Genomic DNA, 54,818 nt, shown 5'->3' with positions numbered 1-54,818 from the left:
GAGCGCAGGACGGCCGGCCGGGGTGCGAACGGGATCAGGCCTGCTGGACGTTGTCCCTGGCCTCGACGGTCCGGTCCTTGACGTCCGACACTGCGCCCTGGCCCTCGGCCTTGACGTGCCCGGTGGCGTCTGCGGCCGTGGCCTTGACGTTGTCCATGGCGGTTTGGGCGGGTTCCTTGAGCCCTTCCGCTACGTGTTTGGCGGCGTCGGCGAGTTCCGTCGCGAGCGGTTCCGCCGCGGTCTTCAGCGCATCCGCGGCCTCGCGCTCCTTCTGGCTGGCCGGGATCAGGGAGGAGACCAACAGGCCCGCCCCGAAGGCAATCAGACCGGCCGCCAGGGGATTGCCCTGGGTCTTGGTCCTGACCTGGGTGGGGGCATCCCCGATCGCGGAGCCGGCGTCACTCAGGTGCGCCCCGGCGCTGCCCGTGGCCGAGTGGACATTATCTGCAGTGTGGTCTGCGGCTCCCATGACCTTCTCCTTCACGCCGAAGACGGCGTCCTTGACGTTCTCTTTGACTCGGTCAGTCTGCCGCTGAACGATGTGCGAGGGCGTGACCTTGTCCGCCACGGCATCGACGTTGGTGCCGAGGCGCGCGCGGGTGGCTTCAATATCTGCTCGGATGACATCCGGGTTTTCACTCATCGTGTTTCCTCGCTGGATTTTAGGTGTTGGGTTTGAGCGTGGGCGGGATTTCCTGCAGGGTCGCCGTGGTCTGCGGCATGCCCTTGATCGCCTTGAGTTCCTTGCGGCCTGCCGAGGCCAGGGCGGCGGCAACGATTGCCCAGATGAGGGCGATGACAACGCCGGACCAGCCCAGGCCTATCAGGGTCCCGAGGGCCCACCAGAGCGCCAGGGACAGGAACAGGAGCACGAAGTGGCCCGCGACGCCGGCGCCGGCCAGCATGCCGGCGCCCTTGCCTGCCCGGGTCGCCGACTGCCTGAGTTCGACCTTCGCCAGTTCGACTTCCTGCCGCATCAGGGTGGACATATCCCGGGTGACTTCGCCCAGGAGATCGCCCAGCGAATTGGACTCGGCCTTCGCCTGGGCGGCGGTTGGTGGCATCTCGCTCATCGACGGCCACCATCGAACGGATCATCGCTGCCCAGGTCATCGCGGTCGGCGGCTGCGCGGTAGGGATGCGCCTGGGCCGGGGCGGCCGGCCACGGGTCACTTTCCCTGCCCTCGTCGGCCAGCGGGTTGGGCTGGTAGGTCTCGGCGAGTCCCGCCGTCGTCATTTCCGGCTCCGGCAACTGTACCGGCGGCGGCGGAACCGCCATCCCGGTGTCGGGGACCCGGGCGATCGGCGCCGCCGTGCCGGCGGTCGACGGCCTGCCGGCGGTTGACGGAATGCCGGCCGCAGTGGAGTCTGGTGCTCCGGCGCTCAGGCTGCGGCTGAGGCGTCCGGCCAGGACGCCGGCCCCGGCCGCGAGCAGCAGGAACGTTCCGGGGCGCTGCCGCGCGAAAGTCTTCACTTCGGTGAGCAGCGAGCCGGGGTCGCGCGCATCGAGCCAGTTGGCGACGGCGGAGGACCGCTCCGCTGCCTGGCGCACGAGGTCCGTGGCGACGCCGGGCTGACCCGACGCGGACGCCATCGTGTGGAGTTCGGTCGAAACGGACCGCAGGCCCTCGGCGACCTTTACCTGCTGGGCGCCGGCCTGGTCCGTGAGATCCGCTTTCGCCTGGTGCAGGAGATCGCGGGCGTTGGTCTTGACCTCGGCGGCAACATTGGCGGCCTCGGACTTGGCAGTTTCCGCCACATTCCGGGCCGAATCCGCGGCCTGGCGGGAGACCTCCGCAGCTTCATGCTTGGTGGCGTCGGTAGTGGAGGCTCCGGTGGCCGGTTGCGGGGCAGCCGGCGGGGCTGCCGGGGCACCGGCCGGCGTCGCGCCGTAGATTTCGCCGTCTGCGACGCGCGGGAACGTTGATGGCTGCCGGAGCGTAGTCTCCTGGGTAGCCGTCGGGGTGTCGATGCTGCCGTCATGGGGCCATGGGTTCTGTGTCATCTTCGCTCACTTTCGAAAAGATCGGCTGCTGATCAGAAGCCGGCGATGCGGGACTTAAATAGTAAGCAGGATTACTAATAAATAGTAAGTACCCTTCCTTATTGACTTTGAAGCGGCTCCGGCGTAGCTGACCGGGCGGGCACATCGGACGCGCCTGACCCGCCGGCCGGGCCGGCCCACCCGACCGCAGCCCCGCCGGCCGGGCCGGGCGGCAGTGCCGGTGAACTAGGGTTGAAACATGGACAAAGCGGCGGGTATCTGATGGCCAAGCGGGGCAGGGGCCGGGGCGCCGGGACTGCGGGGCCGGGAGTGGTGGAGGTTCCGAAAGGTTCCCGCCCGGCCGGTCCTGTGGCCGGGGTGTACTACATCGACACCGGGGACTGTGAGCTGATCCCGGACCAGGACAACTCCACCGGCTGGCTCCTGCGCATCAACGGCGTCATGAGCTCGCACATTGACCTCGCGGATCCGTTGTTCCTGGAATTCGAGTACATGCGCTGGATCGCGGCCCTGGTCGAGTCGCGCTGGCCCCGCGACGCGCGGCCGAAGCTGCGCGCCCTGCATCTCGGCGGCGGGGCCTGTTCACTGGCGCGATATTTCCACGCGGCGTACCCCGACGCCCGCCAGGTGGTGGTGGAACTGGACGGCAAGCTGGCGGACTACGTCCGGGGCTGGTTTGACCTGCCCAAGGCGCCGCTGCTGCGCCTGCGCGTGGGCGAGGCCCGGGAGGTCACCGAGACCCTGACCCCGCAGACCCGGGACCTGATCATCCGCGACGTCTTCGCCGGGTCGCTGACTCCGCGGCCGCTTACCACCCGGGAATTCACCGAGCACGCCAAGCGTGTGCTGGCGCCGGGCGGGGTGTACGTGGTGAACTCCGGCGACGCCCCGGACCTGAAGAATGCCCGCGAGGACGCCGCCACCATCGCGGACGCCTTCGCCCACACGGTTCTCATCGCCGACCCCGCCATGCTCAAGGGCCGGCGGTACGGCAACATGATCATCGCCGGCAGCGACCTCCCGTTCGACGACGATCCCGGCCTCGCGCGGCGCCTGCTCGGCGGCGCGGTGCCGGCGCACATCTGGAATGACGAGAAGGTGCGGGCATTCGCGGCTGGCGCCGCCGTCCGACACGACCCGGCCGGGTCCAGCCCGGCCGCGCCGCCGTCGTCGGTTGCTCCGTAACGGCCCCTTTTGACGCTCCCAAACGGCGCTTACGGAGCAGTCGCTGCGTTCCCGCCCCGGCCCAGCAGGGCTTCGCGGTGCGCGGCGGTCTGCTCCCGCAGCGCCTGGACCACGGCCGCGACGGCCGGTCGGCGCATCGAGTCCGGCCGCAGCACCATCCAGTAGGGGAGCATCTCCGCGAACTCGTCCGGCAGCAGCCTGACCAGGTCCGGGTGCAAGTCCGCCGCGAAACAGGGCAGGAAGCCGATCCCGGCCCCGGCACGCGTGGCCTCCACGTGGACGAAGACGTTGGTGGAGCTCAGGCCGTCGCGCATGGCCGGTACCAGCCTCCGCGGGGCATCCAGGTCATCCACCTGCAGCATGGAATCGACAAAGTACACCAGGGCATGGGCTGTCAGCTCCTCCGCCGTGGCAGGGGTCCCATACTCGGCCAGGTAACTGCGGGAGGCATACATGCCCAGCATGTACTCGCCCAGCCGGGCGGCCTCGGCCCGGTGCACCTGGGGCTCACCGACCACCACCTCGATGTCCAGTCCGGAACGCTGCTGGAGGGCCCGCCGGGTCACGGTGACGATCTCCACGCTGAGCCCGGGATGGTCACGGCGCAGCCGGGCCACAGCGGGGGCGGCGATGTAGGCGCTGAAGCCGTCGGTCGCTGTCATCCGGACGACGCCGGTGACGGGATCGGGGGCGCGGCCGGGCTGCTCGAGCGCGCGGACGGCGCTTTCCACCTGTTCTGCCACCCGCACGGCCTCGGCGCCCAAGTCCGTGAGCTCCCAGCCGCCCGCGGCCCGGGACAGCACCCTGCCGCCGAGGGCCTTCTCCAGCGCCGCTATCCGCCGGGACACCGTGGTGTGGTTCAGGCCCAAGGCCGCGGCCGCGGTGGTGAACTTCGCCGAACGGGACACGGCCAACAGGACCAGCAGGTCATCTGGGTTCGCGTTCATATCTGCAATTCTGCACATACTTCGTGCCGGTTTGGCCATTGAACCGCCGACTTTGTGCAGCAATACTCAATGGAGCCATTTCAGTGCTGTGCGTCACAGCGCGTGTCACCGTGGACACTAAGGAGAAACCAGATGAGCGTAAACGAACGCTCTGCAACAACGCCCGCCGCACCCGCATCCAAGGGTTCCGGGCTCAAAAGAATCGTCGCAGCATCGATGGTGGGAACCGTCGTCGAGTGGTACGAATTCTTCCTCTATGCCACCGCCGCCACCTTGGTGTTCGGCAAGTACTTCTTCCCCGCCACCGGCAACGACCTGGACGGCATCATCCAGGCGTTCCTGACCTACGCCGTCGGCTTCGTGGCCCGCCCGCTGGGCGGCATCGTCTTCGGCCAGATCGGCGACAAGCTGGGCCGCAAGCCCACCCTGCAGCTGACCATCATCATCATCGGTGTGTCGACGTTCCTGATGGGCTGCCTCCCCGGCTTCGCCACCCTCGGCTACCTCGCCCCGGCCCTCCTGGTCCTCCTCCGCTTCATCCAGGGCTTCGCCCTGGGCGGCGAATGGGGCGGCGCCGTGCTGCTCGTGGCCGAGCAGAGCCCCAACGAGTCCCGCGGCTTCTGGTCCAGCTGGCCCCAGGCCGCAGTGCCGGTGGGCAACCTGCTGGCCACCCTGGTCCTCTACATCATGTCCAACGTGCTGAGCAGTGCCGAGTTCCTGAGCTGGGGCTGGCGCGTGGCCTTCTGGCTCTCGGCCGTGATCGTATTCGTCGGCTACTACATCCGCACCAACGTCTCCGAATCGCCGATCTTCCTCGAAGCCAAGGCGCAGATGGAGAAGGAGCAGGCCGTCAGCTACGGCGTCCGCGAGGTCATCCGCAAGTACCCGAAGGGCATCCTGCAGTCCATGGGCCTCCGGTTCGCGGAAAACATCATGTACTACCTTGTAGTCAGCTTCTCGATTGTCTACCTCAAGACCGTGGACAAGTACGACACGTCCTCGCTGTTGCTCGCCCTGCTGATCGCGCACCTCGTGCACTTCCTGATCATCCCGCAGATCGGCCGCCTGGTGGACAGCTGGGGCCGCAAGCCGGTGTATCTCGTCGGTGCCATCAGCGGCGCCACCTGGCCGTTCTTCGCCTTCCCGATGTTCGACACCCGTAACGCGGTGGTCATCGTGCTGGCCGTGACCATCGGCCTGTGCCTGCACGGCTTCATGTACGCCGGCCAGCCGGCGCTCATGTCCGAGCTCTTCCCGACCCGGATGCGTTACGCCGGCGTCTCCCTGGGCTCCCAGGTCACCTCGATCTTCGCCGGTTCGCTGGCGCCGCTCCTGGCGACGCAGTGGCTGAAGGACACCGGCTCCTGGGTGCCTACCGCGATTTACCTTCTCGTCGCTTGCGCCATCACCACCGCTGTGGTGCTGACCCTGAAGGAAACCAAGGGCATCGCCCTTGAGGACGTAGACAGGGCCGACGCCGAGCGTGAAGGCCTCGTCGTAGCAGCTGCACGCTGAGCTGCCTAGGTAAGCGGGCTGCCCGAGTTGCCGGGCTGCCCGGGTAACCGGACTGCTTGAGTTTGGGCCGGCTCCAGCCACGCTGGAGCCGGCCGCCTCATTGAATTTTTGATACGGAAGGCTGAGTTATGGAAAGCACCCTGAACGGACGCAAGGCACTGGTCACCGGCGGGGCTGGCGGGATCGGCGCAGCCAGCGTCCGCGCCCTGGCCGCACGCGGAGCCAAGGTGGTCATCGCGGATGTGGACGAGTCCGCCGCCGCAGCCCTCGCCGACGAGGTCGGCGGCACGTCGTGGGCCGTCAACCTGCTCGATGTCGAATCCCTCCAGACACTCAGCCTGGACTGCGACATCCTGGTCAACAACGCCGGAATCCAGCGCATCAGCCCCATCGAGGAGTTTGACCCGGCCGACTTCCGCCGCATCATTACCCTCATGCTCGAGGCGCCGTTTCTGCTGATCCGGGCCGCGCTGCCGCACATGTACGCCAACAACTTCGGCCGCATCATCAACCTGTCCTCCGTCCACGGCCTCCGCGCATCGCCGTTCAAGAGCGCCTATGTCTCGGCCAAGCACGGACTCGAGGGGCTGAGCAAGGTAACGGCCCTGGAGGGCGGCGCACACGGCGTCACCTCCAACTGCATCAATCCCGGATACGTCCGCACGCCGCTGGTCGAGTCGCAGATCGCCGATCAGGCCAAGGTGCACGGCATCCCGGAATCAGAAGTCCTCGCCAAGATCATGCTGACCGAATCAGCGATCAAACGCCTCGTGGAGCCCGAGGAAGTCGCGTCCCTCGTGGCGTGGCTGGCTTCCGACGACGCCGGCATGGTCACCGGCGCCAGCCACACAATGGACGGCGGCTGGTCCGCGCGGTAATCCACCGCCGCTCAACCCCAACGCGGGGTCACTTCGCGCCCATGTCGGAGGGAATTATGGGCGCGAAGTGACCCCGCGTTGGTGTTGGCGGGCTGCGCTAATTCCGGGTGCCCGTCAGGGCCAGGGTGCCGCCCAGCCCGATCATCATGACTCCGCCGGTGGTGCTGAGCGCGGCGATCCGCCGGGGCGAGCGGGCAAACCAGTGCCGTGCCGTGCCCGCCGCGAGGGCCCACGTACTGTCCGAGGCCAGGGCGATCATCAGGAAGGCCGCGCCCAAGGTGCCGAGCTGCACCGGAATCGCGCCGGCGGAATAGTCCACGAACTGCGGGAGCACGGCCACGAAGAAGACGATCGATTTCGGGTTGGTCGCGCCCACGATGAATCCCTCCCGGAGCACCCGGGCGGTGGACGTCGGCCTGGCCGGGTCCGCCGCCGTCGGGCTACTGCCGCGGTGCCGGATCGCCTGGATCCCGAGATACACCAGGTAGGCGGCGCCGGCGAACTTCACCACGCTGAATAGCAGGAGGGACTGGGCCAGCACCACCCCCACGCCCAGGGCCACCGCGGCGATCTGCACCACCTCGCCGGCCGCGTTTCCCAGGACGCTCAACAGGCCGCCTTTGCGTCCCAAGGCCAGGGCACGCCCAATCACGAACAACACGCTGGGCCCGGGGACGGCGATGAGCACCAGGGCGGCCAAGGCAAAGGCCAGAAGGTTGTCGGCAGGAACCATAACTGATCTTAACCCCGCCCACTTGACCCCGTCCGGGCGCGCCCGCCCGGACCCGCTCCGCAGCCGCACCCCGGGGGCCGCGGGACGGCGCCTTACTGCCCGGAACGTGCGCCAACGCGCTCAACGTTCCCCCCGGCGACGTCTTCCAGTACCCTGACTCCGAAGGAGACGCACCATGAAAGCGATCACTCAGGACACGTACGGTTCCGTTGACGTACTCGAGCTGCGCGACGTCGACGCTCCCGTGCCCGGCGACGATGATGTGCTGATCCGGGTCAAGGCAGCCGGCGTCGACCAGGGCGTCTGGCACCTCATGACGGGTCTGCCGTACCTGACCCGCGCGATCGGCTTCGGACTGACGAAACCCAAGACCCGCATCCGTGGCCGGGCCCTGGCGGGCCTGGTGGAAGCTGTCGGCCGGAACGTGGTCGGCTTTCGGCCGGGGGATGAGGTGTATGGCACCTGTGAGGGATCGTTCGCCGAATACGCGTGCGCAAAGGAAGGCAAGCTGGCGCTAAAGCCGAAGAACCTCAGCTTCGAGCAGGCCGCCGCCGTCCCCATCTCCGCGACGACGGCCCTTCAGGCGCTCCGGGACGTCGGCAGGGTCCAGGCCGGGCAGGAGGTCCTGGTCATCGGCGCGGGCGGCGGGGTCGGCACATACGCGGTACAGCTCGCCAAGGCGTTCGGGGCGCAGGTGACCGGGGTGTGCAGCACGGCGAAGACCGGCCTCGTCCGGTCGATCGGCGCGGACCATGTCATCGATTACACGCATGACGACTTCGCCGACGGGGCCGGGCAATACGACCTCATCGTCGACATCGCCGGCAACCGGCCGCTCTCGGTCCTCCGGCGGGCCCTCGGGCCGAAGGGAACGCTCGCCGTCGTCGGCGGTGAAGGCGGCGGACGGCTGACCGGCGGGTTTGAACGCTCCATCGGCGCCGGGCTGCTGTCCCTTTTCGTCGGCCAGCGGCTCAAGGGCGTCATGGCCGTGGAGCGTGCGGAAGACCTCCGGTTCCTGACCGGGCTCATCGAGGCGGGCGCGGTGTCGCCCGTCATCGGCAAGTGCTACCCCCTGGCCGATGCGCCCGCGGCGATCCAGGACCTGCGCGACGGCCATGTCCGCGGCAAGGCAGTCCTCACTGTTTGAGCGTAGTTACTGTTTGCGCGTAGTTACTGTTTGAGCGGCGCGACCGCTAAAGCATGCGCCCGGGGCGGCGCCTATGGCCCCTCCGCCCGGAAGCGGGCGACGAACCGCCGCTGCCACGGAGTTTCCACCGTCCACGGCCGGTACTGGCGGCGGACGTAGGACACCGCCTTGCCTGGCGGGACCCCGTCCAGGATGGCGATGCAGGCCAGGGCGGTGCCGGTCCTGCCGATGCCGCGCCAGCAGGCCACTTCAACCCGTTCGGACTCGGCCCGAAGCCAGGCCTCCCGGAACGCGTCGCGGGCGTCCTGCGGGTCGGCCGGCAGCCGCAAGTCGGGCCAGACGAGCCATCTGGATTCCCACTCCACCCGGGCCGGCCGTTTGCCCAGCAGATAGAGGCCGAACTCGGGAAGCGGGCCCGCCGGCAGCGGATAGTGCAGGCCGCGGCCGCGGATGCTCCGGCCGGACGGAAGAACCAGGACGCCGTCCTGGGATGGCTCCCACGTCTGCTTCATGCTCCAGATGTTAGTCCTTCCCCCGTGCCCCGGCGGGGACGGGCCGGTGGGAGGGAATGTTGTCCGGGATGCCAGACATTGCGTACCGTTCGCGGTCTGGCGGGCTGACCATGTTGGGCGCATGCTTAAGTACGGGATACCAGACGCCGCCCGATTTTCCGAAGAGGACCCATGCCAGCCACCAGCCCCACCTTGAGCCACCCGTCCGAGGCCGCCCAAAACGCCGCCCGCACAACGGCCGCCGCCATAAGCACCCCCGTCGCCGCACGCCCGGCTGCCGGCGCCAAGGTGGCGTCGAAGGTGCCGGCGGCAGAAAACACCCTTCGCATCCTCAAACTGTTGGCCTCCAAGCGCGGGCCGATGGCGGCGTCGAACATTGCCACCGCGCTGGGCCTGCCGCGCTCCAGCGTCTACCACCTGCTCGGGGTCATGGAGGCGAACGGGTTCGTACTGCACCTGCACGAGGAGCAGCGCTACGGCCTGGGCATCAGCGCCTTCGAGCTCAGTTCGGCCTATTCCCGCCAGGAGCCGCTGTCCCGGCTGGGCCGGCCCATGCTGGCCTCGCTCGTGGATGCGATCGGCGAAAGCGCGCACTTGGCAGTGCTGCACGGCCGCGACGTGCTCTACATCGTGGAGGAGCGGGCCAAGAACCGCCCGTCGCTCGTGACCGACGTCGGCGTCCGGCTACCCAGCCACCTCACGGCGAGCGGCCGCGCGATTCTCGCGGCGCTGCCGAAGTCCCAGGTGCGCGCGCTGTATCCGAACGCCGAAGCGTTCACGGCCCGTCACGAGACCGAGTCGCCCATCATGAAATACTCCGCGTTGTCCTCCCATCTGGACCAGGTCCGGCAGCGCGGCTACGCCACCGAACACGGCGAGGTGACCCCCGGTTTCGGCTCCATCGCGGCCGCCGTGACCGACCACGTCGGCTGGCCCACCGCCGCCGTCGCCGTGACGTTCCTCGAAGACAGGCTGCCCGCGGACCAGTGGCCTGCCCTGGCCGCCAAGGTGCAGAAGGTCGCCGACGAGCTCTCGGTCCGGATCCACGGCCGCCCCGCCTGACCCCCCTTCTGGCCCCCGCCCGCCAGCATCGCCCGCAGCTTGCGCTATCAGTTTTGGTCCCCATTCCCGCGTTTTGCCGACCAAAAGTGTTAGCGCAACGAGGGAGGAGCGGGGGAGGGTGGCGGCAGCGGTCGGTCCCGGCGGGTGCGTCTGGAATCCCGGACAGCACCCCGGCGAAGGGCCTGTTTCGGCAGCCGCAAAGGGGCTTTAGTTGATGTAGGCCCTCATTCCCTGATTCACCCCCATTCGTTGAGCGCAGGCACCAGCTGGCGCAGACACCATCAGCACAGACCATCCCGCAAGAAAAGGAGCCCCTCATGGCACCCGCCGATTTCACCACCGGTGCCCGCCCGGTTAAAGCAGCCCGCGGAACCGAGCTCACCGCCAAGAGCTGGCAGACGGAAGCCCCGCTGCGCATGCTCATGAACAACCTCGACCCCGAGGTTGCCGAGCGCCCCGATGACCTCGTGGTTTACGGCGGCACCGGCCGCGCCGTCCGGTCCTGGGCCGCGTTCGACGCCATCACCCGCACCCTGGAAACCATGGAGAAGGACGAGACCCTGCTGGTCCAGTCCGGCAAGCCGGTCGGCGTCTTCCGCACCAATGAGTGGGCCCCCCGTGTCCTGCTGGCCAATTCCAACCTCGTCGGCGACTGGGCGACCTGGCCCGAATTCCGCCGGCTCGAGGCCGAGGGCCTGATGATGTACGGCCAGATGACCGCCGGGTCCTGGATCTACATCGGCACCCAGGGCATCCTGCAGGGCACATTCGAGACGTTCGCCGCGATCGCCCGCAAGCTCACCGGGGACGAGAACGGCACGCTCGCCGGCACCCTGACCCTCACCGGCGGGTGCGGCGGCATGGGCGGCGCCCAGCCGCTCGCCGTCACCCTGAACGACGGCGCCTGCCTGATTGTCGACGTCGACGAAAGCCACCTGCGCCGCCGTCTCGGCAAGCGCTACCTCGACGAAGTGGAGACCGACCTCGACGCCGCCATCGCCAAGGTGCTCAAGGCCAAGGAGGAGCGCCGCGGCTGGTCCGTCGGCTACGTCGGCAACGCCGCCACCGTCTTCCCCGAGATCCTGCGCCGCCACAACGCCGGCGAGCTCACGGTCGACATCGTCACGGACCAGACCTCCGCGCATGATCCCCTGAGCTACCTGCCGGAGGGCATCACGGTCCAGGAGTGGCACCGCGAGGCCGCCGCCGATCCCGAAGGCTTCACCAAGAAGGCCCAGGCCTCGATGGCCAAGCACGTCCAGGCCATGGTCGAGTTCCAGGATGCCGGCGCCGAGGTCTTCGACTACGGCAACTCCATCCGTGACGAGGCCCGCAAGGGCGGCTACAACCGCGCGTTCGAGTTCCCCGGCTTTGTCCCCGCGTACATCCGGCCGCTCTTCTGCGAGGGCCTCGGCCCGTTCCGCTGGGTTGCGCTTTCCGGCGACCCCGAGGACATCGCAGTGACGGACGCGGCGATCAAGGAATTGTTCCCGGAGAACAAGCACCTGCACCGCTGGATCGACGCCGCACAGGACCGCGTCGAATTCGAAGGCCTGCCGGCCCGCATCTGCTGGCTGGGCTACGGCGACCGCGCCAAGGCCGGCCTGCTGTTCAACCAGCTTGTGAAGGACGGCAAGGTCAAGGCGCCCATCGTGATCGGCCGCGACCACCTCGACTCCGGGTCCGTCGCCTCCCCGTACCGCGAGACCGAGGCCATGGCCGATGGCTCGGACGCGATTGCCGACTGGCCGCTGCTCAACGCCCTGCTCAACACCGCCTCCGGCGCAACCTGGGTCTCCATCCACCACGGCGGCGGCGTCGGCATCGGCCGCTCGATCCACGCCGGCCAGGTTTCCGTCGCCGACGGCACCGATCTCGCCGCCCAGAAGCTCGAGCGCCTGCTCACCAACGACCCCGGCATGGGCGTCATCCGCCACGTCGACGCCGGCTACGACCGCGCCGTCGAGGTCGCCAAGGAACGCGGCGTCCGCATTCCCATGACCGAGTCCCGCTAACCCAGCCGCTAAACCCGTCGATTGCTCCGGAAATGCCGTTCTGAGCCTTGAAAAGGGCCATTACGGAGCAATCGATGGGGGAGCCTGGCTCAACCACCAGATTTAGGTAGATTTCAATGACTCTCACAACCCACTCACCGCTCACCGTCACCCTCGGCTCCAGCGGCGTCACCCCCGAGGACGTTGTCGCCGTCGCCCGCCACGACGCCCAGGTGACCATCGCCCAGGACGCCCTGGACGCCGTCGCCAAGGTCCGCGCCCACATCGACGACCTCGCCCACAGCGAGGTCCCCGCCTACGGCATCTCCACCGGCTTCGGCGCCCTGGCCAACCGGCACATCCCCAACGAGCTGCGCACCCAGCTGCAAAAATCCCTGATCCGCAGCCACGCCGCCGGCATGGGCCCCGCCGTGGAACGCGAAGTGGTCCGCGGCATCATGTTCCTGCGCGCCAAGACCCTCGCCTCCGGCCGGACAGGCGTCCGCCCCGTCGTGCTGCAGACCATGGTGGACGTCCTCAACGCCGGCATCACCCCCGTGGTCCGCGAATTCGGCTCGCTCGGCTGCTCCGGCGACCTCGCGCCGCTCTCGCACTGCGCCCTGGTCCTCATGGGCGAAGGCGAAGCAACCGGCCCCGACGGAGAGCTCTACGGCGGCAAGGACGGCCGACCCGTCGCGGAACTCCTCGCCGCCCACGGCATCGAACCCGTCACCCTGGCCGAAAAGGAGGGCCTGGCCCTCGTCAACGGCACCGAAGGCATGCTGGGCATGCTCCTGATGGCCATCGCGGACATCCGCCAGCTGCTCACGACGGCGGACATCACCGCCGCGCTCAGCGTCGAGGCGCTGCTCGGCACCGACCAGGTGTTCCTGCCCGAGCTGCACGCAGCGCTGCGCCCGCACCCGGGCCAGGCTGCCGCCGCGGACAACATGCTCCGGGTCCTGTCCAACTCCCCGATTGTGGCCTCGCACCGGATCAACGACACCAAGGTCCAGGACGCCTACTCGCTGCGTTGCGCACCCCAGGTGGCCGGCGCCGTCCGTGACACCGTGGACCACGCGGCCCTGGTCGCCTCCCGCGAACTGGCCGCGGCGATCGACAACCCGGTGGTCCTGCCCGACGGCCGCGTCAGCTCCAACGGCAACTTCCACGGCGCCCCGGTGGCCTACGTGCTGGACTTCCTGGCCATCGCCGTCGCGGACCTGAGCTCCATCGCGGAGCGCCGGACCGACCGGATGCTGGACCCGGCCCGCTCGCACGGGCTGCCCGCGTTCCTCGCCTCGGATCCCGGCGTCGACTCGGGCCTCATGATCGCCCAGTACACCCAGGCCGGGCTGGTCTCGGACAACAAGCGGCTGGCCGTCCCGGCGTCGGTGGACTCGATCCCGAGCTCGGCGATGCAGGAGGACCACGTCTCCATGGGCTGGCACGCGGCCCGCAAGGTCCGCCGCGCCGTGGAGAACCTGCGCCGCGTCCTGGCGATCGAACTGGTGACCTCGGCCCGGGCGCTGGATATCCGCACGCAGGTCTCTGGCGGCGAACTGACGCCGGGCCCCGCGGGCACGGCCGTGATCGCCGCGCTGCGCGAAGTTGTGGACGGCCCGGGCACCGACAGGTTCCTGTCGCCGGAACTCGAAGCCGCCGACGTCCTGGTGGCCTCCGGCGGGGTCCGGGCGGCGGCCGAATCCGCCGTCGGAAATCTCGCCTGAGAAGAAACAAAGTGCACTGCAGCTGAACAATTCCCGGCGCCCCCGAAATCTTTGGCGACACGGCCAGCGGGGGCCCGGGAACTGTAGTACAAATGAAAGTCCACACCAATGACGTTGTGGCAAAGAACACATACAAAGGGGTAAAAGTTCATGAAAGCACGCGGCACGGTTCTGTCCAGGCGCCTTGCATCCGCAGCCACGGTTTCCGACTGGAGCGGCCTCCGGGCCGGCGAACGGGTCGAAATCGTCCAACACGCACAGGTCATTGCGGCCGGTGAGGTCGAAGAAGTCTCACTGAGCGGAAATGTGCTCTGGCTGGTTCCCGCCGTTCCGTCCGAGACGCAGATTTTCCTGCAGTCCGACGGCGTGCAGGTTCGCCGCAGCTAGTCCCCAGACGAAGTCCCCGTCCTCCCCGGCCGGACCGCCTTGCGCGGTCCGGTAACGGAGGGCGGGGACTTTCTGCGTCCGGGGCGGGGGAGCGCGGGGGTGCCCCGCCGCGCGGACCGGACCCGCGGTCACGCGTCCGGCGCCCTTGACGTTGCCGCCGCGGCCTACCCCAGCAGCGTGTTGACCAGCCGGGCGGCCACTTTGGCGGTGCGGGCGTCGACGTCGAACTCCGGGTTCAGCTCCGCAATATCCAGGTGCAGGAGCTTCCCGCTCGCTGCCACCTGCCGGCACACGGCGCTGATGACCGGGAGCGGCACGCCGTACGCCGCCGGGGCGCTCACACCGGGGGCCACGGAAGCGGGCAAAACATCCAGGTCGATCGTCAGGTACAGGGCGTCCACTTGAGCCAGGAACGCCGCCACGAATACCTGTGCGGCCTCGGCCGTGCAGTCCTCGTCCAGCAGGTATTCCACGCCGAGTTCCTCCGCGGTCCGGAACAGCGCCCGGGTGTTGTTCGGCTCGGAAATCCCGACGACGGCGTAGCGAAGTGCGCGTCCGGCGGCGGCTTCGGCTCGGGCCATCTGCAGGAATGGCGTGCCCGAACTGGGCACGGGTTCGTCGCGGAGGTCGAAGTGCGCGTCGAGGTTCAGGACGCCGACCGTGAGGCCTTCGCGCACGGCCGCCGATCCGGCCACGCCGAGGTAGCTGGCGAACGCGGTCTCGTGCCCGCCGCCCAGCACCACGGGAAGCTGACCGGCGTCGATGAGCCGGGAGATGGCCGCCCCGGCGCGTGCCTGGCCGGATTCCAGGGACGCGTCGCGCACGGTGACGTCGCCGGCGTCGAGCACGTCCCGGTCAAGGTGGAAGGCGAGCGGGCCCAGGGCTGCCCTGATGGCTGCGGGGGCGGCCGCGGCGCCGGGGCGGCCCTTGTTGCGGCGTACGCCTTCATCGCTGCCAAAGCCGAGGATGACGGCGGGCCGCGCGCCGGCGGAGGGCGTGGCCGCACTGGCGGCCCCGGCGTACGGGGTCACCGCCTGCCACCAGCGGCGGTGCTCGGCGCCCTCGCCATCAAACCGGCCGGTCCAGGGCTGCGGCGGGACATCAACGGTGAGCGCAGGGGATTCCATGGTCCTAGCTCACCTCAGCCGGCACCGGAAAACCAGCCGCTCCGCCGTGGAAGCGTCCGGAATCCCGGAAACCTCCTTGGGGAGCACCTTAAACAGCGCCTTAAACAGCGCCGGGACGGCAGGTCGCGGCAACGCTCATTGAAGAACGGTGCCGCGACCTGCCGTCCCGGCGAGCGGGAAAGCGGGGAGGACCTAGTGGATGCCGAGTGCCGCTTCGATCGGGCCGATGGCGAAGAACAGGAGGAACGCCGCGGCCACAACCCACATGAGCGGGTGCACTTCGCGTGCGCGGCCCTGGACAGTGCGGATCAGGACGAAGGTAATGAAGCCCGCGCCCAGGCCGTTGGCGATCGAGTAGGTGAACGGCATGAGGGTGAAGGTCAGGAAGGCCGGGATCGCGATGCCCCAGTCCTGCCAGTCGATCTTGCCCACCTGGGAGACCATCATGAAGCCGACGATCACCAGGGCGGGGGCCACGGCCTCGAACGGCACGAGGTTGATCAGCGGGGTGAAGAACATGGCCACGAGGAACAACAGACCGGTGACGATCGACGCCAGGCCGGTCCGGGCGCCCTCGCCGATGCCGGCACCGGATTCGACGTAGATCTGGTTCGAGGAGACGGAGGCGCCGCCGCCGATGATCGCGCCGAGGGCGTCCACCTGCAGCACGCGGTCCACGTTGGGGATGTTGCCGTCCTTGTCGATGGTGCCGGCCTCGGTGGCCAGGCCCACCATGGTGCCCATGGCGTCGAAGAAGATGCTCAGCAGGATCACGAATGCCAGCAGGGTCGCCGCGACGAAGCCGAGGTGCTCAAAGGCGCCGAAGGGGTTGGCCTTGCCGATCAGCGACAGGTCCGGAGCCGCCCACCCGGTGAACTTGGGCGCCACGAGGGACCAGCCCTGCGGGTTGTGGGTCTTGCCGTCGAAGCTGGGGCCGATGTGCAGCGTCGCTTCCAGGATCACGGACAGGATGGTCGAGGCGACGATGCCGATCAGGATCGCGCCCTTGACCTTGCGGACCACCAGGGCGATGGTCAGGATCAGGCCGAAGACGAACACCAGGGTAGGCCAGCCCAGCAGTTTGCCGTCGAAGCCCAGGCCCACGGGCACGGTGGTGCCGGCGACGTCCGGGATACGGCGCACGAAGCCGGCGTTGACGAGACCGATAAGGGCGATAAAGAGGCCGATGCCGACCACGATCGCGGTTTTCAGCCCCTCCGGAACGGCCTTGAACACGGCCGTCCGGAAGCCGGTGAGCACGAGGATCAGCATGGTGACGCCCGAGAGCATCACCAGGCCCATCATGTCCGGCCAGGACAGGCCGGGGTTGGTGGCCACCGTGACGGCGACGAACGCGTTGACGCCCAGACCGGTCGCCAGGGCGAAGGGGTGCTTGGCCCACGCGCCCATGAGGATCGTCAGGATGCCGGCCACGAGGGCGGTGACGGCGGCGACCGCGGGGAAGCCGAGCGTCGCGCCGGTGGAATCCGGCCCGGAGAGGATCAGGGGGTTCAGCACCACGATGTAGCTCATGGCGAAGAACGTGGCGAAGCCTCCGCGGATTTCGCGCGAGACGTTCGACCCCCGCTCGGAAATCTTGAAATACCGATCGAGGGCAGAGCCCCGCTTGAGCATTAGTCCTTGCATTGGTCCTCCGGGAGTGATGGATGTTACCTAAGCCTATTGGGCGCCCGGGGGCCAACCCTGCGTTTTCACCTAGTCTGTAAGGAAGACAACACTAGGAGTAGCCTGCCCATGCGCCTTATCCGACAGCTTCGCAGCGCCCTGCTCGGCGTCGTCGTCCTCGTTGCCCTATTGCTGGGAACCGTGGGCCCGGCGTCGGCGCACGATACCGCGGAGTCCACGAGCCCGGCCGCCGGTGCAACCCTCCCGGCGCCCCCGGAGAAGGTCTCGGTCACGTTCGACCACAATCCGCTGGCCCTGGGATCGCAAATCCTGGTCAACGATGCCACCGGCGCCAACTGGGCGGACGGACCGGTGGAGATCGTGGACAACGTCGCCGCGCAGAAACTGAAATCGGGCGCCCCGGCGGGGCACTACACCGTGCGCTGGCGGGTGGCCAGCTCCGACGGCCACCCGATCGAGGGCAGCTTCACCTTCACCGCGACGGCTGCAGCAACCGGCACGACGGCGGCTGCCGCGGTCCCCACGATGGGCACCGCCCAGCCGGGCATCACGCCAGCCCCGGCCCCGGCGTCGTCGAACGTGTCACCCCCGTTTCCCTGGAGCGTCATGGGCTTCGTTGCCGTGGGCATCGGCATCCTGGTGGCCTTGGGCCTGATGGCCAAGCGCCGCCTCACCCCGGACACCGACACCGACGGCGGCACCGACAGCTGACTTAGGGGCAACGCGGGGTCACTTCGCGCCCATCCGGCGCCCCGCGATGGGCCGTATCTGACCCCGCGTTGCTGTGGCCCGCGGTGCTAGGCCGGAGCCGCCGTCAGGGCAAAGCCGCCGGGGAGCAGCGCGGGTACGCCATCCGGGTAGACCTTGGCGGAGATCGCCTGTCCCACCACCTTGGCCTGGCGCAGGACTTCCTTCGGCGTGGGGGTAATGAGCTCGCCCACCCCGACGAGGTACATCCCCAGGGCATGCATCGCCGTCATGAGGTTTTGCCCCGCGGCCATACCCAGCTGCGAGAGCATCCGCCGCAGTTGGCTGTGGGCGCAGCGCGTCAGGACCAGGTGATCGGCCAGGAGGACGCCGCCCGGGGTCTGGACGGCCCATTTCTCCGTGCGGTCCGCGTCCGTCCCGGCCTCAAGGTGGTCCAGCTGCAGGGCCCGGATGTTGTTCCGGACGTCGAGCTTGTGGCTTGCGGCGTAGTTACGCAGATGCCGCAGGATTTCGTTGCGCTCCTTCAAACTGGCGGCATCCGCCGCGTCGCAGCGCTGGAGCGAGGAAGTATTGGCCGGATTCCCGGCACCTAGAAGGTCGAGGCCGTCCACAATGATGGACGCGACACCGCGGCGTTGGAGCTCGCTGGCAACAGCCAGGCCAGAGAGCCCCGTACCGATGACTACGGCCGTGGTCCGCTCAATCCCGCCGTACAAAGGCATGCTCGACACTGCAGGGTACCTCCTCGAAATGTGCCAGTCGCGGGGTCAACCCCGGACGCTGATTTGAGACTGGTTCCGCAACCCCAGCGGCTGCGTTCTGAAATGCCAGTCTCGGTTCAGCAACGCCTCGAAGGATACCTAAGATTCCGGCCCATGGATAGAGGAGGTAGGACATTGGCCGAACCGCCGGATTTCCGTGGTTGCCGGGCCCGGCCTCCGCCGGGGACCCCGCGGAAAGCCCGGAAAACCCGGCCATCCAACGGCGTGTTAACTCTGCGTAAATCCTTGGATTCCGGACGGTCCGGGAACCCCCGGCAGCCACCTTGTGTGTTCGCAATTAACCGAGAATAGTGAGGAAAATCAGGGGTTCCTGCGCGCAGATTCCGGGTCGCCTCGCCGGTGCACGCCGGGTGCAGGTACGTCTGGCAGAATAGCCGCAACATCAGGCAAGAATCGCGAGGAGGCGGACCCCATGGGCCGTGAACAGGTGCATCCGGAGCCGGAATGGGAGACCGGCGGCCAACCGGCGCCTCCTCGGGGAATCGTGGTCGGCGTGGATGGTTCGGACCACAGCCACTGCGCCCTCGTCTGGGCAGCTCGGGAGGCGGAGCGCCGCGGCCGCCCGCTGCACATCGTGACCGCCTACTCGGTTCCGATCTTCGCCGCGTCCGGACTCGACGGTGGATACGCCACGGTGGACGACTCCGTCATCCGTGAAGGTGCCGAAGCCATTCTCAAGCACGCACTCGACAAGGTGGCCAGTTACAACATCGACGTCGACGGGTCCGTGGAAAACGGGGACGCGTCCGGCGTGCTGCTGGAACTCAGCGAAACCGCCGAGCTTCTGGTCTTCGGGTCCCGCGGCCGCGGCGGCTTCGTGGGCCGGCTCCTGGGCTCCGTCAGCAGCGCCCTGCCCGCCCACGCGAAATGCCCCACGGTCACCGTGCCGCTGATCTGCGCCGACCGCCTGGGTGAATCCACGAGCGACAAGCACGTCCTGGCCGAACGGGCCAAGTCCGGCTTCCAGCCGATCGAGAACGTCGTGGTGGCCGGCGTCGACGGGTCCGAGCAGGCCCGCGTCGCGGTCCTGGAAGCCGCCGCCCAGGCCCAGCGGCTTTCCGCCCGGCTGCGGCTGGTGTGCGCCGTGCCCCAGTACACCGGCTCGCTGGCATGGGTGCCCACGCCGATGGACCGCGATGCCCTCTTCGCCGACATCAAGGTCCAGCTCGACGCCGGCGTGGCCTGGCTGCGGAGCCATTTCCCCAATTTGCAGGTGGAGACGCAGCTCGTGGACGGCTCCCCGGTGGACATCCTGGTCGAGGCCAGCCGTCATGTGGAACTCCTGGTGGTCGGCACCCGCGGACGCGGCGGCTTCACCGGAATGCTGCTGGGCTCCACCTCCGACGGCGTCCTCCACCACGCCAAGGGGCCCGTCATGGTGGTGCCGGACCGCGACGACCCGCGGCTGGCGGACCGGGCCAGCTTCGGGCCCATGCTCGGCGACTCCTGACGTCCCGGCGCTACGGGCCCAACGACGGAAGGACTGTCCGCAGATGGAACATCCCGTGACGCCGGACCCGGCGCTGGAAACACAGGCCCTGGAAACTCGGGCCCCGGAAACGCAAATCCCGGGCGACCCGGTCCTGGCCCTGGAACGCCTCGGCCAGGACATGCTGGCCGAGGTCGGCGGCAAGGCGGCCAACCTCGGCGAGCTGACGCGCGCCGGCCTGCCCGTTCCCGACGGCTTCTGCCTGACCACCCGGGCCTACCTGGACGCCACGGCCTCCCCGGCGCTGGCGGACGTGCACACTGCGCTCGCCGCGACCGCCCCCGATGACCTGCCGGCGCTGGCTGCCCTCGCCGCGAAGGCCCGCGCGCTGGTGCTCGACGCCGACGTCCCGGCCGGCATCGACGCCGCGGTGCGGGCCGCGTACGCGGCGCTGGGCCCCGGCACTGCGGTCGCGGTGCGGTCTTCCGCGACCGCCGAGGACCTGCCGTTCGCCAGTTTCGCCGGGCAGCAGGACACATTCCTGAACGTGGTCGGCGCCGATGCCGTGCTGGCTGCCGTCCGCCGGTGCTGGGCCTCGCTCTGGACAGACCGAGCGGTGACGTACCGGGCCGTGCAGGGCATCGGCCCCTCCGCCGTGTCCCTCGCGGTGGTGGGCCAGCGCATGGTGGACGCGGCCGTGGCGGGGGTCCTGTTCACCGCCAACCCTGTGACCGGGCGACGGCACGAGGCCGTCATCGACGCCAGTCCGGGCTTGGGGGAGGCGGTGGTGTCCGGGGCCGTCAACCCGGATCACTTCGTGCTCGACGGCGGCACTGGACAGGTCCTGGAGCGCAGGATCGGGGACAAGGGCCTGCTGATCCGGGCCCTGCCCGGCGGCGGAACCGAACGGGTGGCGCAGCCCGGCGCCGGGTCCGCGCCAAGCCTGGACGACGCCCAACTGGCCGCGCTGGAACTTCTGGGCCGCCGCGCGGAGGTGCACTTCGGCTCGCCGCAGGACCTCGAATGGGCCATCGGCCAGGACGGCGCCGTGTGGCTGACACAATCCAGGCCCATCACCACGCTCTATCCAATGCCGGACAAGCCGACCTCCGGACCCGGGCCGCGCGTCTACCTGTGCTTCAGCCTCGCCCAGGGGCTGACCAGGCCCCTGACGCCGATGGGCCTCGCCGGGATCCGGCTGATCGCGTCCTCCGTGGCGCGGGCGGCGCAGTTCCCGGTGCCGGCACCCCGGGATGGTCCCTCGCCGTATGTGGAGGCCGGACAGCGCATTTTCTTCGATCTCACGGCCGTGGTCAGGAGCAAAACGGGGCGCGCGATCGTCCCCCGGGTGTTCGACATCATGGAGGCGCGCTCCGCCGTCGTGCTGCGCCAACTCTTCACCGATCCGAACTTCTCCATCGTCTCAACCTCGCCGTGGCGGCTCCTGCGCCACCTCGTCCCGGTGGCGGCGCGGGCAAGAGTCCCGGAGACGCTGATCCGCGCCCTGATCCGGCCCGAGGATGCGCTCCGACGGGCAGACCGGGTGGGCCAACAGCTCAGGACCTCGCTCACCGTGCCCTCCGACGCCACCGCCGCGCAGCGGCTGGACCACGTTGAGCGGATCCTGGGCCGGACCGTCTTTCCGGTGGTTCCGGCCCTCATGCCTTTGCCGGCGCTGGGATTCGCCCTGCTGGCCGTCGCCGGGAAACTCGGGGGGAGCCCGGGCAACGGGGCGCTGCAGGACGTCCTGCGGGGGCTGCCCAACAACGTGACCACCGAAATGGACCTGGACCTCTGGCAGGTGGCTGCCGCCATCCGGAACGACCCGGCGTCGGCGGCAGCGTTCAGCGGGGCCGCGCTGCCCGAGCTGGCCCGGCGGTACCGGACCGGGGAGCTTCCCCGCATCGCGCAGCACGGGCTCTCGGGCTTCCTGAGCCGGTACGGCCAGCGCGCGGTGGCGGAGATCGACCTCGGCATGCCCCGCTGGTCTGACGATCCCACCCACATCCTCGGGGTCCTCGCCAACTATCTGCGCGTGGAAGACCCCGCGCTCGCCCCGGACCGGCAGTTCGAGAAGGCGGCGCGGGAGGCGGACGCGCAGGTGGAGCGGCTCGTGGCCGCGGCCGCCCGGCGAAGCCGCCTGCATGGCGCGGCCGCGCGGGCGGCGCTGAGGCGGACCCGGATGTTCGCCGGGTTGCGCGAACTGCCCAAGTACCACCTCGTGGAGGCGCTCGGCGCCGTCCGGCAGCAGCTCGCCGCGGTGGGGGCCGAACTCGCCGCGGCCGGCGCCATCGACGCTGCAGACGACATCTTCTTCCTGGACCTGACCGAGGCGCACGTTGGTCTGCGCGGCGCCGCACTGCAGGGGATCGTGCAGCAGCGCCGGGAGGCGTACCAGGCTGAACTGGGCCGACGCCACATTCCCCGCGTCCTGCTCTCCGACGGGACTGAACCCGAAGCAGTGCAGCCCGACGCCGGGCAGACCGGCGCCGCCGGGACCCGCGCCGGGGTCCCGGCGGGGAGGCTTTCCGGGACGCCGGCGTCCGCCGGAACCGTCACCGCCAGGGCCCGTGTGATCCTGGATCCGCAAGGCGCGCGCCTGGAACCGGGCGAGATCCTCGTAGCGCCGTCCACGGATCCCGGCTGGACGCCGTTGTTCCTGACGGCCGGCGGGCTCGTGATGGAAATGGGCGGACCCAACTCCCACGGCGCCGTCGTCGCACGGGAATACGGCATCCCCGCGGTGGTGGGCGTCCCGGACGCGACGTCGCGGATTGCCACGGGCCAGAACGTCACGGTCGACGGCGCAGCCGGCACCGTGACGCCGGCCAGCTAGCGCCGGCCAGCTAACGCCGTACGTCCGGCGTCGACGGCGGCCCTCGGAAACCAAACGGGGCACCACAGGCGGGCATCAGGCCGGGCGCCGCGCGACCGGCCTGATCGCTACAGTGGGGCCATGAGCGAAGTGCGCGGTTCCGACGGCCCGCCGCCCGGGACGGCCGCAGTCCCTGCCGCGGGCACGCCGGACCGGGACGCGTGGCTGCCGGCGTGGGTAGTAGAGCATCCCCTGACGGCCGGATGGGCCTGGACCGGATTCTGGGCGGCGCTGATCGTGGCCGACGAATTCCTGGATCTGGCCGGGTGGTCCTGGTATGTGCTGGTGGGCATGGCCGCGCTGCCGACGCTGCTGGCCAGCATCGCCCTGCTGCACGCCACCCCGCGCCGGTACCTGAAGCCGCGCCGCGACTCGGTGCTGGGCCACTTCTTTGTCCGCTTCCTCGCCCTGATCGCAGCATTCCTCGTGTGGGGTGTGTCCGTGGTCATGAGCGCCTCGATCTCCACCACCGTGCAGTCACTTGTCGGCGCGTCGGAGCGCGAGGTCACCGCGGTGGGTTTCAACCTCCTGCTGGCCGCGATTCCGCTGGTGGTCTCCGTGCTGTGGCTGGCCTTCATCATTCGCTGCGCCTGGTTCCTGCGGCGGCTCCGGGGCTGGAAGCAGACTCCGGAACCCGGTGCCGTGCCCAAGAAGTTCCTGCGCGACAGGCCGCGGCTGAGGCGGGTGGTGTTGGGCCTGGCCCATCCCGGGCTCCTGCTCGTGGCGGGCCTGGGCACCTCCGTACTGGCTCTCCTGCTTGGCGCGGTGGAGCTGACGATCAACGTCCTGAAGTAGGGCCGCACTTCGCGGGTCCAGCACAAGCGTGCGGGCCCGCCCAGGCGTAATGTTGACGTATGAGCTGCACTGGAGCGCGCATTCCTCAGCCGCGGATAGGTGGACCGTCGAGTCCGGGTGCCTTCAATTTTGGGGCACGCAGTTTTGGAGCGCGGTCCCGATGACGCGCAAGTGGTTGCGCTGGCTGCCCGCCGCTGCTGTTCCTGCCGTCATCGCCGCGGGTGCCCTGACCGGATCCCTCCCCGCCAGCGCGGGGGATCCCCTGCCGCCCAAGACCCCGCAGCAAGTGCTGGAGCTGGTTGCCCGGCACGGAGAGCCCGCCCTCTCCGGGACCCTGGAACAATCCTCCAATCTCGGCCTTCCCGAGCTCCCCAAAACAGGAGCCGGCACTGACGCGTCAAGCGCCGCTTGGCTCGAACTCCTGACAGGTCCGCACACGGCGCGGGTCTATCGCGACGGGCCGGAGAACGCCCGCATCCAGGTGATGGACCGGCTGGCGGAACGGGATGCCACGCGCCACGGCAACGACGTCTGGCTCTACAACTCCAAGGACAACACCGCCGCCCACGCCCGGATCCCGGCTGACGGCGCCGGTCACCCCGGCGCCACGGACGCCACAGCCACTCCCGACCAGCTCGCAGCAGCACTCCTGGCCAAAATCGATTCCAGCACGGCCGTCACGGTGGGCACAGACGTCCGGGTTGCCGGCCGGGCCGCCTATAACCTCGTGCTCACTCCGAAGTCCGACGCGACCCTGGTCGCGTCCATCGCGGTCGCCGTGGACGGCCAGACCGGGCTCCCGCTGGGCGTCGAGGTCAAGGCGCGCGGACAGGCGGATCCGGCCTTCCGCGTCGCCTACACCAGCCTGACCCTCGGAGCCCCTGACGCATCCGTCTTTAATTTCAGCCCGCCGCCGGGCGCCACCGTGAAAGAGATGACGGTCCCGGCGCACAAGCAGGGACAAGACTCCCGGCACACTGCGCCCCAATCCAAGGGCAGCGCCCACAAACCGGCAGTCACCGGCACCGGCTGGGACTCAGTGATCGAGTTCCCCGCGGGAACGGCCGGCCCGGCGTCGAACGCCGCGGCACTGCTTCAGCAGGCCACTGTTCCGGTCCAAGGCGGCCGGCTCTTGTCCACGGCGCTGGTGAACGTGCTGGTGCTCGACGACGGGCGGGTCTTCGCCGGCTCCGTGCCGCCGGAGCGGCTCCAGACCGCTGCCGCGAAGAAGTGAGCGCGGGCACGGTATCCGGCGGCACCCCGGTGACGGCCGCGTGAGCGCCCCCGGGCCGGCGGCCGAGCTGAGCATCGAAACCAAGGGCCTGACCAAACGGTTCGGCCAGCAGCTGGCCGTCGACGACGTCGATCTGGCCGTGCCGAAAGGCGCGGTCTTCGGCTTCCTGGGCCCCAACGGCTCGGGGAAGACCACCACCATCAGGCTCCTGCTCGGCCTGGCCGCGGCCACCGGTGGCTCCATGCGCGTCCTGGGCGAGGAAATGCCCGGCAAACTCCATGACGTGCTGCCCCGGGTGGGGGCCCTGGTCGAGGGGCCGGCCTTTTACCCGTTCCTCTCCGGCGCCGCCAATCTGCGCCGCATGGACGCCGCGGACCCCTACGGCTCGGCCTCCACGCGGCACGCCCGGGTCCAGTCAGCCCTGGAGCGGGTCGGATTGACGCACGCCGCGGACAAGAAGGTCCGGGCCTATTCGCTGGGGATGAAACAGCGGCTGGGGATCGCCAACGCCTTGCTGGGTCCGCGCGAACTGCTGGTGCTCGATGAGCCCACCAACGGACTCGACCCCCAGGGCACCCGTGAGGTGCGGAGCCTGGTCCGGTCCCTCGCGGCCGACGGCGCCACGGTATTCGTCTCCAGCCACCTGCTCGCCGAAGTGGAGCAGATCTGCACGCATGCGGCCATCATGAGCGCGGGCCGGCTTGTGGCACAGGGAACCCTGGCGGAACTGCGCGGGGCAGGCCAGGCGTGGATCCGGGTGCTGACTCCGGACCCCGGCGCCGCGGCGCACGTGCTGACCGGCCTGGGCCTCGCCGTTATCTTGAGTCCCGACGGCGGCGCGCCCCCGGGCGGTGTCCGTCCCGGCACTCCCGCCGGGAGGGATGCGGTCCTCGTCGCAACGCGGCGGGCGGACCGGCAGACCGCCGCACCCGGGGAGTTCGCGGGGGCGGGAGAGCCCGTGGCGCCGGAAGCCATGGTGGCTGCGCTCGTCGCGGCGGGGGTCCGGGTCCGCGGCTTCGCGACCGAACAGGCCAGCCTCGAGGACCGATTCGTGGCGTTGACGGGAGAGGGGTTCGACGTTGTCCAGTGACCGTTCATCCGCGGGCGCCGCAGCTGCTGACGCCGCCGGTGCGGCCGGCGGCCCTGCCCGCGCCGCAACGGCAGCCGGCCCGCCGGTACGGCGCCGGTCCATGACGGGCGGGCTGCTGGCCTCCGAGCTCGGGCTGCTGTTCCGCCGCCGCCGGACGTGGGCCATGTTGTGCGCGCTGGCGGCCATCCCCATCCTGATCGCCGTGGCAGTGCGGGTCTCCTCCGCTGTTCCTGCGGGCCGGGGGCCGGCCTTTTTGGACCGGATCACCCAGAACGGCCTGTTCGTTGGCGTTACGGCCATGGTGGTCTCCGTTCCGCTGTTCCTGCCGCTGACCGTCGGCGTGGTGGCCGGAGACACGATTGCCGGCGAAGCCGGGCAGGGAACCCTCCGGTATCTGCTGGTCGCCCCGGCCGGGAGGATCCGCCTATTGCTCGTCAAGTACGGCGGCGCGGCGGTGTTCGTCGTTGTTGCCCCGCTCGTGGTGGCTCTGGCCGGGGCCGGAATCGGCGCGGCGCTCTTCCCGGTGGGACCGGTGACGTTGCTTTCCGGGGACAGGATCGGAACCGGCGAGGCATTGGCGCGGCTCCTGCTTATTGCCGCCTACCTTGCGCTTTCGCTGCTCGGGTTATCGGCGATCGGCCTGTTCATCTCCACCCTGACCGATGTTCCGGTGGGGGCCATGGCGGCCACCGTGGTGCTTTCCGTCGTTTCGCAGGTCCTGGACGCACTCCCGCAACTGGACTGGCTGCATCCTTGGCTGTTCAGCCACTATTGGCTGGACTTTGGTGATCTCCTCCGGCAGCCGGTGTCCTGGGAATCCTTCGCCGCGAACGCGGTCCTGCAGGGTGGCTACGTCGCCGTCTTCGGGGCGCTGGCCTACGGCAGGTTCATCACCAAGGACGTGCTGTCCTAGCCTCGGAACCGGCTGGGGGACCGGACCTCGGAACCGGGCACCCAAACCGCGGACCAACGACGGGAATCAGTAGCGCGCCACGTAGCCGTAGAGCTGCATCCCGGACATGGCGGCAACATCGGTCACCGTAATGCCGGCGTCGGGATTGAGAGCCTGGACCACACGGCCGCCGCCGAGGTAGATGGCCACGTGATAGAAACCCGGAGCCGAACCCCAAACCAGCAGGTCGCCCGGCTGCGCCTGGGAAAGCGGGACGTGGACGGGGGCTTGCGCGAACTGCTCGGAGGCCGTGCGGGGCAGATATTTGCCAGCTGCCGCAAACGCGTTCTGCACCAGCCCGGAGCAGTCAAAACCGTAGGCCCCGGTTCCGCCGTACTGGTAGAAGAACGGCGAGCCGGTCTTGCCGAGCGCAACGGAAATCGCGGTCTGGTTGGAGCCGCCGGAGATGGGCGCCGGAATGGGCGCCGGAACGGGAACGGGAACGGGAACCGGAGCAGGTGCAGGAACAGGAGCCGGAACGGGAGCCTGTACCGGAACAGGTGCGGGAACCGGGGCCGGTGCCGGTGCGGGTGCCGGTACGGGCGACGGTGCGTAGTCGGGCGCCGGTGCCTGCGCCGGAGCAGCCGGCTGCTGGGCGACCGGGCCGCCCCCTCCCGATGCTGCGGGGGCCTGCTGTGGTGCCGGTGCAGCCTGCGAGCCGGCGCCCGGCTGCGGCTCGGCGTTCGCGGCCGCAGTCAGTGCTGCCAGCTGCTGCTGCTGGCGCTGGCGGTCCAGGGCGTCCACCCGTGCCGATTCCAGCGCGGCCGTGGTGTGTTTGAGGCTTGCCAGCTGGGTTACGAGCGCGCCCCGCTGCACCTTGGCATCCGTCACGACTTGGCGCTGGGCGGCGGTGGCACGATCGGCGTCTGACTTGCGGGCTTCCGCCGTTGCTGCGGCCTCGTCGGCGGCACGCTTGGCGTCCGCTGCGGAGTCCGTCAGCGACTGTGCGGCGGCCGCCGCGGTTTCCGCGGACTGGAACGCCCGCGCGCGGCCGGCCGTCACGGCCTCCAGGGTTGCGGCGTCTTCGAGCGCCTGACCCGTGCCGCTGACGAAGCTGCTCAGGGCAGGATTCAGGCCGCCGTTGCGGTAGAGGTCGCCTGCCAGCTGGCCGAGCTGCTTGCGGGTTTTGGCCTGTTGTGCCTGGGCGGCGGCAGCCCGGGCGGCCGCGACGGACGCTGCCTCACGTCGCGTGGCCAGCTCGACGAGGGCCTCGCCGTACGCATTGTTGGCCTGCATGGAAGCGCCGAGGCTGGTTTCCTGGGCGGCCGAGGCAGTGGCCAGGAGCCCGTCGATCCGGGTGACCTCCGCCGCCGTCGCGCTCTCACTGGACTTGGCGGCGGCGATCTCGCCCGGCGAGGGGATCTCCGGCGACGCCGGAACCCGCACCGCGGCCGGGAGCGCCCCGTGCTCTGGCCCGGAAGACAGGGGCGCTGCCTGTGCCGGGAGCGCGAGCGTTCCAAGGAGGACGACGGCAGTGCAGAGCGAAGCGGTCTTGCGACCGGATCCGGTCCAGCTCATGGGCAAACCTCGCTGAAGTCTCAGGCTGGAATGAGCGAGGTTGGATTTGGCACGTAAAAAAGCCCCTCTGTGGATCACCCAGCAGGCATGAGGCTACGTGCCAATTGCCCCTTTGGCAACACGAGTCACACCAATAACATAAACAACAATGATGTCATTTGGTCTCTTTTGCGGAGGGTGTGTCCGGGCGGCGGGCTGAGCGGCAGCATGAGGGGCACTCCGCCGGGCAGCCGGAATCCGGGCGGCGACGCCGGCCTTGGCGCCGGTTCGGGCGGATCAGGCGTGCTGGTGGGCCTCGTGCTCCGAGTGTGTGGCGGGCTCGAGCTGGAAGGTGCAGTGCTCCGTGTCGAAGTGGGAGCCCAGGCAGGTGCTGAGCTTGTCCAGGACCCGGTCGGCGCCGCGGGCACTGAGCGCCGCGTCCTCCACCACCACATGGGCGGAGAAGACCGGGACTCCCGAGGTGATGGTCCAGATGTGGATGTCATGCACGGAGACCACTCCGTCCACCGCAAGGATGTGCTCGCGGATCATCTGGACGTCCACACCCTTGGGGGTGGCTTCGAGGAGCACGTCCACCACGTCCCGCAGCAGGTGCCAGGCCCGGGGCAGGATCATGAGGGCGATGAGGATGGATGCAATGGTGTCTGCCGTCCGGAACCCGGTGACCATGATGACCAGGGCGGCCGCGATGACGGCAAAGGACCCCAGCAGGTCGCCCAGGACTTCCAGGTAGGCGCCGCGGACATTGAGGCTTTCCTTTTGGGCCCCGCGCAGGATCAGCAGGGACGCCAGATTGGCGACGGCGCCGAGGACCGCCGCGGAGAGCATGATGCCGGTGTGGACTTCCGGGGCTGAGCTGAGACGGCGGATGGCCTCGGTGAAGATGACCACGGAGATGACGATCAGGACCAGGGCGTTTGCCAGCGCCGCGAGGACCTCGGCGCGCTGGTAACCGTAAGTGCGCAGGTCGCTGGCGGGCCGGGCTGCGATCCACGCGGCCAGCAGGGCGATGAAGACGCCGGCGGCGTCGGAGAGCATGTGCCCGGCGTCGGCAAGCAGCGCCAGGGAGCCGGAGATCACGGCGCCAACGGTCTGCACGAGCACCACGGCGAGCGTGATGGCCAACACGGCGACCAGGCGTTTGCGGTGCTTCGCAGTGCCGGTGGCGGTCATGCCGTGTGAGTGGCTGTGGTCGTGTCCCATGCCTATAAGGCTAGCCCCAGCCGAGTTCGTGCAGGCGCGTGTCGCTGATGCCGAAGTGGTGGGCGATCTCGTGCACGACCGTGACGGTGACTTCCTCGATCACGTCCTCCCTGGAGCCGCAGATATCCAGGATGGGCTGGCGGAAGATTGTGATCCGGTCCGGCAGGGAACCGGCGTCCCACCAGGAGTCCCGTTCGGTCAGCGGAACGCCCTCATACAGCCCCAGAAGCACGGTGTCCGGGTCCTCCCCGGCCTGCGGGGTGTAGTCGTCCTCGATGAAGATCGCGACATTGTTCATGGTGTTCGCCAGTTCCGGCGGGATCCGTGCCAGGGCGTCGCTGACGGCGGCCTCAAAATCCGCCTCCGACATCGGAAACGGTCCGTCGCAGGGGCCGTCACCGCCGTCCCCGCCGTCCCCGCCGTTCGGAACGATCGGCAGGCCGGGCGGGAGGGACGGAGGCATAGGGAAACTCTAGCGGGACCGGCGCCGGGTCAGTCCCACGCCCACAAGGCAGATCACGCCGCCCACCAGGCCCCAGACGGTGGGGATCTCGCCGAGGACCAGCCAGGAGATCAGGATGGTGGTGCCCGGCACCAGATAGGTGGTGGCGGCCAGGCGCCCCGCGTCAATCAGGGACAGGGCGTAGGCCCAGGTGGTGAACGCGATCGCAGTGGGGAAGATGCCCAGATAGACCAGGCCCAGGGTGGCCGGCAGGGGAGCGGCCTGCAGTTCGGTGATCAACTGGCCGCCGAAGGGGAGGCAGCAGACCGCGCCCACCATGATGCCGAACCACGTGGCCTGGGCGGCCGGGAACTTCCGCAGCACCGGCTTTTGGACGATCACGCTCACCGCCGCCAGTGCTGCGGCGAGCAGGCACAGCAGCACACCGGCCACGTCCGCCGTCGACCGCTGGCCTGAACCGAGGGCGATCACGGCCACGCCGCTGAACGCGATCAGGCTGCCGATGATGAGCCAGCGCGGGAACCCTTCCTTCAGGATCACGCCGGCCATGACGGCGACGAGGATGGGGTTGACGTTGATCAGCAGGGCCGCCGTGCCCGCGTCGAGCATGTGTTCGGCGGCGTTCAGCGCCAAGTTGTAGCCGCCGAACCACATGACGCCATAGCCCAGGATGGGCCACCATTCACGGCCCCGGGGCAGCCCCTTGAGTTTCGGCACCACCACCAGGCCCAGCACGACGGCGGCAACGGCCAGCCGGCCGAGCGTCAGGGGGCCGGGGGCGAAGCTGGGGCCCACTGCCCGGATGCCCACGAATGCGGAGGCCCAGAGGACCACGGTGACCACGACGGCGGCGATGCCGAGCCGGCTGATCGGGGCCGGCTGGCCGGGCGCTCCTGGGCGGGCCTGCCGGGGCGTGCGCGCTGGGCGGCTGGGACGGACGGGAACGGGGGCGGAAGCGGAAGCGGGGGTGGCCGCCCGGGAGGGCACTTCGTGGGTGCCGCCCGGCTGGGGGTGGTCCGGGTTGGATGAGTCTGTTGCGGTTGTTGCCATGCTGCCAATCTAGCCGTTCCCGCGCGGTCACTACTGGCGGAAATCGGCCACGTCTAAGCGGTTTACCGCCAAAGTTTCCGCCAAGCTTGCCGCCGGGCGTCAGCGGAGGACTGCCGCCGCTGTCTGGACGGCGCCCGCGACGCCGGCCAGCGCCGCCGAGCCGCGCCGCCACTGCTGCCAGTACAGGGTGACGTCCACCTGCGCGCGGGGGGACAGCGTCCGGAGCGTGCCCCTCGTGAGGTCCTCGCCGATCTCGATCTCGGGCATCATGCCCCAGCCCATGCCCAGCCGGATGGCTTCGCCGAACTCGTGGGCCGCGGGCACATAGTGCCGCGGCGGCTGCAGCGGTTTGCGGCTGAACCGCCGCAGGTAGCGGTCCTGCAGGTCGTCCTTGCGGTCGAAGACGATGACGGGGGCAGTGGCCAGCGCCTCGGCCGCTGCCCCGGCGCCGAACCAGGTGGCGGCGAAGGCCGGCGTGCAGACCGGCAGATAGCGCATGACTCCGAGCCGGCGGGAGATGCATCCGGCGGCCGGTTTGGCGGTAGCCGTGATGGCGGCCGCTGCCGCGCCGGAGCGCAGCAGCTCCAGCGAATGTTCCTGGTCTTCACGCAGAATCTCCAGCTGGACGGTGCCGCTGGCCGCCGCGAGACCGGCCAGCGCCCAGGTGTGCAGCGAATCGCTGTTAATGACCAGCGTCAGGCGCGTCCGGTCCGGGGGCTGGTCCGGCTGCAGTTCCTCCGCGAGGTCGGCCGAGAGCAGTTCCAGCTGCCGGGCGAACCGCACCACTGCCTGGCCGGACTCCGTGAGCCCGGCCGGCCGCGCCCGGGTCAGGACCGGCCGGCCGACGGCGGCCTCGAGGGCGCGGATCCGCTGGCTGATGGCCGAGGGCGTGACGGACAGGTGGGCCGCCGCCGCGTCGAAGCTTCCGTGCGCCATGATGGCGGCCAGGGTCCGGGCCTGCTCGGGTGAGATGTCGATCATTAGCTCATCTTATGTATCCCCACAAACTTTAACTGGTTTCATCTCAGGCCTGCCCCTACCGTGGAGTGGTGATGCTCCCCCTGTTCTCCGGGCTCTCAGCCGGACTGTCCCTCATTGTCGCCATAGGCGCGCAGAACGCGTTTGTTCTGCGCCAAGGCATCCAGCGTTCCCACGTCGCGCTGGTGGTGGCCGTCTGCGCAGTGTCGGACCTGGTGCTCATTGTGCTGGGTGTTGCGGGTATCGGCGTCCTCCTGGACCGGGCGCCGGCGGCCCTCGTGGTGATCCGCTGGGCCGGCGTCGCCTTCCTCTGCGCCTACGGGGCGCTCGCGGCCCGGCGCGCGGTCCGCGGGGAGCAAATGGAGAACCCCGGTGCCAAGCCGGTTGGCAGCCGGGCCGCCGTTCTGGGCACATGCCTGGCCTTCACCTGGCTGAACCCGCACGTCTATCTGGACACGGTGTTGCTGCTCGGGTCCCTCGCCGCCGCGCAGGGCGAGTCCGGGCGCTGGTGGTTCGCCGCCGGGGCCGGCCTTGGCAGTATTGCCTGGTTCACCGCGCTGGGCGCCGGGGCGCGATATCTGACAACCCTGTTCCGGCGGCGATCGGCCTGGCGGGTGCTCGACGCCGGGATCGCCGTCGTGATGTTCACCCTGGCGGTGCTGCTGGTCACCTGAGCGCGGGGCGGCTGTTATTTTCCGCGTCCGGCCCACTCCAACAGCCGGTCCAGCGGCCAGGTGGTGACGATCCGCTCGGCGGGCACGCCGTTCGAGGCCGCACGCTCGGCGCCGTATTGCAGGAAATCCAGCTGGCCCGGCGCGTGGGCGTCACTGTCGATGCTGAAGAGGCAGCCGGCTTCGAGGGCCAGCCGGATCAGTTCGTCCGGCGGGTCCTGTCGTTCGGGGCGGGAATTGATTTCGACGGCGACATCGTTTCCGGCGCACGCGGCGAAGACGCGCTCGGCGTCGAACTCGGACTGCGGCCGGGTGCCCCGCGATCCCTGCAGCAGCCGGCCGGTGCAGTGGCCGAGGACGTTCATGTGCGGGTCCTGGATGGCACCCAGCATCCGGTCGGTCATCGTGTGCCGGTCGGAGCGGAGCTTTGAGTGGACGCTGGCCACCACGATGTCCAGCCGGTCCAGCATGTCCGGGGTCTGATCCAGGGTGCCGTCCTCCAGGATGTCCACCTCGATCCCGGCCAGGAGGCGGAAGTCCCCGCAGCCTGCGTTGATGCCGGCAACCACGTCCAGCTGTTCCCGCAGGCGTTCGGCGCTCAGTCCGTTGGCGATCTTGAGGCTGGGGGAGTGGTCCGTCAGGGCGAGATAGTCCCTGCCCAGGGTCCGGGCGGCGTCAGCCATGAGCCCGATCGGGGACCCGCCGTCGGACCAGTCGCTGTGGCTGTGCAGGTCACCGCGCAGTGCGGAGCGAAGTTCGGCCCCGCCGTGTGCGAGGGGCTGCTGCCCGCGTTCCCGCAGGCCCGCCAGGTAGTCGGGGACGCCGCCGTCGACCGCTTGCCTGATGACTTCGAAGGTGCGCTCCCCGATCCCCTTCATGCTCTTCAGCCGGCCGTTGCGGGCCCGCTCCGCGACCTCATCCGGGTCCAGGGCCCCGATAATCCCGGCGGCCTTTCGGAACGCTTGAATCTTGAACGTGGGGGCCAGTTCGCGTTCCAGCCAGAACGCAATCTCATTGAGGGCGTCAACGGCATCCATCAGTCCATCTTGCACCCACCCCGCGCTCGTCTTGCACCGGCGGGCCGCTGATTTTGGATATTCCGGGGGTCTGCCCTTATAGTTTTATAGTCCCGTTCGGAGGAACCCGCGAGGAAAAAAACGACAGGCTTCGGCCCTTAATTTTTGCCCTGATGTGTTCAACCGGATGGAGTTCTGGCCCCCATCGTCTAGCGGCCTAGGACACCGCCCTTTCACGGCGGCGGCACGGGTTCGAATCCCGTTGGGGGTACGCAGGGAACTGGTCGGGCCGGATGAAAAAGTCTGGTAGGCTAAAGGCCTTGAAAAATTGCGGTAGCGATACTGCAAGCAGCAAGAACAAGCAGTAAACAAGCAAGGCCCTGTAGCGCAGTTGGTTAGCGCGCCGCCCTGTCACGGCGGAGGTCGCGGGTTCAAGTCCCGTCAGGGTCGCTCTGATTGTCGGAAGAAGTTCCGGCTGTCAAGGTGACATGTCACCTAGGCTCTGTAGCTCAGTTGGTAGAGCGTTCGACTGAAAATCGAAAGGTCACCGGATCGACGCCGGTCGGAGCCACCAGCTAGAACCCCGCAGTTCCCAGTGTTTACACGGGAACTGCGGGGTTTTTTCGTTGTCTGGTGGACCCGGCGATTCAGTCTGAAGACGGCAAAATCAATCCAGATCTGTGACGGACCTCTGGCATTCCCTGGGTAAAAGGCGGAACTGGCATAAGGTCGCCGGCGTAGGCGGACGAGCAGCCCGGCCTATTGCAGGGCTGGGCCGGGCCTACAGCAGCAACCTCGTCGCGTCCCATACAAAACGCAGGCCTGACTCGAACTGCCGATGCGGGGTGGGCGGCGACCCGCTGCACTCTATATTCGACAACACGTGCGGTACGAAGGCACAGCCGATTGGGGCTAGATCGCTTCGGCAACGTGGGGAGTTCCGGGGTCAAGCAACAGCCGCAGCCAGTATTCGGTCTGGGCCACGTGCGAAGCGGCGGCACTCTGGGCCGCAATGGGATCCCGCGCAATGATCGCGGCCGCAATGCTTCGGTGGCCGGCGTCGCTGGCGGCGCGGACTTCGGCGGCCGCGGTCCCCTCCATGATCTTGTAGTGGCTGCCACGGGACCGGAAGACATCAATGAGGGATGTGATTGTCGGGTTGCCGCCGGCGTCGCAAATCAGCCGGTGGAACTGGCTGTCGAGATCTGCCGCGAGGCGGGGATCAGGTTCGTCTTCCATCCGGACAATTAGCGAGTTTAGGCTGTCCGCCAGTGCGGGTGTGCAGCGGGCTGCCGCCTGCGCGGCCATGTGCGCCTCCAGAACCCTTCGGATCTCAAAGAGTTGCAGGAGGCTGTCCAGCGGTAGCAGATCAACCGTCAGCGAGAAATTCCGGATGACCTGGGCGGGGTCGAGCCTGGACAAATAAGTTCCGGAGCCGTGACGAGATTCAATGACGCCCAGCGCACTCAATGTGCGCACGGCCTCCCGGAGCGAACTGCGGGACACGTTCAGGCGCGCGCAAAGTTCCGTCTCTGACGGAAACTTCTCCCCAGGAGTAACTTCGCCAGCCGCAATCATCCGTCGCAGCCCGTCGAGGGCTTCATTCAGTACCGTCATGCCGCATAGTCCCCTCATCGGTTTACTCCCGCGCCGGGAACCGCGTTACACCGACGCTAACCCTACCGACGATACTCCTCAGATGACTTTTATGCTCCTCTCGTCCTAGCTCGCTCACCGCGCGAATATGAAGCGATGAATCGATCCAAAAAAACTCGAGGCGCAGCTCTTGCGAAAAGTGGTCTGATGACTATGCTTGTGCGAACTACGGGACAGAGAAGTTCCGCTGAAGCGACGTTGATTGGAGTCCGATGGTTCCCGGGGCGGCAATGCCGAAGGTCTCACGCAAGGATCCCGAAGGTTCCGGGGGCCCTGACGCCGGCCGTTTTCCCGGGGCCGGTGCGGCGCCGCGGCGGCCCGAGGCGATGTTAACCCCTGAAGGAGCGCCGGCCAGCACGGATTTTTCCCTCGCTGCGGGTGTACGGCACATCAACCATGGATCTTTCGGCGCCGTTCCGTCGGCTGCGCTGCGGGCCCAGCGTGAGCTCTCCGGCATCATGAATGCCAACCCCTGTGACTGGTTCATGGACATGCCCGGCAAGGTAGCACCGGCCCGGCGCCGGATTGCCGCGTACCTGGGCGCACCGCAGGACGCCACGGCGCTGGTGCCCAACGCAAGCGCCGGCGCCAGCGTTGTCTACAACAATGTCCCCGCCTGGCGCGGCATGGAAATCGTCACCACAGACCACAGCTATGGCGCCATACTGATGGGAGCTCAGCGGCTGGCCGCGCGCTGGGAGGGCTCCGTAAACTCCGTCCACATTCCCTTGGACGCTTCGGACGACGAAGTTTTCGACCGGGTAACGGGGACCCTAAACGAGAACACTGCGCTGGTGGTCATCGACCATGTCACCTCGGCAACCGCGCGGGTACTGCCGGCCGGACGGATCGCGGCCGAGGGCCGTCGGCGCGGCATCCCTGTGCTGGTCGACGCCGCCCATTCCCCGGGGTTGTTTGCCGAACCACTCGCCGGGATCGGTGCGGACTTTTGGGTCGGCAACCTCCATAAGTTTGCCTGCGCCCCCCGCGGGACTGCTGCCCTCGTTGCCTCCGGCCCGCACACCCAGGTTTTGTACCCGCTCATCGACTCGTGGGGGGCCCCAGAGCCGTTCCCTGCACGTTTCGACCAGCAGGGAACGATTGATATCACTTCGTACCTGGCGGCCCCTGTCGCGATGGCGACGCTGGAGCAACGGTATGGATGGGATGAGATGCGCCGGTACATTACCGAACTGGCCGACTATGCCCAATCCATCGTGGTGGGTGCGCTGACCGCCGCCACCGGCGAGGATGCTGCGGTGTCCGTCGGGGTCCCCGTGAACGGGCTCCGGCTCGTCCGCCTGCCGGCCGGTCTGGTTGAAACGCAGGAAGAGGCGCATTGGCTCCGGCACATCATCGCCGCCCAGTTGGGCATCGAATCCGCGATCACCCATTGGGGAGGGCATGGATACCTCCGGCTCTCAACCCACGTCTACAACACCGCGGACGATTTCGAGGACTTCGTCGAACGGGCCGTCCCGTTCATCGTGGAACTCGGTCGAACGGAAAGGCGAAAGTAAATACCTCCACCATCAGTGACAGTGGCACCACCGCCAACGAAAAGGAGCACGGCATGTCAAACAAATTGTTCAGGGGCGCGGCGATTGGGTTGGCTGCCGCGCTGACGATGACCGGCTGCGGCCCGGGCGACGCTAACGGAAGCGGTGACGGAAAGGTCACCCTCAACATGGTCGAAAGCCTCACCAGCCCGGCGCGCACAACCCTGATCAAGAGCCAGTTGGCAGACTTCCAGAAGGCCAATCCGAACATCACCGTAAACCTGATTTCGCCGCCCACCGACTCGGCCGACCAGAAGATTCAGCAAATGCTGCAGTCCGGCAAGGGCATCGACGTCCTAGAAGCCAGGGACATCACCGTTGGACCGTTCAGCTCCAATGGCTGGCTATACGACATGAAGAGCGATCTTCAGGGCTGGGACGGATGGAACGATCTGACGGACAACGCCAAGAGCTACGCCACCCAGAACGGCAAGGCGTACTACGTTCCGTACGGTTTCTATGGGTTGAGCACCTACTACCGCACGGACTTGATCAAGCAGTCCGGCTTCGACTCGCCGCCCCACAGCTGGGATGACCTGATCAAGCAGGCGGAGAAGATTAACGATCCATCGAAGAACCAGTACGGCTACGCCTTCCGCGGCGGCAAAAACGGCAACACCAACGCCGTCGCGATCATTGAGGCGTACGTTGCAGACAAACTCGACACCAAGAATGCGTTCAAGCTCAAGGACGGCAGCACCATCTTCTCCGCCCCCGAGGCGAAGACGGCGATGCAGTCGTATATTGAGCTTTTCAAGAATGGCTCCCCGCCGTCCTCCATCGCCTGGGGCTATCCGGAGATGGTGCAGGGGTTCAGCTCCGGTTCCACCGCGTTCCTCCTTCAGGACCCCGAGGTAATCGAGACGCTCGGCCAGTCCCAATCCATCACCAAGGACCAGTGGAGTACCACCCCACTACTGGTGGGGCCGTCTGGGAAAGCAGCCCAGCCCGTGGCCACCGCCGGCTGGGGTATCGCCCAGAGCAGCCAGCACAAAGCCGAGGCTCTGAAGCTGACCGAATTTCTTACCTCCGGTCCACGCACTGTGGAATTCGCCAAGAAGAACTCACTCGTCCCGATCGTGAAGAGCGCTACGGACGATCCTTTCTTCAAAACCGGTCCCTGGGCGGCCTACGTGACCATGAACCAGCACCCCGACACGTACCTGAACGTGATCCAGCCGCGAACCGTCTCATGGTGGAGCGAGTGGGTTACTAAGTCCGATTCAGAACTCCAGCAGGCTCTCACCGGCAAGATGACCACCGACCAACTCTTGGCCAGCTGGGACCAGTACTGGACGGCCAAGTGGAAGACCGCCGGACAGTCATGACGGTTAAAACTACGGAGGGTGAGGTTCGTCTGCCGGCAACGGCCGACGGCCCTCGCCGCCGCGGCGGACCGGGGCGCCGCCGATCGTTCACCGCCAGACGGGGATTGACCATCGCCGGTTTCCTGGCCCCGGCTGCCGTCTTCGTATCGGTGTTCACGTATTACCCGATGCTCTTCGGCAGCCAGATGGCGTTTCGCAACTGGAACCTGAACGACCTGAGCAACACTGATTGGATCGGTTTCGACAACTTCGTGGCCATCTTCGGATCCGACCAGTTTTGGACGGCGCTGGTCAACTCGGCGACCTGGGTTATCGGCTCGCTGATTCCCCAGTTCCTGATCGGGTTCTCGCTCGCCCTACTGCTGCGACGGAGGTTCTTCCTCCGCGGGCCGTATCAGGCCTTCATCTTCTTCCCGTGGGCCGTCTCCGGGTTCCTCATCGGAATCCTCTTCCGTTGGATGTTCAATGGCGAGTTCGGCGTAGTGAACGACTTGCTGATGAAGGCGCATCTAATCCAGAGTCCGCTACCATGGCTGGCCGACCCTTCGCTGGCCATGGTGGCAATCATCATCGCCAATGTCTGGTACGGGGTGACCTTCTTCGCCATCATGATCCTGGCCGCGTTGCAGTCCGTCCCGGATGAGCTGTACGAGTCCGCAAGCATGGACGGCGCCGGCAGGGCCCGCACGCTGTTCAGCGTGACGGTGCCCTACATCCGCACCACGCTTGCGCTGACCGTGCTGCTGCGCGTGATTTGGATCTTCAATTTCCCCGACATCATTTACGGCATGACGGGCGGGGGACCGGCGGGCCAGACTCACATCGTCACGACTTTCATGATTGAAAAGACCCAGCAGGGCGACTATGGCGTCGCGTCCGCGATCGGCCTAATCATGCTGTTCATCATGCTTGTCTTCGCAGTCTTTTACCTGCAGATCGTGCACGGGAGGAAAACCACATGATGCACAAGACGACGCTGCCTGGCCGGACTGCCAAGTTCGGATTCCTCGGGCTGTGGCTGGTCATCACGTTGTTTCCGCTGTACTGGATCACCGTCACGGCGCTGAAGAGCCCGGGCGCGATCTATAAGTTCCCGCTCCAGTACTGGCCGGAAAAGATCTCCTTCGACAACTTTGCTGGCCTGTTCAACCAAGCCAACTTCGGTCTGTACATGGTCAACAGCCTGGTCGCGGCGAGCGTTTCTGGGGCAGTTGTGACCGTCATTTCCCTTCTCGCCGGGTACATCATCGCCAGGTTCGAGTTCGCGTCCAAGGGGGCGGTCGTCATGGCGTTCCTCGTTACCCAGATGATCCCGGCCTTCATCGCCCTCGGGCCGCTCTACATGATGATGACCAACCTTAACCTGGTTGACACGCGCGGCGGCCTGATAGTGGTCTACATCGCCATGTGCATCCCCTTCAGCACCATCATGCTGCGCGGGTTTTTCGACAACGTGCCAGACGCACTCGAGGAAGCGGCGATGATTGACGGCTGCTCGCGGCTGGTTGCGCTATTTCGCGTACTAGTGCCTGTCATGCTCCCCGGGATCACCGCGGCCTTCATTTTCAACTTCGTGAACTGCTGGAACGAGTTGTTCTTGTCCGTCACCCTCATGAATTCGGATTCCAACAAAACGGTGCCCACAGCGATCAGCGGCTTCATTACTAGCTACAACATCGAGTGGGGGCCGATGTCCGCAGCCGCCGTGATGACGGTGGTTCCCACCTTGATCATGTTTGCGTTCGCGAGCAAATACATCGTCCAAGGCCTGACGGCGGGCGCCGTGAAGGGCTAGTCCCGGAGCTGGATTATTCGCTGCGTGCCCCTCCGTCCGCGGCCGCACCTGTGGAGGTTCCGCTGAGGGTGTCGATGTAATCCAGCGTTTTGGGACTGACATGCCGCACGGCCCCAAGAGCCTCCCGGAGCAGGGCCCTCCTGGCCTGATCACCGAGCGCTGCCCGGAGCTCCGTCACCGTCTCGATGCCCTCACGCTCGAGCACTCCCGTCATGTCCTCTACCTGGGCGAGGCGGCCGGGCGAGGGCCAGCTGATAACTTCCGAGAGGGTCCCCGTGTCGAGTCCCCGGCGGAATCCGCTGGTCGTTGCCGCATCAGGCCACTCCGCAATCAGCGCGAGAACACGCGGCTGGACGGTCGCGTGGTAGTTCTGTCGCCGCTGCAGCGCGGCATCGACAATGATGGCCCCGATGTGGTCCCAACCACGAACTTCGGTCGAGGCGTCCGCGCCCTGAGCGCCTAATTCTGCCGGGATGTCGGCACCATCATTGTCGGTAGTCATATGTGAATACTCCCATGTGCCAGTGGTGAACGTGTGAAAGTGGCAGCGGAGGACAGGAAACCCTTCAAACCAATCCCGGCGATCACGAACCTCCGAAAACGGCAGAACAAGCGACGGAGCCTAGCGGCTGCTCACCTGACCGAACAGCTTCGCGATGGGTGCGAGCACGAGCGGCCGGGCGGCGTACCACCCGGCCGCCGTGATGGCGATTGCGGCAGCGAAGAGCCAGAACCCGACCCAGTTCACCTCGTCGGTACCGCCGAACATGTGGTTCAGGTTGCGCAGGGCACCGGTCGAGAACACCAGGAACACGTGGACCAGGATGAACAGCACGAAAAACAGCATCGTCGGGAAGTGAATCGCGCGCGCCACCTCCACCGGGTAGACCTTGTTCAGGGTCTTCGCGTTCTTCGGCCAGAACTCGCTCATGCGCACACCCGTGATCGCCGCGAGCGGGGCAGCGACGAACACCACGAGGAAGTACATGATCTGCTGCAGGCTGTTGTAGTTGACCCAGCCGGACTCCACCGGCCAGTCCAGTGTCATGTACTGCAGGAGCGCGGAGAGCGCGTTCGGGAACGCCTCCCAGCTGCTCGGCACGATCCGCAGCCAGCGGCCTGACGCAAACAGCAGCACCACGAAAATGAGGCCGTTGGCCAGCCATAAAATGTCGAGCGACTGGTGCAGCCACAGATTGATGCTGATCTTCTTGCCGCCACCCTTCGGCGTCCAATACGCCGGAGGCTTCTGCTGGGTGCGCACCTGGTATCCGGAGCGAATGATGAGAACCATCAGGAAAATGTTGAAGAAGTGCGCCCACTGCGCCCACCACGGGAATCCGGGCTGGGCCGTCTCGGGCAGCTGATACGCGCCGGGATACCTCTTGAGGAACTCCGGCACACCGGGCAGCGTGGTCACGCCGCGCGCGGCGAGCACAAGAATCCCGGCCGCGGCCACGGCGCCGAGCGCGAGGAGCACGGCGAGCTTGATCCACTGTCCCGCGGTGCGCGATCCGTAGAGCCTCGCCTCGGCCTTTGGCCGCGCGGGCTTTTCCGCGGCGACGGGCGCTGCGGCCGATGCTGGAGCGGCTGCGCTCGTGGCTGCGCTCGTGGTCCGACGCGGCGCCGCGTCGGCAACGGCCTCAGCCACGCCGGCAGCCGGGGCCGGGGCCTCCGCCACGCCGGCGGCCGGGGCCGGGGCAGAGGTCTGTGCCACGAGTTCTGGTTCCGTCTTCACCGCAGGGGCTGCAGCGGCCGCAGGGGCAAGTCCGGCCGGCGGCCACGGTTCGCCGTCGGGGACACGGGGAAGCCCGCGACGCAACGGGGTGGTTCCCGTGGCCAGTGTGGCCGGAGCAACTGCGGACGACGTCGGTCCCGGCGCGGCTTGCGCAGTTGCAGCGGCAGCCGGCGCGGGCGTGGCGACTGCGGGGGGCGTCCCGGGCAATGCCGCCACTGACACCGAAACCTCGCCCGCTGGTGGCCAAGGCTCGCCGCCCGGCACGCGCGGAAGGCCACGGCGCAGCTGCCGCGTCCACGCGGCGCCCTGACTCACTGCAGCGGCGGCGTTCACCGCAGGGGCCGCAACGGACAACGCCGCATCCGCCGCCGTTTCCTGGACTGCCGCTTCCTGGAGTGCGGCGGGAGCGGCGGGAGCGGAGGGCGCGGCTGCCGCCGGCCCGGGGGTGGCCGGTTCGGCCCTGCTGACGGTCGCCGGCCCGGCCGCCGCTCCTGCCGCGGCAATGCGAGCGGGCGCCTGGCCTGCTGCAGGCCAGGGCTCACCGCCTTCGACGCGCGGCAGGCCCCGCCGAATAGACCCAGACTGAGTTGCCATCACTACTTCTTCCGAGCCTCAAGTGCGCTGATCAGCTGGGGTACAACCTTGAATAGGTCGCCGACGACACCAAAGTCGGCGATTTCGAAGATCGGCGCGTCTGAATCCTTGTTGATGGCGACGATCGTCTTCGCGGTCTGCATGCCGGCCCGGTGCTGGATTGCGCCGGAGATGCCCAGCGCGATGTACAACTGTGATGACACGGAAACCCCGGTCTGGCCCACCTGCTGTGACGCCGGGATGTAGCCTGCATCCACGGCGGCACGCGAAGCACCAACGGCGGCGCCGAGTGTATCGGCCAGCTGTCCAACGAGGGCGAACTGTTCCTCCGACCCGAGGCCCCGGCCACCCGCCACAACTTTCGCGGCCCCCCGCAGCTCCGGCCGTGACGTGGCGGCAACTGCCTCCTCGAACGCGTCGATCCGGGCGGCCGGCTTCCCGGAGCCCGTCACGTCCAAGGTCTCCGACGCCGGCGGCTGAGCCGTGGCACGCGCCTCGATGGAGCCCTGTCGAACCGTAATGACCGGCGCCCCGAACGTGGACGTTGACGTCACGTTGTACGCGCCGCCGTAGACGGAGTGGTGTGCCACGACGCCCTCGTCGTCACGTGACACACCGACCGCGTCGACAGAAATTGCAGCACGCTGACGGGCCGCGTAACGGCCGGCAAGGTCACGCCCATTGAGAGAATGAGAAATGAGGATTGCATCCGGCTGCGTCAGCTCCACAGCTGCGACAAGCGCATCGACGCCCGACACTCCGAGCGCGGAAGGGTCCGGAGTCTCCGCGACCAATACGCGCGCGGCGCCAAGGACCGCGGCCTCCGCGGCCGCGGCACTTCCGGCGCCGGGTGAGGCAAGTACCAGGGCAATCGGCGTGCCAACTGCGGCCGCGGCGCCGAAGAGACCCGCCGCGGCCTTCTCGAGCTCACCGGAAGCCCGGGTTTCCACGACGACAAGGATTGCGTCACGAGGGAATTCAGTCATGTCGTTCGTCCTTAAGCCAGTCGGTTTTCTATGAGGAAGTCCGCGAGCTTCTCGCCGGCATCACCCTCGTCAATGATCTTTATCCCCGCCGCGCGAGGGGGCTTCTCGGCAATAGTGAGCATGATCGAACGCGCCGCGTCCGGATCGTCGGCCGTGAGCCCGAGGTCTGCGAGGGTAAGCGTCTCAAGGGGCTTCTTCTTCGCGGCCATGATCCCTTTGAAGTTCGGGAAGCGTGCCCCGGGAAGCGCCTCGGTAATGGAAATCACCGCGGGCAGTCCGGCGGACACCTTCTGGACGCCGGACTCAATGGGCCTGGAGCCAGACACCGCGCCGTCGCTGATCTCTACGGAACTGAGGCCCGTGGCATGCGGCACATCAAGCAATTCGGCGAGCATTGCGGGAATCATGCCGCCGGATCCATCGGTGGAGACGTTGCCGGTGATCACCAGGTCAAACCCCATCCGGCGGATCGCCGCGGCGAGGGTTTCAGCGGTGAGCCCAAGATCCGCACCGCGGAGCGCCTCGTCGCAGATGTGGGTGGCGCTCCCCGCGCCCATCGCAAGGCCCTTGCGTATTGTTGCCGTCGCACCCTCGGGAGCAAGGGTGAGCACAGCGACCTCCGTGCCCTGGTTAGCGTCGGCGTACGTCAGCGCCAGTTCCAAGGCCCGCTCACCGATCTCATCAATGACTGCCTCGCTGGCTGCCCGATCGGCGAGGCCCGTTTCAAGGTTCAGTTTCCGGTCCCCGTAGGTATCGGGGACCTCCTTAACTAGGACGATAATCTTCATCGATGGCTCTTCCTGTGGCGGTCTTGTCTCTGCAGAGCAGACATGGCGGATCTCCCTCGAGTCTACGAAAGTGCGACCCGTCCCGGCGGACAGGGCCCGTGTCGCGCATTGTCGCAGTCCGTCAGAATCGCGGGTGGTGCTTCCCGACCGGCGCGTTCCGCGGTAGCCATGCCGCCGGCGGGCAGAGACCGGCATGGCGGTCGCGGGACGAAAACTACTGTGGAGTAGGATGCTGGGATGGGATTGATAATTGCACTTCTTGTCATTTGGCTCGTTCTTTCTATTGTCGGCTTTGCCGTGAAGGGCCTGCTCTGGCTGGCACTCATTGCACTCGTCCTCTTTGTCGCCACCGGCGTTTGGGGCTGGGTGAAGCGGAAGGCCAAGGCCTAATTCGCTTCGTTATTAATCGCGGCATTAATAGCGGCGGCCTGCACCGGATGGTGCGGGCCGCCGCTATTTTCTTTGCCACTATTCCTTTCCGTTTCCTCATTGGCGCAGCGTGCTGCCGCGGAACGGAATGACGATATAAAAGGCGCGGAAATCCCGTGCGGGTCAGGGCCGCTGGAGACGGCCGGGTCCGGGACGTTCAGCCGGCCGGGCTAGACTCGCACGCTGGGGAAAGAACACCAAGGCCGCCGGTAGCCCGGACCGGGCAGGCGGCGCAATCTCAACCGAAAAGTGATTCTGCAACGTGATTTCGAAGAATATTGCCCGTCCTCTCGCCGCAACCGCACTGCTCGCCGCGCTGGCCCTCAGCGGCTGCTCGGCCCCGCAGGCCGGTGGCGCGCCGTCCTCCCCGGCCCCCGCCTCGCCGTCCAGCACGCCCAGCCCCAGCGCCAGCGCGACATCCGGACCGTTTGGCGGATTCGCCAGCGCCGCCGAGGCCTGCACCAAGATCTCCGAGCAGGCCACCGGCGCCACGCTGCTTCCGCTCTCGGCGGCGCAGGGCAAGACGGCGCAACTGGAACAGTTCAAGACGGATCTGGCCGACACGGCCGCGCGGGTCCCGGACAGCCTCAAAGCCGATTTCGCCCACCTCAAGGAAGTGGCAGTTGCCGGCGTCACCGACCAGACGGTGTTCTCCAGCGGCAAACTCCAGGCGGCCATGGCCCCCGTCACGAAGTGGATCGCCACCAACTGCGGCAAGTAGACCCACCCGCCCTCCGGCACTGACCGGCGCGGCAGTTCCGGCACTGTCCTTGGTGCCGGAACTCCGCGATCACCCGGAGGGCAGTGATGGGACAGTCCTGCGGGCCGTAGTGAACAGGCCGACCAGATTCCCCCGCGCCGCACGGGGCAGGGACTAGGGTTGTGTCAAAGAGAAGGGGGAGTGGGCTCATGGAATACCAGGATTCTCAACCCGTCGCAGGTGCTGTGGCCGGTCCTGCGGACGGGCTGCCCGTGCCGGGCGTCGGCCGCACCGTCATTTCGGAAGCCGCCGTCGCCAAAGTTGCGGGCATCGCCGCCCGATCTGTCCCGGGCGTCTATTCTCTGGGATCGGGCCCGTCCCGGGCCCTCGGAGCCCTCCGTGACGCCGTCGGCAGCGCCGATCACGCCGCGGGAGTCCGCGTGGAGGTCGGTGAAACGCAGGTGGCCGTGGACATCGACCTCGTGGCCGTGTACGGCACCCCCCTGCATGCCCTCGCGGACCAGATCCGGGCCGCCGTCTACACCGCCGTGGAAGAGCTGGTGGGGCTCGAAGTGATCGAGGTAAATATTGAGATCAATGACGTCTACGTGCCGGGGCCGGCCAAACCCGCCGCGCCCGCCGAGGTGCGGCCGGTAAGGGAGGCAGTCCAATGAGTCTGACGGTTGTGGGGATCGCGGCAGGGGCCTTCGTGGCTTTCATGTCCTTCCAGTTCGGCGCCTGGGGATTCCTCGGCGCCCTGTTCTTCATGGGCATCGGCGCCCTCTTGGGCCGGGCAGCGGAGGGGAAGCTGGACCTGCGCAGCGTGCTGGATGCCCTCACGGGCCGGCGTTCGTCCTCATGAGCATCATGGCGGGGGCGCCGGTGCGCGGCGTCGCAATGGCCGGGCACAACCGCATCAGCACCCAGGCCCTGACGAGCGTGGCGCGCGCGGCCGCGGGCGAGGCCCTCGGCGTGCCAGCGCACGATGTCCGGGCCGAATGGTCGGATGACGAAGGGCTTTTGGCGCTCTCGCTCGTCACGCCAGTCGGGATCCCGCCCCTCACCGCGGTCCTGCGGGATCCCACCCGCGTGGCGGGTTTCGGCGGTGCCATCTGGGACCGCGCCGTCGCGGCCAAGGCTGAGATCCTGAACCGTGTGACCGAGCTGACCGGAGCACAACTCAGCCGGGTGGACATCCGCATCAGCGGTGCCACCGTGCGCGGGGGAGGTCGGGTGCATTGAGCCAGGACACCGAGCACGCCAGTACCGGCCACGGCCCGTACGACGCCGGTGCCGTGACGGAGAGCGCACCCCCCGGATCCGGTGCTGCCGGCATGGAAAGGATCCTCAAACGCGAGATGCACTCATCGCGGGTGGTCGTCTCCGTGATCGCGGCCGCGCTCGTCGCTCTGGTGTGCGGTTATGCGCTGTTGGAGACTGCGGTCCGTGCGATCGGTCAGCCTCCGTGGCTGGTGGATCCGCTGACGGCGGCCCAGCGGGTGGTGGCCCTCCCGGCCGGAGTCCGGCCCCTGCTGCTCACCGCCGCCGGCGCCGTGGTGGCCATGGCAGGGCTGTTTTTCTTCCTCAACGCGGTGCTGCCGGGGCGGCGGGCGCGCCACCAGCTCCCGGATCGCCGGGCCGCCGTCGTGGTGGACGATGAGGTAATCGCGGCGGCCTTGGCGCGCCGGGCGCGGCTGGCCGCGAACGTGACTAAGGAACAGGTGATGGTGATCGTCGCGCGGAACCGGGTAGTGGTCAACGTCCGGCCCACCTCCGGTGTGCCGCTGCGCTCCGACGCCGTCCTTGACGCCGTGCGCCGGGAGGTGCGTGATATGGGCCTCTCACCCATGCCTGACGTGCAGATCCGTGTGTCCACGGCCGGGGTGGTGGGGGCATGAACAACACGCCCAGGGTCCTCAACCGCATCCTGATCGGCTTCCTCGGCCTCGGGCTTCTCGCCATCGGTATCCTCCTGATGCTGCTGGCGACTGTCCCGGCCGTCGGCACCTGGTGGCACGAGTGGGCGGGCGGGCTGTTGAACTCATGGCTCGAGCTGTTCGCAAGGACGCAGTTCCCCGGCCGGCAGGAGAGCTGGCTGTGGCTGGCCATCTGCTTGGTGCTCGCGGCGATGATCGGCGCAATGGTCGCCTGGGTCGCCCAACAGGGCAAGGGCCGGACCAGCCTGATCGCGGCGGAGGAGGACCCGGGCGGGGTGCCGGGAACCGTCGGGATCGGCGGGGGCGTGGCGGAGCAGGCGCTCCGCGCAGCACTCGCGGACCGGCCCGACCTGGCCGGCGTCACCGTGGCCACCTACAAGATCCGGGGCGAGACGGCCCTGAAGATCCGCGTGGATCCGCGCCAGGGCGTCGCCCCGCACACGCTGGCCGCCGAAGTCTCCTCGCTCGTGGAGGCGCTCGACGCCGTGATCGGCAAGCGCACCCCGGTCCTGATCCATCTCGGCTCCGGGGCGAGATCGCGCTTCGGCCGGGCCGAGCGCGTCCGCTAGGAAGGTGGTCCGGCGGGGCCCGCGGCGTCTCCTTTGGATAAAGGTTGATGTAAACGCTTGCATTCCTCGCCGGGTGTTGATTACTGTGATGGTCGGCACATCAACAGCACGGCCGTCTTTCACCGGTACTCAGCGAGGAGCACTAACGTATGAAAACCCGCAATCTCCTACTTCCGATCGCCACAGCAGGCGTCTTGGCCATGACCCTCTCGGCCTGTGGCGGCGGGGGTGGCGCCAGCTCAGGCGGTAACGACGCTGCCTCGCAGGGCATGGACGGCCGCGGCCCCATCACCTATGTCCAGGGCAAGGACAACAGCAACGTGGTCCGCCCGCTGATTGACAAGTGGAACGCCGCCCACCCGAACGAGAAGGTCACCTTCAAGGAGCAGACCGACCAGGCGGACCAGCAGCACGACGACCTCGTCCAGCACTTCCAGGCCAAGGACTCCGGCTACGACGTTGCGAGCGTCGACGTCGTCTGGACCGCTGAGTTCGCCGCCAAGGGCTGGCTGCAGCCGCTCAAGGACAAGATGGCGCTGGACACCTCAGCCCTGCTGAAGCCGACTGTCCAGGCTGCCTCCTACAAAGGAACGCTGTACGCGGCACCGGAATCCTCCGACGGCGGCATCCTGTACTACCGCAAGGACCTGGTCCCCACGCCCCCGAAGACCTGGGACGAGATGATGAGCATGTGCTCCATCGCCAAGTCGCACAACATCGGCTGCTACTCCGGCCAGTTCAAGAAGTATGAGGGCCTCACCGTCAACGCCTCAGAGGCGATCAACTCCGCCGGCGGAGCCGTGCTGGACGCCAATGGCAAGCCCAGCCTGCTGACTCCGGAGGCAAAGGCCGGACTCGCGAACCTGACCAAGGCCTATGCAGACGGTTCAATCCCGAAGGAAGCCATCACGTTCCAGGAAGAAGAAAGCCGCCAGGCGTTCCAGGACGGCAAGCTGCTGTTCCTGCGCAACTGGCCCTACGTCTACAACCTGGCCACCACTGAGGGTTCCTCGAAGGTCAAGACCGTTCTGGGCATGACCGCACTCCCGGGCAAGACCGGCCCGGGTGCCTCTTCACTGGGCGGCCACAGCGCCGGCATCAGCGTCTACTCGAAGTACAAGGCCACGGCACTGGACTTCCTGAAGTTCCTCACCACCGAAGAGACCCAGAAGTTCTTCGCCACGCAGGGTTCACTCGCCCCGGTGATCGGCTCGCTCTACAGCGACAAGGATCTCGTCGCCAAGCTGCCGTACCTGCCGGTCCTGAAGACCTCGATTGAGAACGCCGTGCCCCGCCCGGTCACCCCGTTCTACCCGGCCGTTACCAAGGCCATCCAGGAAAACGCGTACTCGGCCATCAAGGGCGAGAAGACTGTAGACGCGGCACTGTCTGACATGCAGAAGTCCATCGAGTCCGCTAGCGCGGGACAGTAGGTACATCATGGCAACTGAAGTAGGCCCGACGTCGGTCAAGGCACCGGCGTCGGGCGGGGCACCGATCCACCACGCACCCAAGGGTGTTGGAGAGGACAACCGCATCGCGACGCAAGGGCGCTGGGCAGCCTGGCTCCTGGCGCCGACCATCATCGCATTGTCAGTAGTGATCGTCTACCCGATCATCACCGCCATTGTGATGTCATTTCAAAAAGATGCCGGTCTGGACCCCGCCACGGGTCTCTTCGTAGAGGGTGGCCCGGCCGGCTTCTCGAACTACATCAACTGGATCTTCCAGCAATGCCCGGCTCCGTCCGGCGGAACCGTCGACTGCCCGCCGGGAACCCTCGGCGCACAGTTCTGGTCCGCCACCGGCACCACCTTCTTCTTCACCATCGTCACGGTGGCACTTGAAACGGTGCTTGGCTTCTGGATGGCAGTCATCATGGCCCGGGCCTTCAGGGGCCGCAGCCTGGTCCGCGCGGCTGTCCTGGTGCCGTGGGCCATCCCCACCGCCGTGACGGCCAAGCTGTGGCTGTTCATCTTCGCCTTCGAAGGCATCGGCAACAAACTCTTTAACACCTCCATCCTGTGGACGGGCAGCGAATGGCCGGCCAGGTGGGCCGTGATCATCGCGGACGTCTGGAAAACCACGCCTTTCATGGCGTTGTTGATTCTTGCCGGCCTGCAGATGATTCCCGCGGAAGTCTACGAGGCAGCCAAGGTCGACGGCGCCACCGCCTGGCAGCGGTTCCGGATGATCACCCTGCCGCTGGTGAAGCCGGCGCTCATGGTGGCGATCCTGTTCCGCACCCTGGACGCGCTGCGCATGTTCGACCTTCCCTACATCTTGACGGGCGGAGCCAACAACACCACCACGCTGTCCATCCTGGTGATCAACCAGATCAGGCAGGGCTTCAACGCGGCGGCGGCCTTGTCCACCATCACATTCATCATCATCTTTCTGGTGGCCTTCATCTTCGTGCGCTTCCTTGGAGCGAACGTCGTGGAGCAGCAGACCGGCGCAGGTAAGGGGAAGAAATGACCGCCGCGACGAGTGCCGCAACCGAGCTGCGCGCAGAACAGGACCGGGGGCGGAAGGTCGCACAGAACCGCGAGAAGTGGGCCAGCGGGCGCACCTACATCAGCGCGGTCGTGATCCTCTTCTGGTGCCTGGCTCCGGCCTACTGGATGGTGGTGACGGCGTTCCGCGACGTCGGCTACACCTACGACACCTCGATCCTGCCGACCCACGTGACCCTGGACAACTTCAAGACGGCATTCGACACGTCCTTCGGCAACCACTTCGGCCAGGCCCTGCTGAACAGCTTGTTCATCGGCACCGTCGTCACCGTGGTGTCGCTGATCATCGGCGTATTTGCCGCCTACGCGCTGGCCCGCTTGAACTTCAAGTTCAAGTACCTCGTGCTGGGCTTCATCCTGGGGGCCTCCATGTTCCCCGGCGTCGCCCTCATCACGCCGCTGTTCCAGCTGTTCACGAACATCGGCTGGATGGGCACCTACCAGGCCCTGATCATCCCGAACATCTCGTTCGTGCTGCCGCTGACCGTCTACACCATGACGTCCTTCTTCCGGGAAATGCCGTGGGAGCTGGAGGAATCAGCGCGCGTTGACGGATGCACCCAGGGACAGGCCTTCCGGAAGGTCATCATGCCGCTGGCCGCCCCGGCCATCTTCACGACGGCCATCCTGGCGTTCATCTCCTCGTGGAATGAATTCCTGATCGCCAGCCAGCTCTCCTCCGACGCAACACAGCCGGTGACGGTGGCCATTGCCAGCTTCGCCGGTGCGCAGCCCAACCAGATCCCGTACACCGCGATCATGGCCGCGGGCACCATCGTGACCATTCCCTTGGTCATCCTTGTGCTGGTGTTCCAGCGCAAGATCGTTGCCGGCCTGACAGCCGGCGCAGTCAAGTGACTGCTGCGACAAGGGAGGGCGGCGACATGACCGACGCGCAAAACCAGGGCCACGTGCCGGCAACGCGCCGAAAGGTGCGCTCCGGCGAGGACTTCGACATCATCATCGGGTTCCTCGCCTTCTGGGCCTTCGTGCTGCTGGTGGTCACTGTCTGGATGGAGGTGACGGCCCAGCCGGCCCTCGGCTGGGCCCTGGGCCTGCTGGCGATGCTGCTCGCCATTTACGGGATGGTCCGGCTGCGCCGGCGCTTGCCGCGCCGGACGGCCAGCGGGCGCCCCTAGGCAGCCAGGGGTCAAGACTATTCAAGTGCCGCGGGGGAGGCAGGGACGGAACGTCTGCGGACAGCCGGCAGGCATCCACGGATCGTGAACAAGGGGGCAAAGTGGCACGGACAGAAAGGGCGCAGCGCGGCGGCCACTCCGGCGTCAGCATCGAGGACGTCGCCGCCGCTGCCGGCGTATCCACCGCCACCGTGTCCCGTGCCGTCCGCGGCCTGCCCCGCGTCTCCCCGGCCACGCGGGAGAAGATCCTGGGCATAGCCGAATCCCTAGGCTACGTCGCGTCGTCCTCCGCGTCCGGCCTGGCAACAGGCCGGACCAAAACCATCGGGGTGCTGGCCCCGTTCGTTAGCCGGTGGTTCTTCTCCAAGGCAATCGAGGGCGCCGACCGGGAACTGCACGCCCGCCAGTACAACCTCTCCCTCTTCAACCTCGGCGGCCACGGCAGCAACCGCGAGCGGCTGTTCAGCAAAACCATGGTCTACAAACAGATCGATGCCCTCCTGGTTCTCTGTATGGCCCTCAGCCACGAGGAAATCGAACACCTCCAGAAGATCGATATCCCGCTGGTGGTCGTAGGAGGCCACGTCGAAGAGTGCCCCTACATCGGGATCGACGACTACGCGGCGGCCGCCACCGCGGTCCGCCACCTGATCGGGCTGGGGCACACCGACATCGCGCTGCTGCACGGCGACGACGAAACCGACCTCAACTTCGACGTCCCCCGGGTCCGGATCCAGGCCTTCTACGACATCATGCGCGAAGCGCGGCTGCCGGTCCGGCCCGAGTGGGACGAGTGGGGTGACTTTACCGTCCTTAGCGGCCAGGAGGCGTTCCGGCGCCTCTGGGCCTCCGGCGGCCCTAAGCCCACAGCCATCTTCTGCGCCTCCGACGAGATGGCCATGGGCGTCATCTTCGAGGCCAACAAGGCCGGTGTGCGGGTACCGGAGGACTTGTCGGTCATCGGCATCGACGATCACGATTTCGCCGACGCCATGGGGCTGACCACGGTCGGGCAGCGCCCCGACCAACAGGCCGAACTTGGCACCAAGATGCTGCTGGACGAGCTGGACGGAATCGCCGGATCCGTGCAGTCCACGGTGGCACCACACCAATTGATCGTGCGCAGGACGACGGCGCCACCGCGGCGCCGGTCCGAGCTTTCCGCCTAGGCCCGGGAGGTTCAGGAAGCCCGGGCCATCTGCCGGATCGGCACCCAGCGCGAGGCCAGCCGCCGGTAGGCCGCGGCGGCCCCGGTCATGTCGCCCTCCGCCAGGCACTCAATGCCGAGGCGCACATCCAGCGGTGAATCGTCCGGATAGACCTTGTCCGCCACCGCGCCGTAATCGAGCTCCACTGCCGAATCCGGGTGGAAGAGCTCAAGCCATTCCGTGAGTTGGGTCAGGTCCTCGAGCATGTCCAGATCGGGTGCGGCCATGGCCAGGTGCGCAACCGCATAGCTCACGCGCTCCAGTGCCTGGGCAATGCTCGCGCGGATGCGGACCGTGACGATGCGGCCCTCGGATTCCACGACGTCGGTGGGATCGGATTCCTTGAAGAGACAGAACCAGCTGAACGGGATGCCCCAGGTGGACGCCCGGGTGTGGACCCGGCTCACGCCCTCATGGGCGCGCACCTCATCGATGCGGTCTTGGTGCTTGTCCCGCTGTTCCTCGGGGATCAGGAGCTGGGCCAGGGGCCCGTGGATGCCTTCCATCAGGGCATTGGCGGCCAGCCCCGCGCGGAGGACCAGCTGGCTGGGGCAGTACAGCAGCCGGTCCGGCGCGGCCGCAGCCCCGGGGGCGGACTCGGCCGGCCCATTCGCCGCCCCGGCCGACGCTTGCTTTGCCGGGGCGGGGATAACGCGCACCAGGTCCGTCCGGCCGGTGGGAAACGGGTCCCCGTCGTGGCGCGTGATGCGGCCCAGGGAGGCCAGGAGTTCGGCGTTTTCGACGGCGGCGCGGGACTTCTGCCCGGCGGCCGCGGCCCGCAGGGATTCCTGCTGCTGCTCGGGAAAGGCCTCCAGGGGCTCATAGATCCGGAGCGAGGAGGAGAACGGCAGCCCGGCCTGTCCGCGGTAGATGTTCCCCGTCATCGGATCACGACGCTTCCCTGGGCGGCAGCCATCAGTCCGCCAGTTCCACGATCACCGGGGCATGGTCCGAGGCGCCCTTGCCCTTGCGTTCCTCGCGGTCGATCGCGGCGCCGGTCACCCGCGCCGCCAGCGCCGGGGAGGCCAGGATGAAGTCGATCCGCATGCCTTCCTTCTTCGGAAAGCGGAGCTGCGTGTAATCCCAGTACGTGTAGACGCCGGGCCCGGGGGTGTGCGGCCGGACCACATCCTGGAAGCCGGCCTCCTCAAAGGCGTGGAACGCGGCGCGTTCGGGCTCACTGACGTGGGTGAGGCCCTCGGCGCGGAAGTAGTCGATGTCCCACACGTCCTCGTCCAGGGGTGCGATGTTGAAATCGCCCATCAGCGCAATCTGCGCCTGGGGATTCTCCGTGACCCAGGTGCCGGCGTGGTTCTTCAGGGTGTCCAGCCAGGTGAGCTTGTACGGCATGTGCTCGTCGTCCAGGGCGCGGCCGTTGGGGACGTACAGGCTCCAAACCCGGACTCCGCCGCAGGTGGCGCCGATGGCCCGGGCCTCCTGCACGGCATCCTTGCCGTTCTTTCCGAACACCGGCTGGTCAAGGAAGGTGCGTTCGACGTCGTCGAGCCCCACCCGGGAGGCGATCGCGACGCCGTTCCACTGGCTCAGACCGAAATGGGCCACCTCGTAGCCCAGGTTCTCGAACAGCTCCCACGGGAAGTTCTCGTCCTTGCACTTCGTTTCCTGGATGGCGAGGACGTCACAGTCGGTGCGTTGGAGCCACGCCTCAACACGGTCGGCGCGGGCACGGAGCGAATTCACATTCCAGGTAGCAATCTTCACAGTCCCTAACTTACCGAACTTGGCCCCCGGGCGAAGCGGCCGGTCCTTGCCGGTCCTCTGGAAATTAGTAGGAAGTCCGAGTATATTCGGCTGCAGAGATGATCTAGGTCACATGCAAAGGAGCATTCGGTCATGGTTCGAGAGCTATCCCATTACATCGACGGGCAGCGGGTGGACGGCACCTCCGGCCGGTTCAGCGACGTGTACGACCCCTGCACGGGGGAGGTCCAGTCCCGGCTGCCGCTGGCCAGCGCCGAGGAAGTGCGCAACGTCATTGCCAGCGCGGAAAAGGGCCAGCTGGAATGGGCTGCCATGAACCCGCAGCGCCGCGGCCGGATCCTGCTCAAGTTCGTGGACCTGGTCAACCAGAACATGGACGAACTCGCGAGGCTGCTGTCCTCCGAGCACGGCAAGACCTTCCTCGATGCCAAGGGCGACATCCAGCGCGGCATCGAAGTCGTCGAATTCTCCGCCGGCGCCCCGCACCTGCTCAAAGGCGAGTTTTCGGACAGCGCCGGGAC

55 protein-coding genes and 3 tRNA genes (1 of these 58 only partly in view) are annotated in these 54,818 nt (G+C 67.7%); 36 read left to right on the top strand and 22 right to left on the bottom strand.

Annotated elements, in window-relative coordinates; translation table 11 throughout:
• Positions 1-34: 34 nt before the first annotated feature.
• From C8D78_RS08180 to C8D78_RS08170, 3 genes are read right to left on the bottom strand one after another with little or no spacing between them, the layout of a single operon-like run.
• The gene (locus C8D78_RS08180) at positions 35-643 is read right to left on the bottom strand and encodes a DUF3618 domain-containing protein (protein ID WP_120952147.1); all 609 of its coding nucleotides are present in this window, start codon (positions 641-643) and stop codon (positions 35-37) included.
• Between the two features lie 19 nt (positions 644-662).
• Positions 663-1,064 carry a phage holin family protein gene (locus tag C8D78_RS08175; RefSeq protein ID WP_120953253.1) on the bottom strand — a complete coding sequence of 134 codons (402 nt, stop codon included), beginning with the start codon at positions 1,062-1,064 and terminating at the stop codon, positions 663-665.
• Between the two features lie 5 nt (positions 1,065-1,069).
• Positions 1,070-2,005, bottom strand: a complete 936-nt coding sequence (locus C8D78_RS08170; RefSeq protein ID WP_208641908.1) for a hypothetical protein — start codon at positions 2,003-2,005, stop codon at positions 1,070-1,072.
• Positions 2,006-2,266: 261 nt separating this feature from the next.
• On the opposite strand from C8D78_RS08170, the gene C8D78_RS08165 reads away from it, so the two are divergent.
• Positions 2,267-3,190 carry a spermidine synthase gene (locus tag C8D78_RS08165; protein WP_120952144.1) on the top strand — a complete coding sequence of 308 codons (924 nt, stop codon included), beginning with the start codon at positions 2,267-2,269 and terminating at the stop codon, positions 3,188-3,190.
• Between the two features lie 29 nt (positions 3,191-3,219).
• On the opposite strand, the gene C8D78_RS08160 is transcribed toward C8D78_RS08165, so the two are convergent.
• Positions 3,220-4,137 carry a LysR family transcriptional regulator gene (locus C8D78_RS08160; RefSeq protein ID WP_120952141.1) on the bottom strand — a complete coding sequence of 306 codons (918 nt, stop codon included), beginning with the start codon at positions 4,135-4,137 and terminating at the stop codon, positions 3,220-3,222.
• 132 nt (positions 4,138-4,269) lie between these two features.
• Between C8D78_RS08160 and C8D78_RS08155 the strand changes: the two genes are divergently transcribed.
• Both C8D78_RS08155 and C8D78_RS08150 read left to right on the top strand, forming a co-directional pair.
• Entirely contained in the window at positions 4,270-5,652 is a 1,383-nt protein-coding gene (locus C8D78_RS08155; protein ID WP_120952138.1) for an MFS transporter, read from the top strand.
• A 128-nt stretch (positions 5,653-5,780) separates the two neighbouring features.
• Positions 5,781-6,530: a 3-hydroxybutyrate dehydrogenase gene (locus C8D78_RS08150; protein ID WP_120952135.1), complete on the top strand. Its 750-nt coding sequence runs from the start codon at positions 5,781-5,783 to the stop codon at positions 6,528-6,530.
• Between the two features lie 97 nt (positions 6,531-6,627).
• Here C8D78_RS08150 and C8D78_RS08145 read toward each other — a convergent pair whose 3' ends face one another.
• Positions 6,628-7,263 carry a LysE family translocator gene (locus tag C8D78_RS08145; RefSeq protein ID WP_120952132.1) on the bottom strand — a complete coding sequence of 212 codons (636 nt, stop codon included), beginning with the start codon at positions 7,261-7,263 and terminating at the stop codon, positions 6,628-6,630.
• A 175-nt stretch (positions 7,264-7,438) separates the two neighbouring features.
• Between C8D78_RS08145 and C8D78_RS08140 the strand changes: the two genes are divergently transcribed.
• Positions 7,439-8,410: an NAD(P)-dependent alcohol dehydrogenase gene (locus C8D78_RS08140; protein ID WP_120952129.1), complete on the top strand. Its 972-nt coding sequence runs from the start codon at positions 7,439-7,441 to the stop codon at positions 8,408-8,410.
• Positions 8,411-8,481: 71 nt separating this feature from the next.
• On the opposite strand, the gene C8D78_RS08135 is transcribed toward C8D78_RS08140, so the two are convergent.
• Positions 8,482-8,922: a protein-tyrosine phosphatase family protein gene (locus tag C8D78_RS08135; RefSeq protein ID WP_120952126.1), complete on the bottom strand. Its 441-nt coding sequence runs from the start codon at positions 8,920-8,922 to the stop codon at positions 8,482-8,484.
• Positions 8,923-9,093: 171 nt separating this feature from the next.
• Here C8D78_RS08135 and C8D78_RS08130 point away from each other — a divergent pair, with 171 nt between their 5' ends.
• The 4 genes from C8D78_RS08130 to C8D78_RS08115 all read left to right on the top strand — a co-directional run bounded on the left by C8D78_RS08130 (position 9,094) and on the right by C8D78_RS08115 (position 14,095).
• On the top strand, positions 9,094-9,984 hold the full coding sequence (locus C8D78_RS08130; protein WP_244208312.1) for an IclR family transcriptional regulator: 891 nt from the start codon (positions 9,094-9,096) through the stop codon (positions 9,982-9,984).
• 317 nt (positions 9,985-10,301) lie between these two features.
• Positions 10,302-11,999 carry a urocanate hydratase gene (locus C8D78_RS08125; protein ID WP_120952123.1) on the top strand — a complete coding sequence of 566 codons (1,698 nt, stop codon included), beginning with the start codon at positions 10,302-10,304 and terminating at the stop codon, positions 11,997-11,999.
• Between the two features lie 116 nt (positions 12,000-12,115).
• Entirely contained in the window at positions 12,116-13,708 is a 1,593-nt protein-coding gene (gene hutH, locus C8D78_RS08120; RefSeq protein ID WP_120952120.1) for a histidine ammonia-lyase, read from the top strand.
• 150 nt (positions 13,709-13,858) lie between these two features.
• Complete coding sequence (locus tag C8D78_RS08115; RefSeq protein WP_120952117.1) at positions 13,859-14,095, top strand: hypothetical protein; 237 nt, start codon at positions 13,859-13,861, stop codon at positions 14,093-14,095.
• A 164-nt stretch (positions 14,096-14,259) separates the two neighbouring features.
• Here C8D78_RS08115 and hutG read toward each other — a convergent pair whose 3' ends face one another.
• The gene (gene hutG, locus C8D78_RS08110) at positions 14,260-15,222 is read right to left on the bottom strand and encodes a formimidoylglutamase (RefSeq protein ID WP_120952114.1); all 963 of its coding nucleotides are present in this window, start codon (positions 15,220-15,222) and stop codon (positions 14,260-14,262) included.
• Positions 15,223-15,414: 192 nt separating this feature from the next.
• The gene (locus C8D78_RS08105) at positions 15,415-16,857 is read right to left on the bottom strand and encodes an NCS2 family permease (RefSeq protein WP_120952111.1); all 1,443 of its coding nucleotides are present in this window, start codon (positions 16,855-16,857) and stop codon (positions 15,415-15,417) included.
• Between the two features lie 120 nt (positions 16,858-16,977).
• Here C8D78_RS08105 and C8D78_RS08100 point away from each other — a divergent pair, with 120 nt between their 5' ends.
• Positions 16,978-17,580, top strand: coding sequence for a copper resistance CopC family protein (locus C8D78_RS08100; protein ID WP_120952108.1), 603 nt, complete (start codon positions 16,978-16,980; stop codon positions 17,578-17,580).
• 86 nt (positions 17,581-17,666) lie between these two features.
• On the opposite strand, the gene C8D78_RS08095 is transcribed toward C8D78_RS08100, so the two are convergent.
• Complete coding sequence (locus C8D78_RS08095; protein ID WP_120952105.1) at positions 17,667-18,299, bottom strand: NAD(P)/FAD-dependent oxidoreductase; 633 nt, start codon at positions 18,297-18,299, stop codon at positions 17,667-17,669.
• A gap of 472 nt (positions 18,300-18,771) precedes the next feature.
• On the opposite strand from C8D78_RS08095, the gene C8D78_RS08090 reads away from it, so the two are divergent.
• The 6 genes from C8D78_RS08090 (at position 18,772) to C8D78_RS08065 (ending at position 26,695) form a co-directional block, all read left to right on the top strand.
• A complete protein-coding gene (locus C8D78_RS08090) occupies positions 18,772-19,809 on the top strand; it encodes a universal stress protein (protein WP_120952102.1) in 1,038 nt (345 codons plus the stop codon).
• Between the two features lie 43 nt (positions 19,810-19,852).
• Positions 19,853-22,624: a PEP/pyruvate-binding domain-containing protein gene (locus C8D78_RS08085; RefSeq protein WP_120952099.1), complete on the top strand. Its 2,772-nt coding sequence runs from the start codon at positions 19,853-19,855 to the stop codon at positions 22,622-22,624.
• A gap of 120 nt (positions 22,625-22,744) precedes the next feature.
• The gene (locus tag C8D78_RS08080; protein ID WP_120952096.1) at positions 22,745-23,458 is read left to right on the top strand and encodes a hypothetical protein; all 714 of its coding nucleotides are present in this window, start codon (positions 22,745-22,747) and stop codon (positions 23,456-23,458) included.
• Between the two features lie 160 nt (positions 23,459-23,618).
• Entirely contained in the window at positions 23,619-24,692 is a 1,074-nt protein-coding gene (locus C8D78_RS08075; protein WP_120952093.1) for a LolA family protein, read from the top strand.
• A gap of 40 nt (positions 24,693-24,732) precedes the next feature.
• Entirely contained in the window at positions 24,733-25,782 is a 1,050-nt protein-coding gene (locus C8D78_RS08070; protein WP_120952090.1) for an ABC transporter ATP-binding protein, read from the top strand.
• 100 nt (positions 25,783-25,882) lie between these two features.
• Positions 25,883-26,695, top strand: a complete 813-nt coding sequence (locus C8D78_RS08065; protein WP_120952087.1) for an ABC transporter permease — start codon at positions 25,883-25,885, stop codon at positions 26,693-26,695.
• Between the two features lie 66 nt (positions 26,696-26,761).
• On the opposite strand, the gene C8D78_RS08060 is transcribed toward C8D78_RS08065, so the two are convergent.
• From C8D78_RS08060 to C8D78_RS08040, 5 genes are all read right to left on the bottom strand, one after another.
• A complete protein-coding gene (locus C8D78_RS08060; protein WP_120952084.1) occupies positions 26,762-28,252 on the bottom strand; it encodes a C40 family peptidase in 1,491 nt (496 codons plus the stop codon).
• Positions 28,253-28,528: 276 nt separating this feature from the next.
• Entirely contained in the window at positions 28,529-29,455 is a 927-nt protein-coding gene (locus tag C8D78_RS08055; protein WP_120952081.1) for a cation diffusion facilitator family transporter, read from the bottom strand.
• Between the two features lie 10 nt (positions 29,456-29,465).
• A complete protein-coding gene (locus C8D78_RS08050; RefSeq protein ID WP_120952078.1) occupies positions 29,466-29,918 on the bottom strand; it encodes a metallopeptidase family protein in 453 nt (150 codons plus the stop codon).
• A gap of 9 nt (positions 29,919-29,927) precedes the next feature.
• Positions 29,928-30,968 carry a DMT family transporter gene (locus tag C8D78_RS08045; RefSeq protein ID WP_244208311.1) on the bottom strand — a complete coding sequence of 347 codons (1,041 nt, stop codon included), beginning with the start codon at positions 30,966-30,968 and terminating at the stop codon, positions 29,928-29,930.
• Between the two features lie 99 nt (positions 30,969-31,067).
• The gene (locus tag C8D78_RS08040; protein ID WP_120952075.1) at positions 31,068-31,949 is read right to left on the bottom strand and encodes an ArgP/LysG family DNA-binding transcriptional regulator; all 882 of its coding nucleotides are present in this window, start codon (positions 31,947-31,949) and stop codon (positions 31,068-31,070) included.
• Positions 31,950-32,020: 71 nt separating this feature from the next.
• On the opposite strand from C8D78_RS08040, the gene C8D78_RS08035 reads away from it, so the two are divergent.
• Positions 32,021-32,620, top strand: coding sequence for a LysE/ArgO family amino acid transporter (locus tag C8D78_RS08035; RefSeq protein ID WP_208641922.1), 600 nt, complete (start codon positions 32,021-32,023; stop codon positions 32,618-32,620).
• A gap of 14 nt (positions 32,621-32,634) precedes the next feature.
• Here C8D78_RS08035 and C8D78_RS08030 read toward each other — a convergent pair whose 3' ends face one another.
• Positions 32,635-33,654: a PHP domain-containing protein gene (locus C8D78_RS08030; RefSeq protein ID WP_120952070.1), complete on the bottom strand. Its 1,020-nt coding sequence runs from the start codon at positions 33,652-33,654 to the stop codon at positions 32,635-32,637.
• 177 nt (positions 33,655-33,831) lie between these two features.
• On the opposite strand from C8D78_RS08030, the gene C8D78_RS08025 reads away from it, so the two are divergent.
• The 3 genes from C8D78_RS08025 (at position 33,832) to C8D78_RS08015 (ending at position 34,207) form a co-directional block, all read left to right on the top strand.
• Positions 33,832-33,904: transfer RNA gene (locus C8D78_RS08025), tRNA-Glu, on the top strand.
• 105 nt (positions 33,905-34,009) lie between these two features.
• A tRNA-Asp gene (locus C8D78_RS08020) sits at positions 34,010-34,083 on the top strand.
• A gap of 48 nt (positions 34,084-34,131) precedes the next feature.
• Positions 34,132-34,207 (top strand) — tRNA-Phe (locus tag C8D78_RS08015).
• Positions 34,208-34,545: 338 nt separating this feature from the next.
• Here C8D78_RS08015 and C8D78_RS08010 read toward each other — a convergent pair.
• The gene (locus tag C8D78_RS08010; RefSeq protein ID WP_120952067.1) at positions 34,546-35,250 is read right to left on the bottom strand and encodes a FadR/GntR family transcriptional regulator; all 705 of its coding nucleotides are present in this window, start codon (positions 35,248-35,250) and stop codon (positions 34,546-34,548) included.
• A 365-nt stretch (positions 35,251-35,615) separates the two neighbouring features.
• Here C8D78_RS08010 and C8D78_RS08005 point away from each other — a divergent pair, with 365 nt between their 5' ends.
• The 4 genes from C8D78_RS08005 (at position 35,616) to C8D78_RS07990 (ending at position 39,971) form a co-directional block, all read left to right on the top strand.
• Positions 35,616-36,809, top strand: coding sequence for an aminotransferase class V-fold PLP-dependent enzyme (locus C8D78_RS08005; protein WP_167467881.1), 1,194 nt, complete (start codon positions 35,616-35,618; stop codon positions 36,807-36,809).
• A gap of 53 nt (positions 36,810-36,862) precedes the next feature.
• Positions 36,863-38,176 (top strand): ABC transporter substrate-binding protein, encoded by a 1,314-nt coding sequence (locus tag C8D78_RS08000; protein ID WP_120952064.1) that lies wholly within the window; start codon positions 36,863-36,865, stop codon positions 38,174-38,176.
• Between the two features lie 104 nt (positions 38,177-38,280).
• Complete coding sequence (locus C8D78_RS07995; protein ID WP_244208310.1) at positions 38,281-39,138, top strand: carbohydrate ABC transporter permease; 858 nt, start codon at positions 38,281-38,283, stop codon at positions 39,136-39,138.
• Positions 39,135-39,971, top strand: a complete 837-nt coding sequence (locus C8D78_RS07990; RefSeq protein ID WP_120952058.1) for a carbohydrate ABC transporter permease — start codon at positions 39,135-39,137, stop codon at positions 39,969-39,971. The genes C8D78_RS07995 and C8D78_RS07990 overlap by 4 nt, the downstream gene beginning before the upstream one ends.
• Positions 39,972-39,984: 13 nt before the next feature.
• Here the strand turns inward: C8D78_RS07990 and C8D78_RS07985 are convergent, their stop codons facing one another.
• The 4 genes from C8D78_RS07985 to C8D78_RS07970 all read right to left on the bottom strand — a co-directional run bounded on the left by C8D78_RS07985 (position 39,985) and on the right by C8D78_RS07970 (position 44,077).
• Positions 39,985-40,473 carry a hypothetical protein gene (locus C8D78_RS07985; RefSeq protein ID WP_120952055.1) on the bottom strand — a complete coding sequence of 163 codons (489 nt, stop codon included), beginning with the start codon at positions 40,471-40,473 and terminating at the stop codon, positions 39,985-39,987.
• Between the two features lie 120 nt (positions 40,474-40,593).
• Positions 40,594-41,688 carry a cytochrome b/b6 domain-containing protein gene (locus C8D78_RS19950; protein WP_244208309.1) on the bottom strand — a complete coding sequence of 365 codons (1,095 nt, stop codon included), beginning with the start codon at positions 41,686-41,688 and terminating at the stop codon, positions 40,594-40,596.
• Between the two features lie 617 nt (positions 41,689-42,305).
• Complete coding sequence (locus C8D78_RS07975; protein WP_120952050.1) at positions 42,306-43,289, bottom strand: electron transfer flavoprotein subunit alpha/FixB family protein; 984 nt, start codon at positions 43,287-43,289, stop codon at positions 42,306-42,308.
• 11 nt (positions 43,290-43,300) lie between these two features.
• Positions 43,301-44,077 carry an electron transfer flavoprotein subunit beta/FixA family protein gene (locus C8D78_RS07970; RefSeq protein ID WP_120952047.1) on the bottom strand — a complete coding sequence of 259 codons (777 nt, stop codon included), beginning with the start codon at positions 44,075-44,077 and terminating at the stop codon, positions 43,301-43,303.
• Positions 44,078-44,314: 237 nt separating this feature from the next.
• Here C8D78_RS07970 and C8D78_RS19680 point away from each other — a divergent pair, with 237 nt between their 5' ends.
• The 12 genes from C8D78_RS19680 to C8D78_RS07915 all read left to right on the top strand — a co-directional run bounded on the left by C8D78_RS19680 (position 44,315) and on the right by C8D78_RS07915 (position 52,536).
• Positions 44,315-44,467, top strand: a complete 153-nt coding sequence (locus C8D78_RS19680; protein WP_167467880.1) for a hypothetical protein — start codon at positions 44,315-44,317, stop codon at positions 44,465-44,467.
• A gap of 301 nt (positions 44,468-44,768) precedes the next feature.
• Positions 44,769-45,227: a hypothetical protein gene (locus C8D78_RS07965; protein WP_120952044.1), complete on the top strand. Its 459-nt coding sequence runs from the start codon at positions 44,769-44,771 to the stop codon at positions 45,225-45,227.
• 188 nt (positions 45,228-45,415) lie between these two features.
• Positions 45,416-45,880: an Asp23/Gls24 family envelope stress response protein gene (locus C8D78_RS07960; protein WP_120952041.1), complete on the top strand. Its 465-nt coding sequence runs from the start codon at positions 45,416-45,418 to the stop codon at positions 45,878-45,880.
• Positions 45,877-46,068: a hypothetical protein gene (locus C8D78_RS07955; protein ID WP_120952038.1), complete on the top strand. Its 192-nt coding sequence runs from the start codon at positions 45,877-45,879 to the stop codon at positions 46,066-46,068. The genes C8D78_RS07960 and C8D78_RS07955 overlap by 4 nt, the downstream gene beginning before the upstream one ends.
• Complete coding sequence (locus C8D78_RS07950) at positions 46,065-46,448, top strand: hypothetical protein (RefSeq protein WP_208641907.1); 384 nt, start codon at positions 46,065-46,067, stop codon at positions 46,446-46,448. The genes C8D78_RS07955 and C8D78_RS07950 overlap by 4 nt, the downstream gene beginning before the upstream one ends.
• Positions 46,445-47,104, top strand: a complete 660-nt coding sequence (locus C8D78_RS07945) for a DUF6286 domain-containing protein (RefSeq protein WP_120952035.1) — start codon at positions 46,445-46,447, stop codon at positions 47,102-47,104. The genes C8D78_RS07950 and C8D78_RS07945 overlap by 4 nt, the downstream gene beginning before the upstream one ends.
• Complete coding sequence (locus C8D78_RS07940) at positions 47,101-47,712, top strand: hypothetical protein (protein WP_120952032.1); 612 nt, start codon at positions 47,101-47,103, stop codon at positions 47,710-47,712. Before C8D78_RS07945 ends, C8D78_RS07940 begins: the two co-directional genes overlap by 4 nt.
• Positions 47,713-47,861: 149 nt before the next feature.
• Positions 47,862-49,145 carry an ABC transporter substrate-binding protein gene (locus tag C8D78_RS07935; RefSeq protein ID WP_120952029.1) on the top strand — a complete coding sequence of 428 codons (1,284 nt, stop codon included), beginning with the start codon at positions 47,862-47,864 and terminating at the stop codon, positions 49,143-49,145.
• A 7-nt stretch (positions 49,146-49,152) separates the two neighbouring features.
• Positions 49,153-50,190: a carbohydrate ABC transporter permease gene (locus C8D78_RS07930; protein WP_120952026.1), complete on the top strand. Its 1,038-nt coding sequence runs from the start codon at positions 49,153-49,155 to the stop codon at positions 50,188-50,190.
• Complete coding sequence (locus C8D78_RS07925) at positions 50,187-51,086, top strand: carbohydrate ABC transporter permease (RefSeq protein WP_120952023.1); 900 nt, start codon at positions 50,187-50,189, stop codon at positions 51,084-51,086. Before C8D78_RS07930 ends, C8D78_RS07925 begins: the two co-directional genes overlap by 4 nt.
• Positions 51,087-51,112: 26 nt before the next feature.
• Positions 51,113-51,367, top strand: a complete 255-nt coding sequence (locus C8D78_RS07920; RefSeq protein WP_120952020.1) for a hypothetical protein — start codon at positions 51,113-51,115, stop codon at positions 51,365-51,367.
• A 101-nt stretch (positions 51,368-51,468) separates the two neighbouring features.
• Positions 51,469-52,536 carry a LacI family DNA-binding transcriptional regulator gene (locus tag C8D78_RS07915; RefSeq protein ID WP_120952017.1) on the top strand — a complete coding sequence of 356 codons (1,068 nt, stop codon included), beginning with the start codon at positions 51,469-51,471 and terminating at the stop codon, positions 52,534-52,536.
• A gap of 11 nt (positions 52,537-52,547) precedes the next feature.
• On the opposite strand, the gene C8D78_RS07910 is transcribed toward C8D78_RS07915, so the two are convergent.
• Positions 52,548-53,459: a DUF8083 family protein gene (locus tag C8D78_RS07910; RefSeq protein ID WP_120952014.1), complete on the bottom strand. Its 912-nt coding sequence runs from the start codon at positions 53,457-53,459 to the stop codon at positions 52,548-52,550.
• Positions 53,460-53,490: 31 nt separating this feature from the next.
• On the bottom strand, positions 53,491-54,297 hold the full coding sequence (locus C8D78_RS07905) for an exodeoxyribonuclease III (RefSeq protein WP_120952011.1): 807 nt from the start codon (positions 54,295-54,297) through the stop codon (positions 53,491-53,493).
• Positions 54,298-54,429: 132 nt separating this feature from the next.
• Between C8D78_RS07905 and C8D78_RS07900 the strand changes: the two genes are divergently transcribed.
• Positions 54,430-54,818: the 5' portion of a CoA-acylating methylmalonate-semialdehyde dehydrogenase gene (locus C8D78_RS07900; RefSeq protein WP_120952008.1), read on the top strand. The gene runs 1,111 nt beyond the window's last position; only the first 389 of its 1,500 coding nucleotides appear in the window; its start codon is at positions 54,430-54,432; the stop codon falls past the right edge of the window.

Origin of the sequence: Arthrobacter oryzae (assembly GCF_003634095.1) — a bacterium.
Taxonomy (GTDB): Bacteria; Actinomycetota; Actinomycetes; order Actinomycetales; family Micrococcaceae; genus Arthrobacter; species Arthrobacter oryzae.
Note: the sequence above shows the minus strand (reverse complement) of the source record. Positions and strands in the feature narration are given on the sequence as shown.

What these genes read in the sequence shown, in the direction of transcription:
- C8D78_RS07935 (WP_120952029.1), top strand. Translation starts at nt 47,862, where the DNA reads ATGAAAACCCGCAATCTCCTACTTCCGATCGCCACAGCAGGCGTCTTG.
- C8D78_RS08095 (WP_120952105.1), bottom strand. Translation starts at nt 18,299, where the DNA reads ATGCCTTTGTACGGCGGGATTGAGCGGACCACGGCCGTAGTCATCGGT.
- C8D78_RS08115 (WP_120952117.1), top strand. Translation starts at nt 13,859, where the DNA reads ATGAAAGCACGCGGCACGGTTCTGTCCAGGCGCCTTGCATCCGCAGCC.
- C8D78_RS07920 (WP_120952020.1), top strand. Translation starts at nt 51,113, where the DNA reads ATGACCGACGCGCAAAACCAGGGCCACGTGCCGGCAACGCGCCGAAAG.
- C8D78_RS07955 (WP_120952038.1), top strand. Translation starts at nt 45,877, where the DNA reads ATGAGTCTGACGGTTGTGGGGATCGCGGCAGGGGCCTTCGTGGCTTTC.
- C8D78_RS08150 (WP_120952135.1), top strand. Translation starts at nt 5,781, where the DNA reads ATGGAAAGCACCCTGAACGGACGCAAGGCACTGGTCACCGGCGGGGCT.
- C8D78_RS07950 (WP_208641907.1), top strand. Translation starts at nt 46,065, where the DNA reads ATGAGCATCATGGCGGGGGCGCCGGTGCGCGGCGTCGCAATGGCCGGG.
- C8D78_RS08105 (WP_120952111.1), bottom strand. Translation starts at nt 16,857, where the DNA reads ATGCTCAAGCGGGGCTCTGCCCTCGATCGGTATTTCAAGATTTCCGAG.
- C8D78_RS07985 (WP_120952055.1), bottom strand. Translation starts at nt 40,473, where the DNA reads ATGACTACCGACAATGATGGTGCCGACATCCCGGCAGAATTAGGCGCT.
- C8D78_RS08125 (WP_120952123.1), top strand. Translation starts at nt 10,302, where the DNA reads ATGGCACCCGCCGATTTCACCACCGGTGCCCGCCCGGTTAAAGCAGCC.
- C8D78_RS08100 (WP_120952108.1), top strand. Translation starts at nt 16,978, where the DNA reads ATGCGCCTTATCCGACAGCTTCGCAGCGCCCTGCTCGGCGTCGTCGTC.
- C8D78_RS08040 (WP_120952075.1), bottom strand. Translation starts at nt 31,949, where the DNA reads ATGATCGACATCTCACCCGAGCAGGCCCGGACCCTGGCCGCCATCATG.
- C8D78_RS07960 (WP_120952041.1), top strand. Translation starts at nt 45,416, where the DNA reads ATGGAATACCAGGATTCTCAACCCGTCGCAGGTGCTGTGGCCGGTCCT.
- C8D78_RS08050 (WP_120952078.1), bottom strand. Translation starts at nt 29,918, where the DNA reads ATGCCTCCGTCCCTCCCGCCCGGCCTGCCGATCGTTCCGAACGGCGGG.
- C8D78_RS08085 (WP_120952099.1), top strand. Translation starts at nt 19,853, where the DNA reads ATGGAACATCCCGTGACGCCGGACCCGGCGCTGGAAACACAGGCCCTG.
- C8D78_RS08060 (WP_120952084.1), bottom strand. Translation starts at nt 28,252, where the DNA reads ATGAGCTGGACCGGATCCGGTCGCAAGACCGCTTCGCTCTGCACTGCC.
- C8D78_RS07910 (WP_120952014.1), bottom strand. Translation starts at nt 53,459, where the DNA reads ATGACGGGGAACATCTACCGCGGACAGGCCGGGCTGCCGTTCTCCTCC.
- C8D78_RS08170 (WP_208641908.1), bottom strand. Translation starts at nt 2,005, where the DNA reads ATGACACAGAACCCATGGCCCCATGACGGCAGCATCGACACCCCGACG.
- C8D78_RS07975 (WP_120952050.1), bottom strand. Translation starts at nt 43,289, where the DNA reads ATGACTGAATTCCCTCGTGACGCAATCCTTGTCGTCGTGGAAACCCGG.
- C8D78_RS08035 (WP_208641922.1), top strand. Translation starts at nt 32,021, where the DNA reads ATGCTCCCCCTGTTCTCCGGGCTCTCAGCCGGACTGTCCCTCATTGTC.
- C8D78_RS08135 (WP_120952126.1), bottom strand. Translation starts at nt 8,922, where the DNA reads ATGAAGCAGACGTGGGAGCCATCCCAGGACGGCGTCCTGGTTCTTCCG.
- C8D78_RS07970 (WP_120952047.1), bottom strand. Translation starts at nt 44,077, where the DNA reads ATGAAGATTATCGTCCTAGTTAAGGAGGTCCCCGATACCTACGGGGAC.
- C8D78_RS08065 (WP_120952087.1), top strand. Translation starts at nt 25,883, where the DNA reads ATGACGGGCGGGCTGCTGGCCTCCGAGCTCGGGCTGCTGTTCCGCCGC.
- C8D78_RS08175 (WP_120953253.1), bottom strand. Translation starts at nt 1,064, where the DNA reads ATGCCACCAACCGCCGCCCAGGCGAAGGCCGAGTCCAATTCGCTGGGC.
- hutG (WP_120952114.1), bottom strand. Translation starts at nt 15,222, where the DNA reads ATGGAATCCCCTGCGCTCACCGTTGATGTCCCGCCGCAGCCCTGGACC.
- C8D78_RS08080 (WP_120952096.1), top strand. Translation starts at nt 22,745, where the DNA reads ATGAGCGAAGTGCGCGGTTCCGACGGCCCGCCGCCCGGGACGGCCGCA.
- C8D78_RS08130 (WP_244208312.1), top strand. Translation starts at nt 9,094, where the DNA reads ATGCCAGCCACCAGCCCCACCTTGAGCCACCCGTCCGAGGCCGCCCAA.
- C8D78_RS08165 (WP_120952144.1), top strand. Translation starts at nt 2,267, where the DNA reads ATGGCCAAGCGGGGCAGGGGCCGGGGCGCCGGGACTGCGGGGCCGGGA.
- C8D78_RS08005 (WP_167467881.1), top strand. Translation starts at nt 35,616, where the DNA reads ATGTTAACCCCTGAAGGAGCGCCGGCCAGCACGGATTTTTCCCTCGCT.
- C8D78_RS08160 (WP_120952141.1), bottom strand. Translation starts at nt 4,137, where the DNA reads ATGAACGCGAACCCAGATGACCTGCTGGTCCTGTTGGCCGTGTCCCGT.
- C8D78_RS08075 (WP_120952093.1), top strand. Translation starts at nt 23,619, where the DNA reads ATGACGCGCAAGTGGTTGCGCTGGCTGCCCGCCGCTGCTGTTCCTGCC.
- C8D78_RS08155 (WP_120952138.1), top strand. Translation starts at nt 4,270, where the DNA reads ATGAGCGTAAACGAACGCTCTGCAACAACGCCCGCCGCACCCGCATCC.
- hutH (WP_120952120.1), top strand. Translation starts at nt 12,116, where the DNA reads ATGACTCTCACAACCCACTCACCGCTCACCGTCACCCTCGGCTCCAGC.
- C8D78_RS07930 (WP_120952026.1), top strand. Translation starts at nt 49,153, where the DNA reads ATGGCAACTGAAGTAGGCCCGACGTCGGTCAAGGCACCGGCGTCGGGC.
- C8D78_RS08045 (WP_244208311.1), bottom strand. Translation starts at nt 30,968, where the DNA reads ATGGCAACAACCGCAACAGACTCATCCAACCCGGACCACCCCCAGCCG.
- C8D78_RS07990 (WP_120952058.1), top strand. Translation starts at nt 39,135, where the DNA reads ATGATGCACAAGACGACGCTGCCTGGCCGGACTGCCAAGTTCGGATTC.
- C8D78_RS08030 (WP_120952070.1), bottom strand. Translation starts at nt 33,654, where the DNA reads ATGGATGCCGTTGACGCCCTCAATGAGATTGCGTTCTGGCTGGAACGC.
- C8D78_RS08180 (WP_120952147.1), bottom strand. Translation starts at nt 643, where the DNA reads ATGAGTGAAAACCCGGATGTCATCCGAGCAGATATTGAAGCCACCCGC.
- C8D78_RS07925 (WP_120952023.1), top strand. Translation starts at nt 50,187, where the DNA reads ATGACCGCCGCGACGAGTGCCGCAACCGAGCTGCGCGCAGAACAGGAC.
- C8D78_RS19680 (WP_167467880.1), top strand. Translation starts at nt 44,315, where the DNA reads ATGGGATTGATAATTGCACTTCTTGTCATTTGGCTCGTTCTTTCTATT.
- C8D78_RS08010 (WP_120952067.1), bottom strand. Translation starts at nt 35,250, where the DNA reads ATGACGGTACTGAATGAAGCCCTCGACGGGCTGCGACGGATGATTGCG.
- C8D78_RS08055 (WP_120952081.1), bottom strand. Translation starts at nt 29,455, where the DNA reads ATGGGACACGACCACAGCCACTCACACGGCATGACCGCCACCGGCACT.
- C8D78_RS07940 (WP_120952032.1), top strand. Translation starts at nt 47,101, where the DNA reads ATGAACAACACGCCCAGGGTCCTCAACCGCATCCTGATCGGCTTCCTC.
- C8D78_RS08000 (WP_120952064.1), top strand. Translation starts at nt 36,863, where the DNA reads ATGTCAAACAAATTGTTCAGGGGCGCGGCGATTGGGTTGGCTGCCGCG.
- C8D78_RS08090 (WP_120952102.1), top strand. Translation starts at nt 18,772, where the DNA reads ATGGGCCGTGAACAGGTGCATCCGGAGCCGGAATGGGAGACCGGCGGC.
- C8D78_RS08140 (WP_120952129.1), top strand. Translation starts at nt 7,439, where the DNA reads ATGAAAGCGATCACTCAGGACACGTACGGTTCCGTTGACGTACTCGAG.
- C8D78_RS08145 (WP_120952132.1), bottom strand. Translation starts at nt 7,263, where the DNA reads ATGGTTCCTGCCGACAACCTTCTGGCCTTTGCCTTGGCCGCCCTGGTG.